Below are 56,494 nucleotides of genomic sequence, written 5' to 3' on the forward strand. Positions count from 1 at the left end.
GCGCGGGATGATGCTGCGGGTGCAGTTCCAGTCGATCGCCTCGACGGAGATCACGACGCTGCGCTCGCACCGCGACTCGACGGTGCCGCCGGGCACCTGCCGGAGTCGCTCGAGCAACGCCGGGTCCGCGCTTCCCTCGACCACCGTCGCGCGGCCGTAGATCTTCACGCGCTGGCGGCGCGGGTAGTCCACGACGATCAGCGCCACACGATCGTTCGCGTCGAGATTGCCGGCCGTCACAAACTGGTTGTTCCCGGCGAAGTCGGCGAACGCGAGTGTGTGGTCGTCGAGCACCTGCAGGAACCCGGCCGGCCCGCTGCGGTACTGGACGTAGGGCCATCCGGTCTCGGTGACCGTCGACAAATAGAACTGATCCGCCGCGCGGATGATCACCGTCTCGCGGCCGTCGAGTTCGTCGGGTCCGTCGTCGCCGCGTTCCGTCTGCGCACCGTAGGCCGTGTAACTGCCCTTCTCACGCTGCCGTGCGAGCGTCGAGGGTCCGAACACCAGGTGGTGATAGTGGTTGCTCATCACCCCTCACTCTTCACCACCTGTTGGCGGATCACCCAACGACCAGCGCGAACCGGTGACCCGACTTTGTGCGGTCTCGACTGGCGGGGTGGCCCGGCATGGCGGATTCTGATCGCACCGCACTCCGGTCACTCGCCGCCCTGCACCGTCGCAGGGCACCGCCACAGGCCCCTACGGCCCTCGCCTGGAACCAGGTCCCACTCATGACTGTTCGCTCCGCCGTCACACGGCGCCACCCCGTCGACGAGGTTCTCCCCGCCCACAAGCTGGCGGCCTACGGGTTCCAACACGTCGTCGCGTTCTACGCCGGGGCGGTGCTGGTCCCGATCATCATCGGTGGTGCCATCGGGCTCACCAACGAGCAGTTGATCCACCTGATCAACGCCGACCTGTTCACGTGTGGCATCGCGTCGATCATCCAGGCTGTCGGCTTCCGGAAGATCGGTGTGAAACTGCCGCTTCTGCAGGGCGTCACGTTCGCCGGCGTCAGCCCCGTCATCGCGATCGCGATGGCGAACGGCGGCGGAACCGAGGGCCTGCTGTACGTGTACGGCGCCGTCATCGTGGCGGGCCTGTTCACGTTCCTCATCGCTCCGTGGTTCAGCAGGCTGCTGAGGTTCTTCCCGCCGGTGGTGACCGGCACGGTCATCGCCATCATCGGTATCGCGCTGCTGCCGGTGGCCGTGAACGATGCCGTCACCAATCCTGCGACGCACGAACAGGATCCGACCAACGGTCGGTGGATGGCCTACGCGATCGGCACGCTGGTGATCATCGTGCTGATCCAGCGGTTCTTCCGCGGCTTCACCGCCACCATCGCCGTGCTGCTGGGACTCGTCATCGGCAGCGCCACTGCGTACGTGTTAGGCGACATGACGTTCGACGGTGTGTCCGAGGCGTCGTGGGTCGGGTTCACGCAGCCGTTCCTGTTCGGCGCGCCCAAGTTCAGCGTCATCGCCATCATCTCGATGATAGTGGTGCTCATGATCACGGCGGTCGAGTCGACGGGTAGCGTCTTCGCGACGGGTGAGATCGTCGGCAAGCGGATCACGAAGGACGACATCGCCGCCACCCTGCGCGCCGACGGCGTGGCCACGGTCATCGGTGGTTCCTTCAACTCGTTCCCGTACACAGCCTTCTCGGAGAACGTGGGCCTGGTGCGCCTGACGCGCGTGCGCAGTCGCTGGGTGGTCGCCGCCGCCGGTGCCATCATGATCGTCCTGGGCCTGCTGCCGAAGACGGCGGCGGTGGTCGCGTCCATTCCGTCGCCCGTCCTGGGCGGCGCCGCGCTCGCGCTCTTCGCCACCGTGGCGGTCGTGGGCATCCAGACCCTGTCGAAGGTGGACTTCACCGATCACCGCAACCTCATCATCGTCGCGACCAGTCTCGGTCTCGCCCTGCTGGTCACGATCCAGCCGACCGTCTCGGAGGGTGTCCCGAGCTGGCTCGAGCTGCTGTTCTCGAGCGGCATCGTGCTCGGTGCGTTCACCGCGATCGTGCTCAACATCCTGTTCTTCCACGTGGGTGGCTCGCGCGGTGCGACGGTGGCGGGTTCCCCCGGCGACTCGATCACTCTCGACGCCGTCAACGAGATGAGCCTCGACGCGTTCTCGGAGACCTTCGGCGACGTCGTGCAGGGATCCGACTGGGTGGTGCGTCGCGCATACGAGCAGCGGCCCTTTGCCGATGCCCATGCACTACGGGAAGCGTTCCAGGATTCCCTGCTCGCGGGAACCACGGAAGAGCAGGTCGAGCTGATCAGCGCCTTCCCCGATCTGGGTAGCGAGGACGACACGGGTGAGGCGTTCGCCAAGGACCACGTCTCGCTCGCGCACCTCGGCGACGAGGAGCATCGCTCGGTTGTCGACCTTGCTACCGCCTACCGCGATCACTTCGGCTTCCCCCTCGTCATCTGTGCCGCCGAGACCGAGCACTACGACAGGGTGCTCGCCAACGGGTGGTCACGGATGGAGAACTCGCCCGGCGCGGAGCGGTCGTTCGCGATGATCGAGGTCGCGAAGATCGCGAATCACCGGTTCGACGACCTGGTCGCCGATGCGAACCCGATCGCCGCGGCGCGCTTCGGCAGACTGAACGACCTGTCCTGATCCGCACCACAGAAGGGAACGCCCGTGTTCCTGCACGAAGCACTCGGACTCGACGGATTCAATCGGCTGTCCGATCGCGCCGCGATGCACGCCTTGTTCGAGTGCTGCTCGTCATCCATCTGGGCGCGCCGGGTGGCCGCCGGCCGCCCCTTCGACAGCGCCGAGGCCCTCCTGGAACGCGCCGACAGCGAGTTGGAGGAACTGTCCGAGACGGAGATCGACCGCGCACTCGACGGTCATCCGCGCATCGGTGCCTCGGTGACCGCCGGCTCGTCGTCGCAGCGAGAGCAAGCGGCTGTGAGCGAGGCGGACCAAGGCGTCAAGGACGCGCTCGCGGCAGGTAACCGGACCTACGAGGAGAAGTTCGGCCACGTGTACCTGGTGTGTGCGACCGGCCGACCGGCGACGGAGCTTCTCGCTATCCTCACCGAGAGGCTCGACAACGATCCGGAGGCGGAGAGGCGCGTGATGAGAACAGAACTGGCGAAGATCAATCGAATCAGGTTGACCCGCATGCTGACCGAGCGGACCGAACAATGAGTGTCAGCACCCACGTCCTCGACGCGGTGCACGGAACCCCGGCGACGGGGGTAGGTCTGGCGGTGGTCGACGAGCACGGCGACGTGGTCACCACGGGGATCACCGACGAGGAGGGGCGCGCGAAGGAACTGCTGCCCGACGACGCCCTTGCCGGTGTCTACACGCTGGTGTTCGACACCGCCGCGTACTTCGAACAGTCCGGGACGCAGACCTTCTACCCCGAGGTGTCCATCACCTTCACCGTCCGCGACGTCGATGCGCACCACCATGTTCCGCTGTTGCTGTCTCCGTTCGCGTACTCCACCTATCGAGGAAGCTGACGCCATGACCGACCTGACCGGAAACATCGTCCTGGGAGCAAACCAGTACGGCAAGGCCGAGAACCGGGTGGTGCGCATCTATCGCGACACCGCCCGCCACGAGATCCGGGACATCTCCGTGTCGTCGGCACTGCGGGGTGATTTCTCCGCCGCCCATCTGGTCGGTGATCAGGGCGCCGTCCTGCCGACGGACACGCAGAAGCAGACCGCCTACTCGTACGCGAAGGAGAAGGGCCTGCTGCATCTCGAGTCGTACGGCCTCGATCTGGCACGGCATTTCGTCGACGATGTCGAGCCGGTGACGGGGGCGCGGATCGAGTTGGAGGAGTACGCGTGGGAGCGCGTCACCGTCGACGGCCGTCCGCACGATCACACGTGGGTACGCAAGGGTCAGGAGACGCGGGTCGCCTCGGTCACCGTGGCGGGCAGCGGAGCGGAGCAGAAGACCTGGGTCACTGCGGGTTTCAAGGATCTCGTTATTCTGAAGTCGACGGGATCCGAGTTCGCAGGGTTCCTCGAGGACTCCTACACCGTGCTCGCGCCGACCCACGACCGCGTCATGGCCACCTCGCTCGAGGCCCGGTGGCGCTACACCACCACCGACGTGGCGTGGGACGAGGTGTACGCCGGCGTCAAGGCGGTGATGATCGAGCAGTTCGCGACACTGCAGTCGCTCGCGTTGCAGCAGACACTCTTCGCGATGGGACGCGCTGCACTGGAGGCATTCCCGTTCATCGCAGAGCTCCGGATGAGTGCACCGAACAAGCACCACTTCCTGTACGACCTCGACCGCTTCGGCGTCGAGAACAACGGCGAGGTGTTCCACGCCGACGACCGCCCTTACGGACTCATCCAGGCGACCGTCGAACGGGACGACGCCCCCGACGCTGGATCCGCCTGGCGGGGTTACAGCGTCGTCGGCTGAGGCCCCAGCACGGCCAACGCGACGAAGACGTCGGTGCGGTCCTCCGTCGTCCCCAGATCTCGGTCCGTCAGCGCCTCCACCCGACCGATGCGGTACCGCACCGTGTTGACGTGCACGTGCAGCGCGTCGGCCGTCCGACTCCATGAACCGTCGTGGTCGAGGTATGCCCGAAGCGTGTCCAGAAGGCCTGCGTCCGTGCGGGTGTCGTGCTCGATCACCGCGCCGAGCACCCGCCGGGCATAGGCGGCGCGCAGTCCGTCCGGGACCACCGAGAGCAGAACGGCGGCCGATCCGGTGTCCGCGCTGGTCCGCACCGCGATGCGGTCGGCCGACGCCGCGGCGACCTCGCGTGCGTGTTGCGCCGACTGCACGCACCCGACGAGGGCAGCGGCCTCGCACGCCGTACCCACGCCCACGGCGATGCGCCCGGTCACAACGTCTCCCAGTCGTCCCAACGCTCGGGTCAGATCGTCGGCCACGCGGGTGGTCGTGCCCCCCGGCGGCAATCCGATGACGCCGATCACGAGGTCCTCGTCGGTGACACCAACGCTCACCGCGCCGCCGACCGACGTCCGCACCGCATCGGTGAGCACCGCGGCCAGTACCTCGATCGGCAGATCCGACGTCGCGGCCAAGGCCACGACATCGCCTGTCAGGTCGACCCCGATCTGTCGAACACGGTCCAGCGCGTGCTCCCCCGCCCCGGTGACGAGAAGCTCCGCCGCCTGGTCGGCCATGGTGCGCAGAACCCGGGCGCCGTCGTCGTGCCGCACCCGATCGAGGGCCGCGATACTGGCCAGCTGAACGAGCGTGTCGAGAACCTGCGGGTCCATCCGCTCGTGGTCACCGTCCACGACGAGGTACCAGGAGGTCGCGCGGTGACCGAAACTCGACCCGACGGGCAGCACGGATCGCACCGTGTCCCCCGCTACCACTCTGCACGGAACACCCTGCGCCGCAGTGCGAACGAGAGCATCCACCGCCTCTGTGGTCAACGGCTCGGCGGACACCACGGACCGTCCCACCGCCGTGATGATCCGGCACGTCACCCCGGTGTCCCGCGCTGTCTCCTGTGTGAGGTCGGCGAGCGCGCGGCCGTCGGCGACCGCGGTGAGCAACCGGTGCTGGCGGGCCAGACTCGCGGACAGGCGCGCCACCCGGTCACCGGTCACGCGGCTGGTGACGGCCTCGATGACGTCCGCGAACGCGACCGACGACGGCACCGCCAGCAGCGGGAGCGAGTACTTCTCGCAGGCTCGGACCACATCGTCGGGGACGCAGCCGAACACCTCGTCACCCGCCGCGAGCGCCACCGCGCCGGCCGCGACGACGGACGCCACGAAAGCATCACTGTCCTCCGGCGCTCGGCGCCACACCATGCCGGTGACGACCAGCTCGCCACCCACGATGTAGCGGGACGGGTCCGGGAGGTCGGTCGCGAAGGCCCACCGCACGGCCCGAGCGAATTGATCGTCGGTACCGACGACGCGCCGCAGCGCGAGCTCTCGTACGTCGAGCACGTCCTGGATCAACACACCCGTTCACCTGTCCACATCGCCGTTGGAGGATCCGACAATAAGCGGCGATCGTTTCGGCCACGTTTCGTCGGCGCGCGTCCTGCGCAGGCGGCCGACACGGTGTTGACTCGGTGTCACAGCGAGGACAGGAGTACCGACGTGCCGGAGCGCATTCTCATCACGGGCGCCCACGTGATCACCGTGGACCCTGCTCGGTCCGAGTGGCCGACGGGATGGCTCCTGGTCGAGGACGGACTGATCGCCGCTCTGGGCCCCGGTGACCCACCTGCGCTCGACGGTATTTCGCGTGACGACGCCGTCGTGGTGGACGGCCGCGGCTGCGTCCTGACTCCCGGTCTGGTGAACACGCACCACCATCTCTATCAATGGATCACTCGCGGTCTGGCGGCCGACTCGACGCTCTTCGAGTGGTTGACGACGCTGTATCCGGTGTGGGCCGGCATCGACGCCGACTCGGTCCGGGTCGCCGCGACGGGTGGACTGGCCCGACTGGCCGCCACCGGATGCACCACCACCACCGACCACCTCTACGTCTTCCCCCACGACGGCGGCGACGTGTTGGGCGCCGAGATCGACGCCGCGCGGACGGTCGGTCTGCGGTTCCACCCGACGCGCGGATCGATGGATCTGGGACACAGTCAGGGTGGCCTGCCACCGGACAACGTCGTGGAGTCGCTCGATGCGATCCTGGCCGCGAGCACCGCCGCGGTCGAGCGCTGGCACGACCCGTCCTTCGGATCGATGCTGCAGATCGCCCTCGCGCCGTGCTCACCGTTCTCCGTCACGGCCGATCTCCTTCGCGAGTCGGCGACGCTGGCGCGCGAGCTCGGCGTCCGGTTGCACACACACCTCGCCGAGACGCTGGACGAGGAGGAGTTCTGCCGCAGCAACTTCGGTATGACGCCCGTGCAGTACATGGAATCCGTGGGGTGGGTCGGGCCCGACGTCTGGTACGCGCACGCCGTGCACCTCGATGACGCCGCGATCGCGACCATGGCGGCCACCGGAACCGGGGCGGCCCACTGCCCCACGTCCAACGCGCGGCTGGGCGCCGGCATCGCCCGAGCACGCGATCTGATCGACGCTCGGGTTCCCCTGGGGCTCGGCGTCGACGGTGCCGCCAGCAACGAGTCGTGCAGCATGCTCGAAGAGGCGCACCACGCTGCACTGTTCGCGCGGGCGCGGGGTGGCCCGCGGGCGATGACGGTGCGCGAAAGTCTGGACCTCGCCACCATCGGCGGTGCGCGAGTCCTCGGCCGTGAGAACGAGATCGGGTCGCTCGAGGTGGGCAAGGTGGCCGACCTCGCCCTGTGGCGGATCGACGGGATCGCTCATGCGGGCATCGCGGATCCGGCGGCCGCGCTGGTGCTCGGCGACCGTCCACCTCTCGAGCGACTGTTCGTCCACGGCCGCACGGTGGTCGAGAAGGGCGTCGTCGTCACGGTGGACGAAGACGCGGTGGCCGGCCAGGTCGCCGCCGCGCATACGGCGCTGGTGGCCAAGGCAGGGCGGTGAAGCCATGGATCTGAACACGGTCCGGGACGTCGTTCGAGCCAGGTCCCGCGACGACCTGACGGCGATCGACGACCGGACGTCGATCGTCGCGGGTGGGACCTGGGTGTTCTCCGAACCTCAGGTGGGTGTCCGACGTCTGGTCGATCTGTCCGACCTCGGCTGGCCGTCGATCGTCGTCCACGACGCTCACCTGGAGATCGGCGCGACCTGCACGGTCGACGAGCTCCGCCGCGCGACGTGGCCGGACCGATGGCCGCACCTGGGGGCCTTAGTCGGGCTCTGCGCCGATGCACTCCTCGCATCCTGGAAGGTTCAGCAGTTCGCCACGGTCGGCGGGAACATCGCGTTGGGTCTTCCGGCCGGCGCGATGACCTCGCTCGTCGCCGCTCTGGACGGTATCGCGGTCGTCTGGACTCCGGACGGGGGCGAGCGCCGAATCCCCGTGGCGAACTTGGTCGTCGGTGCCCAGCGCACGTCGCTGGCGACAGGCGAGGTCATCCGCAGCGTCGACATCGACGACAGTGTTCTGCGATCCCGGACCGCTTGCCGCAGAATCTCTCTCGCCCCGCGTGGGCGGTCCGGCGCCGTCGTGATCGGCCGCCTCGACGCGGACGGATCCGTCGTCCTGACCATCACCGCGGCCACCGACCGTCCGATCCAGCTACGGGCATCGACACTCCCCGTCGACGCCGCGGCCTGGGTCCGGGACACCGTGCCCGCCGATGCCTGGTACGACGACGTCCATGGCGCGCCCGACTGGCGTCGACACGTCAGTGGTGTTCTCGCACAGCAGATCTGTGAGGAGTTGTCATGAAGGTGACCGTCAACGGCGAGGCCGTCGAGATGTCTCCGCGGCCGGGTCAGTGCCTCCGGACCGCGCTGCGCGACATCGAGCGGTTCGACGTCAAGAAGGGGTGCGACGCGGGTGACTGCGGGGCTTGCTCGGTACTGCTCGACGGGCGTGCAGTCCATTCGTGCATCGTCCCCGCCTACCGTGCCGAGGGCCACGAGGTCACCACGGTGGCCGGGCTGGGCACACCGGACGACATGCATCCGATGCAGCAGCGCTTCGTCGACGCGGCCGGCTTCCAGTGCGGCTTCTGCACGGCCGGCATGGTCGTCACGGCGTCCGCTCTCGACGATTCACAGACCCGCGACCTCGACACGTCCCTGAAGGGCAACCTGTGTCGCTGCACCGGGTATCGGGCGATTGCCGACGCGGTGACGGGTGTGCGCACCATCGACAAGTCGACCGAGGGCCCGGCGTGCGGGCGGTCCGTCGCCGCCCCGGCGAGTGCCCGCATCGTCACCGGAACCGAGCCCTACACGCTCGACGTGGCGATGCCGGGAATCCTGCACCTGTCCGTTCTCGGGAGCCCCCACGCCAGTGCGCGCATCGTCTCCATCGACACGTCGGAGGCGCTCGCCGTGGACGGTGTGGTGGCCGTCCTCACCCACGAGGATGCTCCCGACGTCGCGTTCTCCACCGCCCGCCACGAGTCCCGGGAGGACGATCCCGACGACACCAGGGTTCTCGACTCGGTCGTGCGCTACGTCGGCCAGCGTGTGGCGGCGGTGATCGCGGAGTCCGTCGACGCGGCCGAGGAAGGACGACGCCGACTCCGCGTCGTCTACGACGTCCTACCCGCCGTCTTCCATCCGAGGGACGCCCTCGCGCCCGGTGCCCCGACGGTGCACGCGGGTGCGTCGCCCGACGCCCGGATCGCCGACCCCGACCGCAACATCGTGGCCGAGGTACACGGCACCACCGGCAACGTCGACGCCGCGATACGTGCCGCCGACGCCGTGGTCAGCGGAACTTGGCACACGGCACGCGTCCAGCACACGCACCTCGAGACACACGCGTCGATGGCGTGGTTCGCCGACGACGGACGGCTGACCGTGCGCACCAGCTCGCAGGTCCCGTTCCTGGTCCGGGACGAGTTGTGCCACGTCTTCGGCCTCGACCCCGCGTCGGTCCGGGTGTTCGCCACCCGCGTCGGCGGAGGTTTCGGCGCCAAACAGGAAATGCTGACCGAGGATCTGGTCGTACTGGCCGCACTCACCGTGCGGCGGCCGGTACAACTGGAATTCAGTAGGGCCGATCAGTTCACCGTCGCGCCGTGTCGGCATCCCATGGAGGTGTCGGTGACGGCCGCTGCCACTGCGGACGGCACGCTGACCGCCCTGACGCTCGACGTTCTCAGCGATGCGGGCGCCTACGGCAACCACAGTCCCGGCGTCATGCATCACTCGACCGACTCGGTCGCGCTGTACCGATGCGACGCCAAGCGCGTCGACGCGAAGGCGGTGTACACCAACAACATTCCCTCCGGTGCGTTCCGTGGCTACGGGGTGGGGCAGACCGGATTCGCCGTCGAATCAGCGCTCGACGCCCTCGCCCGGAAGCTGCATATCGACCCCCTGGAATTCCGGCGTCGTAACGTCGTGGTCCCCGGCGATCCGTTCGTCGCTGCACACCCCCTCGACGGCGACCTGCTGTTCGGCAGCTACGGACTCGACCAGTGCCTCGATCTGGTCGATCGGGCCTTCGCGGACGACCCCGGCCCCGAACCACCCCCCGGGTGGTCCGTGGGGGTCGGATTCGCGATCGGGATGAACGCCACTGTTCCACCGAGAGGTCATGTGTCCGACGCATCCGTCACGGCTCTGCCGGGTGCGCGCTACCTCGTGCGGGTCGGCACCGCGGAGTTCGGCAACGGCACCACGACGGTCCACGGCCAGATCGCGGCGTCGATCCTGAACACGACGGTGGATCGCATCGAGATCGCGCAGTCCGACACCGACGTCACCTCGCACGACACAGGCGCGTTCGGATCGGCCGGCACCGTTGTAGCGGGCAAAGCTGTCGCACTGGCGGCAGAAGCGTTGCGCACGATGGTGATCGACGCGGCGGCAGCCCGATCGGGTGCTCTGCCCGGAGAGGCCGTGCTCGGCCCGGAGGGCGTCACCGTGTCGGGAACCCTCGTCTCACTTGACGACATCGTCTCCGCTCACGACGGGCCGTTGATCGCCGAGGGGTATCACGGGGGGTCGCCACGCTCGGTGGTGTTCAACGTGCACGGCTTCCGCGTCGCGGTGGACCCCGAGTCGGGTCGAGTGGAGATCCTGACGTCGGTGCAGGCAGTGGACGCGGGCACGGTCATGAACCCTGTCCAATGCCGCGGGCAGGTGGAAGGTGGTGTCGCACAGGCACTCGGCGCCGCGCTGTACGAGGAGATGCGTATCGACGACGCGGGCCGGGTCACCACTGCATCGCTGCGGAACTATCACATCCCGCAGATCGCGGACGTTCCCGCGACCCGCGTCCTGTTCGCCGACACGTACGACGCACTCGGACCGCTGGGCGCGAAGTCGATGAGCGAATCTCCCTACAACCCCGTCGCCCCCGCCCTGGCCAACGCCATCGCCGACGCGACGGGCGTGCGGATGCACGAGCTCCCGATGTCGGCGGACCGGGTCTGGCGAGCGTTGCGCTCTCAAGAGTCGTAGAAGGTCTGCAGGATGATGGTGCTGCGCGTCTGCACATTGGCAGTCGTGCGGATCTGCTGCAGCAGGCGTTCGAGGTCCCGCGGTGACGCCACCCGCACCAGGAGGACGTAGCTGTCCTCACCGGCGACGGAGTGACACGCCTCCACCTCGGGCAGATGTCGCAGACGTGCAGGAGCGTCGTCGGGTGCCGTCGGATCGAGCGGTGTGATCGCCACGAACGCCGAGAGCAGCTGCCCGATCGCCTCGCGATCGACTCGCGCGGTGTAGCCCAGGATGACGTTCGACGTTTCCAGGCGCCGCACCCGGCTCTGGACGGCGGATACCGACAGCCCGGCCTTCTCGGCGAGTTGAGCGAGGGTGGCGCGGCCGTCGGCGATCAGTTCGTCCACCAGCACGCGGTCGACGGGGTCGAGGTCGTCCGGCGCGGCCGCCGCCTTCGCGGCCTTTCCCCGGACACCCGTCATGCGTGACAGCCTGCCATGCGCGGTCAGGCGAACAGGGGCGGCATCGCGAACACCATGACCGTCGACCACGCCACGTGCGTGAGGATCGGGGCGAGGATGCCACCGGATGCACGGCGTTCGAGTCCCAGCACGAATCCCAGGGTGATCGCGGCGAAGCCCAGCATCGGATTGCCGGTGGCCAGCGTGGCGATCGTGTAGACGATCGTCGAGATGACGACGGGCCGCTTGACGCCGATGGCCGAGAACAGCGCGCCGCGGAAGAAGATCTCTTCGGCGAGGCCGTTGAACAGTGTGATGAAGACGATCAGCGCCAGCGATCCGACGCGGGCGTGATCGAGGACGTTGGCCGTGAAGTCCCGCAGCGGGGGAATCTCTCGGACCACCAGGGCGCCCAGGATGAACACTCCGCCCGCCGCGAGTCCGATCGCGATGGGGGTGATGATCGGCCGTCGGAGCGTGCCGCGGAAGTTGATCCTGCCCAGGTGCAGCGGTCCCGAGAGGAAACCCCCGACGATCCACACGAACGCCAGCGCGATCGTGAGTGTGTAGAACATGGGGTCGCCGGGCTCGGTCGACAGCGACACCCCGAGAAGGGTGGCACCGATGACCAGGACCACCGCGACGATGATCCGACGACGCAGGAACGCTCGATCGGTTTCGTGGTGATCACGATCGACCTTGTCCACCAAGGCGTTGCGCACGATGGACTCGGCCCTCACCTGCCAGGACACCATGGACCATTCCTCCGGTTCGTTGCGTCGTCGGGCTTCAGAGCTTCAGGAAGGAACGTACCCGGGACGTCACGCCCGCAACCACGTCGAGATTGGTGCGGACGACGGGTGCGACCGGCCACGAGTACAGAACGGCGCCCGCTCCCAACGCCTCGGCCAGCTTCCACCCGTCCTCGGTGAGCAGTTCCGCGCCGCGGCGGCGGATGCTGCGGACGTCGCCGCCGGTCCACTCCGCGTCGGAGTCGACCAGGCGGAGCGAGTCGGGCGTCTTGCCCAGCCCGCGGGGGGTCGCCGCACCGAGAAGGCTGCGCCGCATCGCGTCGTCGACCCCGGTCAGCCCACCCTCCGGCTCCGGTACGAACTCCGAGATGCGGTTCTCCGACGCGGTCATCGAGTTGACCAGCGACTGGACCAGGTCGTCGGCCAGCAAGCCGGGGACGGGAATCAGTCGGCCGATGACCAGCGCGGCCAGCTTCGTCGGGATCCCCGGCGTGGGGATACCCAGTCGGTGCAGGTCCGCGGCGTGCACGTACGCGAACACCAGGTCCTTGTAGGGCAGGATTTCCGGTCCGGCGATGTCGTAGGCACCGGCGGGGACGTCCGACGACGCGGTTGCCACCAGGTAGTGCACGACGTCGTCGACGGCGATCGGCTGCACGGGCTTGCTCAACCAGCTCGGCAGGGGAAGTACCGGGAGCCGATCGGCCAGGTAGCGGATCATCTCGAACGACGTCGACCCGGCGCCGACGACGATGGCTGCCCGCAGCCAGACCACCTCGATACCGTCGATGGTCAGGGCCTCGCCCACCTCGGCGCGGCTCGCAAGGTGCTCGGACAGCTTCTCGCCCTCGGGAACGAAGCCGCCGAGATAGACGATCCGGCGTACACCCGCGGCCTTGGCGGCCTCGGCGAAATGGCGCGCGGAGGCCAGGTCGGTCGCCCGGTATCCGGACTCGCCGATCGCGTGGACCAGGTAGTACGCCACCTCGATGTCTCCGGACGACAGCGCCTCGGCGCAGGAGTCGGCATCCGTGACGTCCAGTCGCACGGCGCGGACGTCGTCGTACCAGTCGAAATTCGTCAGACGCGTCGGCGTGCGGGAGCCCACCACCACGTCGTCGCCGTCTTTCACCAGCGCAGCGACGAGGCGAGAACCGATGTAGCCACTGGCCCCGGTCACGAAAGCAGTCATGTTCTCGACATTACGGGTGCAGTGCGCTCGCATACCGCCGCGTGAGAGGCGTCACCGTGCAGACTGTGCTCATGGCCGACGTGGATCGACACCGAGCACCCGACAACGATCTGTCGGTGCGCACCGTCCGGCTGCCCGTACCGTCACTCGGCAACATGCTCGGACTCGCCCGCGGCACCGTGCTCTGGTCGCTCGACACCGTCGCGTTCGTCGCCCAGCTGCCTCGGCGCATCGACGACCTGTTCGTGCGTGTCGACGAGGTGATCGCCGCGATCGAGCGCATCACCGACCAGGCTCAGACCGTCATCGGCAAGGTCTCGGCCACCACCGAGGACGCGCAGGGCGTCATCGTCGGGGCGGAGTCGGCCTCGTCCAAGGCGCTGGCGATGATCTCGGAGCTCGAACCGATCACCAAGCGCGCGATTCCGCTGGGCCGCACCTTCGTGGACAACTTCTCCGAGGCCGAGGTTCAGGCGGCCGTGAAGCTCGTGGACCAGCTGCCGGAGCTGGTGCAGCGGATGGAGGGCATCATGCCGATCCTCGCCACGCTCGACACGGTGTCCCCCGAGATCCACGAACTGCTCGAGGTGACCAAGGACGTGCGCAAGGCCGTCATCGGTATCCCGGGGTTCAAGTTCTTCCGCAATCGCGGCGAGGAACGTCTGCACGACTGATCGTCGCGCCGCCACACCTCGCGAGTACGTCCAGAGTGCTGTGATCCCGGCCTTCTCAGCGACGTTATCGACGTACTCGCGGGGGTGGGGACCACACACGGCAACCGTGTCGGTGGGTCCGTGCACTATGGAGAGGTGAAGAACCCCACCGCTCCGTCGCCCGAGGACGTGCTCGCGCGATTCACGGCTCCGACGCGTGCGTGGTTCGACGGTGCCTTCCCCGCTCCCACCGCCGCGCAGATCGGCGCGTGGGACTCCATCTCCAGCGGCGCGCACACCTTGGTCGTCGCTCCCACCGGCTCCGGTAAAACACTGTCAGCATTCCTGTGGGCGCTGGACAAGCTGGTCAGCCGTGATCCCGAGGACACGGCACCGGGCACCCGGGTGCTGTACGTCTCCCCGTTGAAAGCCCTTGCTGTCGATGTCGAGCGCAACCTCCGCGCACCGTTGGTCGGCATCACCCAGACGGCCAAGTTGCAGGGGGTTGCGCCGCCGGAGATCTCGGTGGGCGTGCGGTCCGGCGACACCAGCCCCGCCGATCGTCGTCTGATGCTCAAGACGCCGCCGGACATCCTCATCACGACACCGGAATCGTTGTTCCTGATGCTGACGTCCGCGGCGCGCGAATCACTCGAACGCGTCGACACCGTCATCGTCGACGAGGTGCATGCCGTCGCCGGCACCAAGCGCGGCGCGCATCTGGCGCTGTCGCTGGAGCGTCTCGACGCGAGATTGGACAAACCCGCTCAGCGCATCGGTCTGTCCGCGACCGTCCGTCCGCACGAGGAGGTGGGACGCTTCCTCACCGGGACTGCACCCATCAGCATCGTGTGCCCGCCGTCGCCGAAGACGTTCGACCTCTCGGTGCGCGTTCCGGTCGAGGACATGACGGAACTCGGCACCACCGAGCCGCAGGAGGGGTCCGCGTCGGCCGCCCCACAGCAGGGGTCCATCTGGCCGCATGTCGAGGCGCAGATCGTCGACCTCGTCCTGGAGCACCGGTCGTCCATCGTCTTCGCCAATTCCCGACGGCTCTCGGAGCGACTCACCGCCCGGCTCAACGAGATCTACGCCGAACGCCTCGGTGACGGCGCCCCCGTCGACCACGCACCGCCCTCGCAGATCGGCGCGTCCGGCGACGTCGTCCATGGTGCCGAACCACTGCTGGCACGGGCACACCACGGCAGCGTGAGCAAGGATCAGCGCGCGCTCATCGAGGACGACCTGAAGTCCGGCCGACTGAAATGCGTCGTGGCCACCAGCAGCCTCGAACTCGGGATCGACATGGGCGCAGTCGATCTGGTGGTGCAGGTCGAGGCGCCGCCGTCCGTTGCCAGTGGTCTGCAGCGCGTCGGTCGCGCCGGCCACCAGGTCGGCGAGATCTCCCGCGGCGTGCTGTTCCCGAAGCACCGCACCGACCTGATCCACTGTGCTGTCACCGTGCAGCGGATGACAGACGGGCACATCGAGGCGCTGAAGGTGCCGGCCAATCCGCTCGACATCCTGGCCCAGCACACCGTGGCGGCGTGCGCGCTCGAACCCATCGACGCCGACGAGTGGTTCGACATGGTCAGGCGCACCGGCAATTTCGGGTCGCTCCCCCGGTCCGCCTACGAGTCCACGCTGGACCTGCTGTCGGGAAAGTACCCGTCCGACGAGTTCGCCGAGCTGCGGCCACGTTTGGTCTGGGACCGCGACGGTGGATCGCTGACCGGTCGCCCCGGCGCCCAGCGTCTGGCGGTCACCTCCGGCGGCGCCATCCCCGACCGCGGACTGTTCGGTGTGTTCATGGTCGGCGAGAAGGCCAGCCGCGTCGGCGAACTCGACGAGGAGATGGTCTACGAGTCGCGCGTCGGAGACGTCTTCGCCCTCGGCGCCACCAGCTGGCGCATCGAGGAGATCACCCACGACCGTGTCCTGGTCAGCCCGGCCTACGGTCAACCGGGCCGGCTTCCGTTCTGGCACGGTGACGGCCTCGGCCGCCCGGCCGAGCTCGGCGAGGCACTGGGCGCATTCCTGCGCGAGTCCTCCGACGACGACGCCCTGCGCGAACGACTGCAGCAGAGCGGGCTCGACGTCAACGCGGTGAACAACCTGTCCGCGCTGCTCACCGAGCAGCGCACCGCGACGGGCCACATGCCCACCGATCGCACGTTGGTCGTCGAACGGTTCCGCGACGAGCTGGGCGACTGGCGTCTGGTGCTGCACTCCCCCTACGGCCAGCAGGTGCACGCACCGTGGGCCCTCGCCATCGGTGCCCGCCTCATCGAGCGGTACGGCATCGACTCTCAACCGACGGCATCGGACGACGGCATCATCGTGCGGCTCCCGGACACCGACGACGAGCCGCCGGGCCCGGACCTGTTCGTCTTCGAGAAGGACGAGATCACCGACATCGTCACCGAGCAGGTCGGTGGCTCCGCGCTCTTCGCATCGCGGTTCCGTGAATGTGCCGCGCGCGCACTGCTTCTCCCCCGCCGCAACCCCGGAAAGCGAGCGCCACTCTGGCAGCAGCGTCAACGCGCCGCGCAGCTTCTCGACGTGGCCAAGAAGTACCCCACGTTCCCCATCCTGCTCGAGACGGTGCGCGAGTGCCTGCAGGACGTCTACGACCTGCCGGCGCTGGAAGACCTGTGCGTCCGCATCGCGCGCCGCCAGATCCGCATCGTCGACGTCGAGACCGACTCGCCGTCACCGTTCGCCACGTCGTTGCTCTTCAGCTACGTCGGCCAGTTCATGTACGAGGGCGACTCTCCGCTGGCCGAACGTCGAGCTGCCGCACTGTCTCTCGACGCCTCGCTGCTGGCGGAGCTGCTCGGACGCGTCGAACTGCGCGACCTGCTCGACGGCGACGTCGTCACCGACACCGAGCTCGAACTGCAGCGCCTCGTCGACGACCGCAAGGCCCGCGACGCGGAGGGCGTGGCAGACCTGCTGCGCCTGCTCGGCCCGCTCACGACGGCGGAGCTCGAGGCACGCATCGAGTCGCCCGGCTCCGCAGCGCAGTGGGCGGGCGAGCTCACCGCGGCGCGCCGCGCCCTCGAGGTCTCGTTCGCCGGGTCGCAGTGGTGGGTCGCCATCGAGGACGCCAGCAGACTCCGTGACGCGCTGGGTGTTCCGTTGCCCATCGGCACGCCTGCCGCCTTCATCGAGCCCGTCGAGGATCCCCTCGGCGACCTCGTGAGCCGCTACGCGCGCACGCACGGTCCGTTCTCGGTCGCGGACGTCGCCGGCCGTTTCGGCATCGGGTCGGCGGTCGCCCGCGACGCGCTACTGCGCCTCGTCGCCCAGAAGCGCGTGGTGGAAGGTGAATTCCGGCCCGGCGGTTCCGGCAGCGAGTGGTGTGACGCCGAGGTACTGCGCAGGCTCCGCCGGCGGTCGCTCGCCGCCGCACGCCAGGACGTCGAACCCGTGTCCACCGGCGTCCTCGGCCGCTTCCTGCCGCGCTGGCAGCACGTCGGCGGCACCCTGCGCGGACTCGACGGCGTGGCGACAGTCATCGACCAACTCGCCGGCGTCCCCGCGCCCGCCTCGGCCTGGGAGTCGCTCATCCTGCCGCAACGCGTCCGGGACTACTCCCCCGCAATGCTCGACGAGCTGACCGCTACCGGCGAAGTCGTGTGGTCCGGCCACGGCGCGATCTCCTCGAAGGACGGGTGGATCTGCCTCCATCCCGCCGACGCCGCACCGGTGACGCTGCCGCCCGCCAAGGACGACGAACTGACGGACTTGCAGCAGACCGTGCTGCAGGTGCTCTCGGGCGGCGGCGCGTACTTCTTCCGACAGCTGTCCGACACCGTCGGGCAGCTGCACCAAACCGAGTCCGGCGCACCGGCCGACGACCCGACTCTGGTTGCGGCGCTGTGGGATCTGGTGTGGACTGGGCACCTGACCAACGACACGTTCGCCCCGCTGCGAGCGCTGCTGCACGGCACCACCCGTTCCGCGCCGAGCCACCGCCCCGCTCGGCGCTCGCCTCGGGCGCGGTCCTACCAACGTTTCGCGCGACCCTCCCTCCCGACGCGCACGGGCCCGCCCTCCGCGGGTGGTCGGTGGGCGCTGCTCCCGGAGGCCGAGTCCGACCCCACCATTCGGGCACACGCCACCTCGGACATCCTGCTCGAGCGGTACGGCGTCGTGACCCGAGGGTCCGTCATGAACGAGGGCGTCCCCGGCGGTTTCGGCGGTGTCTACAAGGTGCTCACCGGCTTCGAGGACAGCGGCCGCGCGCGACGCGGGTACTTCGTCGACTCGCTCGGCGGCGCCCAGTTCTCCACCTCGGACGTCGTCGACCGACTGCGAAGCGAGTCCGAACGGCCCGTCGGGGCCGTGGCCCTCGCCGCCACCGACCCCGCCAATCCGTACGGCGCCGCGCTGCCCTGGCCGAAGAGTCCCGTGGATGCAGCGTCGGGCCACCGCCCCGGGCGCAAGGCCGGCGCTCTCGTCGTCATGGTGGACGGCGAACTCGTGCTCTACGTCGAGCGCGGCGGCAAGACGGTGCTCACCTTCACCGAGGAGCGCGACGTGCTCGTCACCGCGGCGTCGGCTCTTGTGTCGTTGGTGACCACCAGGTCCGTCGACAAGCTGGTGATCGAACGCACCGACGGGAGCGACATCCACGGCTCCGTCTTCGCGACGATCCTCACCGAAGCGGGCTTCTCGGCGACGCCGCGTGGCCTCCGGATCAGGGCCTGATCCATGCCCGAAGGCGACACCGTCTGGCGCACGGCCAACAGTCTGCGCGACGCACTCGACGGCAAGGTTCTCACGACGTGTGATGTCCGCGTGCCGCGCTACGCCACGGTCGACTTCACCGGCGAGACAGTGGAATCGGTTCTCTCGGCGGGAAAGCATCTCGTCATCGAGGTCGGCGGCAAGGTCATCCACTCCCATCTGAAGATGGAAGGTGCGTGGCACGTCTACCAGCCGGACACACCGTGGAGACGGCCCGCCTACCAAGCGCGCATCGTGCTGGGAACGAGTGACCGAGTCGCGGTCGGATTCGAACTCGGCGTCGTGGAGATACTGGATACCGTCGAGGAAGCGGTCGGGTATCTCGGTCCGGATCTGCTAGGGCCCCTGTGGGATCCGGCGGAGGCCCTCGCGAATCTCGAAGCGGAGCCCGACAGGCCGATCGGTCTGGCTCTGCTCGACCAACGCGTCATCGCCGGTCTGGGGAACGTCTACCGCAACGAGATCCTGTTCCTGCGCGGCGTCGATCCCCACACTCCCGTTGCCGAGGCGGGCAATCTGGCCAAGATGATCGATCTGTCCCACCGGACGATCACGGCCAACAAGAACCGCAACGCGCGCACCTTCACCGGTGATCTTCGTGCGGGCCGGCACTTCTGGGTCTACGGCCGGGAGAACAAGCCGTGCCGCCGATGCGGAACGCGCATCCGCGAGGGGCTGCTCGGCGACAACCCGCTCGAAGAGCGGCAGATCTACTGGTGCCCGAGGTGCCAACCTGCTCCGTGAACCGGCTGTCCGGTCACGACTTCTCGGGCACCTCCGGCGCACCCAGTCGCGCCGAGGCGTCGAGCATCGTCTCGGTCCGATCCCGGTGCGAGGTAGCCGGAGTCGTGGTGTCCGGCCAGTCCTCGATCTCCGCCAGCGCCCAGTCGCTCCACTCGACGATGTGCGAGAAGTGTCCGACCATGAAGCGATTTGCGAGAGCCATCAGGTGCTGACGCTCGGGAAACGTCGCGATGGTGGTGTCTCGCAGCGTGACGGCGTGCCGCCCGAAGAGTCGGCGGGTGGCGTCGGCCTGCTCCCGCATCGTCCGCAGGTTGCCGCGCAGGTCCTCGATGGAACCCTGCTCGGCGAACAGCACCCGCATCATGCCCTCGAACTCGAGGGCCGACGGGCGAGACTTCTCCGCCAACCATGCCGTCAGGGCTGCGCACCCCTCGTCAGTGATCGAGTAGACGGTACGGGGACGCGCGCCCACGGCATCTGCTCTCGCAGACACGAGCCCGCGCTCGAGCAACTTCTTCGGCGCGTTGTAGTGCTGCCGTCCCGCCCGAGGCCACAGTTCGCCGACACCACGACCGAACAGTTCCGAGATGTCGTACGCGGTCAGGTCCCGCGACACCAACATGCCGAGCACGACGTACGACGTCGTGGTGAGGTCGCCCTGAGCCACCGGTTCCACCTCTGGATTTCTCCCCCGGTAGCGAGCCTACTTGCCGGTGTCCTCCGCCACCTCGTCGATGTCGTCGGCTGTGTCCTCGGCGCCGGAAGACGGCCCGGACTGCTGCGCATACAGGGCTTTCGCCAGCGACCCGGCCAGCGCCGCCGCCGGCGCACTCCCGTCCGTTCCGGGCGCCATGTTCGCCCAGACCACCATCGTCAGGTCGTTGACCGGGTCGTACCCCATGAAGGAGTTGTACCCGGGCATCTCGCCGATGTGTCCGAACATCGGTCCCATCTGCGCGAGCCCGTAGCCGTACCCGGCAGAGGACGGGTTGTCGGGATCGGTCGGCTGCACACTGTCCATCCGCACCGTCTGGGTGTCCGCGTCGAGCAGGTCGCCCCTGACCAACGCCCGGACCCACGTGGCCAGATCGTTCGCCGTCGAGATGCCCTGGCCGGCCGAACTCGTCCACGACGGGTTGTCGTTCGTGGTGTCCCTCGGCTGGACCGAGCCGGCGTCGATCGCAGCGATCCGGTCCGGGGACAGCGCTTCCTTGCCCTCCCCGAGAGTTTCGACATTGCCGCTGTAGCTGTACCCGCGGGTGAACGGCGCCGGGATGCTCGTATCGGTGGTGGCGGGATACGACGTCCCCGCCAATGCCAGCGGACCGAAGAGCCTGTCCTGGAAGATCCGGTCGATGGGCTTGCCGTCGAGCTTCTCGGCGATCAGTCCGAGCAGCACGGTGTTGGTGTTGGAGTAGCTGTAGCCCTCTCCCGGTGGGAAGTTCGGCGGGTTGCTCAGCCCCAGTGCGACGAGTTCCTCGGCGCTCCACACCCGGCCGGGGTCGGTGTCGAGTGCCTCGTTGAGCTCCACGGTCTGGGTGTAGCTGAAGAGCCCACTGCGCATGTCGAGCAACTGCCCGATCGTGATGGCATCACCGTTCGGCACATCGGGCCGGAACTTGCTCACCGGATCGTCGACGGACAGCAACCCCTCCTGGACCATCTGCAGGATGACCGTGCCCGTCCACGTCTTCGTGTTCGACCCGATCCGCACCTTGGTGTCGAGAGTCGGGGCCTCCGACCGATCGGCCGCCACCGAACCCCAAGTCTTGACGTACTCACCGTCCGGCGTGGTGATCAGCACGACCATGCCGATCTCCCGCGACGTCGTGGCGACGTCCTCGACCATCGCATCGAGAGCTGCGGGATCGAGTGGCAGGAGAGCCGATTCGGTCGCTGACGACGTGACCGGCGCCGGCGCCTCGCCGCTGCTGGACGAGCAGCCCGCGATGAAGATCAGGGCAGAGGCCGTCGCTATACCGACGGAACGAGAGACAGTGCGAACAGTCATGAGCGTGTGAACCTTCCGAGTCCCTGCTTGTCGAGGTATTCGACCGTGAACGAGGCGGGAGCACCGTTCGCGATCTCGAACGTGATCCCGGTCGGGCCGACCGCGTTCTCGCCGGACGTCTCGAAGAAGTAGGTATCACCGTCGTAATGGGTGAGGGGGTACGTCAGCTGACCGTCCTTGCCGACGGTGAGCGTGAGCCGATCACCGTCCGCCGAGACCCGTGCCGGTCCGTGGAACGGGCTGTCGAACATTCCGACGTACTCGGTCGCGGGACGAGCAGGGGTCACCGAGGCCGGCGGTGTCGCGTAGTCGACCGGCGACGCCTCCTCCTCTGCGATCCCGTCGAAGATCCCGGCGATCAGCGGTGCCCAGTCGACGGTCTGCCGACCGTTCCGCACCTGGTCGATGAACTGCGCGGCAACAGTTTCCGAGCCCCCGACCGGTGCCGAGTTGGACAGGACGACGATGCCCAGCTGTTCACTCGGCAACATGAACACGGTGGTGCTCGCCCCGAGGGCGAACGCTCCGGAATGCGACAGCTCGACCCGCCCCTTGTCGTCCGTACCCACGTTGAATCCCAACCCGTAGAACGAGTCCCGTGCGCCCTCCGTCCTGGACGCGCCCGACAGGGAGTGCGAGGTGTGCGTGTACTGCAGTGCGTCCGCGTCCACGATGCGACGCCCCTCGAACTCTCCCCCGCCGAGTTCCATGCGGATCCACTTCGTCATGTCGTCGACGGACGAACTCGCTCCGCCGGCGGGTGACTGATTGTCGGGCTCGCGGACGTACTTCGCTTCCCACTCGGTGGTCGAACCGTCGGCGAGCACGTGGTTCACCGCATGGTTGGGCGAGTTCGCCCAATCCTCGAATCGTGACGAGGTGTCGGCCATGCCGAGGGGCTCGTAGATGCGACGCCGAGACAGCTCGGGCCAGTCGGTGCCCTGCGCCTTCGCTGCGGCGTTGCCGGCGGCGGTGAACCCGAAGTTCGTGTACGCGTAGCTGTCCCGGAACGACGCCAGCGGGAGCTGGTCGAGTCGGCCCATGATGTCGTCGTAGTCGTACCCGAAATCCTCGAGGACGTCTCCGGCATGATCCGGCAGACCCGATCGGTGCGAGAGCAGATCGACGAACGTCGCGTGCTCGCTCACATACGGATCCGCTACCGCGAATTCGGGCTCGTACCTCTCCACGGGATCGGCCCAGTCGACCGCTCCGTCTCCGACCGAGGCAGCGATGACGCTGGACGCGACCGGCTTCGACACCGACGCGAGCTGGAACCGGGTGTGCGTGTCGACAGGCTCGTCGGTACCGACCCTGCGGACACCGAATCCCCGCGAGTACAGCACCTCGTCCTGGTACACGACGGCAGCCGCGACTCCCGGCGTCCCGGTCCGCGCCATCATCGCCTCGACGTACCCGTCGAGATCGCCGACGGCCGCGTCGACGTCCGCGCGGTCGATCTGGGCGGCAGGGACGGCCGGCGGGCTGTCCGCGAGTGGCTCCGGCGACGCCTCCTCCGAGCTGCATCCCGCTGCCACCAAGGCCAGCGTCAGTACCGTCGCAGCAATTCTCGCGGCCATCTCGTCTTCCCCGTTCGACGTGCCGAGTCTCCGTCCCACGAACATGGGCCGGAGACCGATCGGTTCGAGACCCTACGCCGACTGTGTACTTTGCACCATGCAAGTTGCACCATCGACTACAAGACGGTCGTGTGTGCCGACAGCACTTCCCGGGTATGAGCCCCACAACCGGACAAGAGGGATCGGCAGACGGAAGGAACCGACACATGTCGAAGGACGAGTTCAGCAAGGGCGACAAGGTCGAGTGGAAGACGCACGGCACCAAGACCGAAGGCGAGGTGGTCGAGAAGATCACCTCCGAGACCGAAGCCGGTGGGCGCACGGTCAAGGCGTCGAAGGACGACCCGCAGTACCGAGTGGAGAGTGACAAGTCCGGCAAGGACGCGGTGCACAAGCCCTCCGCGCTCGATCCGAAGGACTGACCCACTCACGCCTGCTCGTCGACGCCGGCTCTCCTCCGCTTCACCTGGTAGAGGTCGGTGTCGGCGCGTGCGAGAACGTCCGACGCCGGCTCGCCGGGGAACGCGGACGACGCGCTACCGACGCTGACGTGGGGGAAGGCGGCGGCGGTGGCGGCGACGAAGGCGCGGCTCACGGTCGGCGAAGCACCGTGCACGACTGCCGCGAACTCGTCGCCGCCCAGTCTCGCGATCACCGTCCCCGGTGGTGCCAGATCGGACCACGAGCGGGCGAGTGAGATCAACAATCGGTCGCCCGCAAGATGACCGGACGTGTCGTTGATGGCTTTGAAGCCGTCGACGTCCAGCGCGACGACGGTGATCGACGACGTCGTCACCTCGCTGATGGCCATCTCCCACCCCGCCCGATTCCGCACACCGGTGAGCGGGTCCGTGTGGGACGCGTCGATGAGCGCCCTGGTCACCGATCCGAACGCCTCGGCCGCTCCGACGATCGCGACCACGAAGACCAGGTAGCTGATGGGATACAGCTGGGCGGGGGACGCGGCGGCAGCCCCGCAGACCGCCACCACGAGCACGATCACCAGGACCTGAGCGACCGTCCGGTCGTGGAAGGCGCGGATGTACATGGCCAGGAACATCACCGCGATCAGGCACATGAACTGCGATGCGGTGAGCACATGGAAGACCATGACAGCGGGCGTCGCGATCATGGCGGCGCCCACGGCGATACCGAGAGCGACGCGTCCGCGCGGCCGGACCGCCAGGACGAGCAGCGCCGCCACCCCGACGACGACGGCCACCACGCCGCCCGCCACCGGTGACGTCACCCGGTCGCCGTGCGGAAGCAGCGAGACGGTCACTCCCACTGCATACAGCGATGTCGTGACGGCCAGATACTGGCGCAGCAGGCGGGTGCGGAGTTGGGCGGTTCCGTGCCGAACACCAGGTGGCTGGACGCCGTCGACGGACCGCATGCCGACACGATGCCAGGTTCGGCGGGAGTCGGAAAACCGGAGAGGGCTACCGCGCGTCGTGCGCCGCGGCCAGGCGTCGCACGGCCTCCTGCAGCTCGGCCTCGGTCGACGTCGCGAAGCAGACGCGCAACGCGGTACCGAGTTCGTCGCCATCGTCCGGATCGAAGGCGCGACCGGGAACGTACGCGACGCCGCGGTCCAGCGCTGCCGGCAGCAGCGCCGACGTGTCCGTGCCGTCGGTGAACTGCACCCACAGGAACATCCCGCCGCGGGCCGCATCGACCTCGATCGCCGAACCGAGTTCGCTGCGTAGTGCTCCGACCAACACCTCCGCCCGTGCCGAGTAGACCGCACGCACGTCGTCCAGGTGCTGTCGCAACCACGGCTCGTCGGCGAGCAGGTCCGCCGCGACCAGTTGCGTCAACGACGACCCGCACAGATCGGCGCTCTGCTTGATCCGCTCCACGGCGTCGCACACCGGTCGGGCCGCGGTGAGCCACCCGACGCGCAACGACGGTGCGAGGATCTTGGACGCCGAGCCCAGACGGATCACCCGATCGGACGCGATGGGGCCCGGCGGGGGTGCGTCGAACCACACGTCGCCGTAGGGATCGTCGTCGACGACCCAGAAGCCGTACCGTTCCGCGAGGTCGACGAGGGCGTGGCGACGCCCGATCGACAGCACTCCCCCGCGAGGATTGTGGAAGTTGCTGACGGTGTGCACGGCGCGAGTGCTTCTATCTCCTTCGCAAGCTGAGCCGAGGCTCCGGTCTGCGCCGATGACTCGCAGCGACGGTGCTTGCTGTGCAGCCCGCGGACCCGAACCGTCACAACGGCGAAAGAGGGAAGCCCTCGACCGGATGGCCGAGGGCTTCCTTTTCAACATGCTCTAGCGGCAGACTAGGCCCGCCCTCCGCGGCTCAGGGATTGCGCCACCAGGCGCTTCGCCACGTCTAGTGGCAAGCCGGGGGTCGAGACGCGCAACGCCCGAATCGCGGCCACTTCGTTTTGCTCCGCCGAAACCACTCGATCGACTTCTTCGCCAGTTGGCGTCGGACCTACCCAGGCTTCGGCTGGTTGCCGAGGCGACTCTCTTCTATCCAGTAGGTAGATGACGCCGAACATTACTCCGACCGCCAGAGCTCCGACTGAGATCCACCAGGATCCCTCGACCAAAGCGCCGACGACCAGGACCGCGACTGCTATTTCTAGCGCGACAATGAAAAACAGTCTTGTTCTGGCGTATTCGATGAAATTCATTCCCGGACACCCCCGCTTCCATCTCGGATGTAGCTCATATTACCGATGATTCTCTTGTTTGAACGGTCAGGCAAGTGTCAGCATCTCTGCGAAACTAGTTCGAGGCTGAACAGCTCTGCTGCTAGCGCGGTTCCTAGTTTCAAGGTCGTTGCAGCATAGTTGCGCTGCTCCTCAGCATTGAGGGCACGGAACGTTGTGGCGACAGTACGCGCGCCTCCGTTGTTGTTGAACATTTGCTTGAGTTTCGTCACCTTCGTGACTGTGAAATATGCCCCGGCTACCGCGGTTACTAGCGCAGCAACGCACATCATGACGTCATACGCCCCGCCACCTCTGCATGCTCCACCTGGGCCGCCGTAGGTTCCGAATACACAGAAGGTTCCGAGGAACCCCCGGGCTTGCATTTCCGAAGGGCTCAGTGGCTCTGACCCCGCTTCGAGTTCTTCCGGACGAGGAGGGAGACGTCCTTCCGTGGGCGGCAATTCGGGTGCATTCTGGACGTCCAGTTCAGGATCCTGCGACTCTTCGTTCAGAGAAGCATTGGGGTCAGCTTCCTCAGCAGTGCGTGCAGTAATCTCGGGCCCGGGCTGTGCGTCTTCCGCGTTGATCGGAATTATTACGGGTGTAAAGGTGACCTTGCCGCCCTGATAATTCTGGTGGACAATTCCATTTTCTGTATACTCGTCACTTGTCGGGTAACCGAATGATCCGTTCTCCCAGCTATTCTCGCCCCAGTAACGTCCAACTTCGCCCCAGACAGTGCGAGCCCCGGTCGCACCGGACCAGTACACCGACCCGCCGTCGAACGAGTTGAATCGGCCGTTATCTTTGATCATCGCTTCGTTACTTGCAGGAAAGCCTAACGTTCCAACCTCGTAGTCGAGGGTTCCCCACTTCTGCAGAATCTGACCCTGAACATTATAAGCTGCAGTGGCATTCTGCTTGTAATATATGTTCCCGCCTTCGAATCGGTTCAACGACCCAGGGCGTCGAGTAGGGATTTCACGTGTAACAGGGAATCCGAGATTGCCGTTCTCGTGGTTCAGCTGAGACCAACGCGTTCGAATCAACCCGCCGACCTGGTGTGCGCCGGTGTCACGGTGCCAGTAGATCGAGTTGTTGTTCGAGAATCCCTGCCACTTTCCTTCCCGGGCGGCGTTATTTTCTGGCGTTATCGGTAGGCCGTTTTTGCCGACTGCGATCCATTCCGATTCGATTGCCCCTCGAACCCACTGGCCGTTCACGAACTGGTCCGCTCGCGCGATTCCTGATGAGAGCAACACGGATAGCACAGTGATCACTGCGAGAGGAATGAGGGACCACCGGCGCAACTTCCGTAGACGCCAGATGCGGGGTCGTGTGCGCTTTGCGCGCTTTGGGGGGTTCACACAGCTACCTCACAGGCAATGTCCACCTTTCGCAAGGCGAACGAAACAATCGAGTCGTTGAGATTTCGCTTAGATGAGCTGGCCACCTGGGTATGACTCATTTCAAAGGCGGACAGGGGCCCAAAATCGTTGATGTAACCGGGCACGCCGCCCGGTTATCCAATTCTCTACGATTTTTGACCTTCTATCCCACATTTGAATACCGAGCCGCTTAGTAGCTTTTTCCGTCAGCCGGCCCAGGTCGGCGCACCGACAGTTCTGTTGCAGAGCGATAGGTTGTACCGCTGCTGAGCATGGCGTAGAGGACGTTGGATCGCCGTCGGGCGAGACAGATCAGCGCTGAGCGGTGGTTCTTTCCCTCGGTGCGTTTGCGGTCGTAGTAGGCACGGGATGCGGGTTCGCGGAGTGATGCGAACGCTGAGAGGTACATGGCGCGTTTGAGTCTGGCGTTGCCGCTGTGTTGGCGGTGTTCGCCGCGGATGGATGTTCCGGATCTATGGGTGCGGGGTGCGACGCCGGCGTAGACGGCGAGGTGGCCGGCGTTCTGGAAGCGGTCGATGTCGGCGATTTCGACGAGCATCGTGACGGCGGTGCGGGCTGCGACACCGGGCATCGAGGTGAGGATGGGACCTGCTGGGTGTCGGTCCAGTTCGGCCACGAACTGGACCTCGAGGTCCGCGCGGGCTTCGCGGACCTGGTGAAGCTGCCGCGCCAGCGTCCGCAGCACGAAGTCTGCCTTCTCGGCACCCGGCACGGTGACGGTCTGCTCCCCCAGCGCGGCTTCGATGGAGTCGGCGACGGCGTCCCCGATGCGCGGTGCGGCCGCCTTGGTGACCTCCCTGAGGTGCGTACTGGTCGTCGCAGCGAGTCCGACAGGGCCACCGAACGCGGCTAGGACGGCGACGCCGACTGGCCGGTACAGGTGCTTGCCGATGGCGCGTTCGAGTGCGGGATGCACGGTGAGCAGAACGGATCGGATGCGGCCGTTGATGCGGTTCTCCTCGGCGGCGAGGTCGGCGTCGAACCCGGCGAGCATCCGCAGCCCTTCGACGATGTCGTCGTGTTGGGCGATCGGCAGCAGCGTGTCGGGAAGGGTGCGGGCGGCGTCGGCGATGATGAAGGCATCGCGGACGTCGGTCTTGGCGTTGCCCGGGTACAGGTCGGCGATACGCCGCATCCGTAGACCGGACAGGTAGGCGACGTCGGCGCCGGCGGCGCGGGCCACTGCGACGGGCATCGCGCCGATGTTGCGGGGCTGGTCGACCACCACCAGAACTGAACCAGCAGTAGCCAGTTCGCCGAGCAGGGCAGTGATTGCGTTCTCGTCCTGCGGTAGCGGACGGCTCAGGATTCGGGTGCCGTCGGCGGCGAGGGCAACGGCGTGGTGGGCGGTCTTGCCGACGTCGATGCCGCAGTAGACGTCGTACTTTCGGGTGATCATCGCACCTCCGACTCAAGCGAACTGTCGTTGTCGGTCGCGGCATCGTCTCCCGTCACCCACGTTATGCAGACCCGTCTCGCGCTCGGCCATGCCTCTATCAGCGGTGATCCGATGCCTTCTCCCGTCGGCGGCGACACTTGCGAAGACGTGACATCCGTCAGGGGCACCCAGAGCCATACCGACGGGAGACGACCAGGTCCCGCGGGGCGGTGACCTGGTCGAAGAAGATAACGGGCGCACTCCTGACTCGAGCAGCCGCGCGAGGGCATCGGTGTCGGTGCCGTCTGTATCGACCGGGACCGACTCGATGCGGGCACCGACGGCCTGGAACGCTTGCAGCGCACCGGGATACACCGGTCGATCGACCACGACCACGTCGCCGGGATCGACGAGCACGGACGCGAGCAGGCTGAGCGCCTGCTGGGAGCCGTGCGTCACCACCACCGAGGCGGGAGACACCTCGTCGTGGACCAGCGCCGACTCCCGTGCGGCGATCACGTCGCGGAGCCTCCGCACTCCTGCGGTCTCCGCGTACTGCAGGGCGGCGGTGGAGCCGCCCAGTATCCGATGCGCGACGTCGCGAATGGTGCTGTGCGGCATGACGTCCGGCGACGGAAGACCGCCGGCGAGGGACAGGATGCCCGGCCGCACGGTCAACGACAGCAGGTCGCGGATGGCCGATCCGGTGATCGCCGACGCGCGGACGGACAAGGGTGGAAGGACAGAGGACGACATGGCTTCTCCGAACACCGTGGACACCAGACGTCGCGGCGCGCTCACAGGATGTCTGCGTACAGAGTGGCTCGGACGGGAACGGCGCCCATGGTGAGGCGCTGGACCCATGCTAAACCGAGTGCCCACTCTGTGACACCCTCATCCCACCCCTCGAGGCAACTCCCGGTGCGTCAGTCCAGATCGTCGTGGCGCATGAGCTGGCGAGCAGCCTCGGTGATCGACCCGGTCAGCGACGGATAGACGGAGAACGTCGCGGCCAGGTCGTTGACCGTGAGGTTGTTCTGCACTGCGATGGCGATCGGCAGGATCAGCTCCGACGCGGTCGGCGCGACGACGACGCCGCCGATGACGACGCCGGTGGCCGGTCGGCAGAAGATCTTGACGAAGCCGCGACGGAGGCCGGACATCTTGGCCCTCGGGTTGGTGTTGAGAGGCAGCATCACCGTCCGCGCCGGCACGTCGCCGTTGTCGATGGAGGACTGCCCCACACCGACCGTGGCGATCTCGGGACGGGTGAACACCGCCGACGCGACCGTCTTGAGCTTGATGGGGCTGACGCCCTCACCGAGAGCGTGGTACATCGCGATACGGCCCTGCATCGCGGCGACGGACGCGAGCGGGAGCAGCCCCGTGCAGTCACCGGCGGCATAGATACCGGTGACGCGGGTGCGTGACACCCGGTCCACCCGCAGGTAGCCACCACGGTCGAGTTCGATGCCGACACTCTCGAGCCCGAGATTCGCGGTGTTGGGCACCGAGCCGACGGTCATCAGAGCGTGGGAACCTTCGACGGTCTCCCCGTCGGACATCGTGACGACGATGCCGTCGTCCGTGCGCGTGACGGAGTCGGCGCGCGCGTTCTTGATCAGCGTCACACCGCGTTCGGACAGGACGTCCTCGAGAACCAGCGCGGCATCGGCGTCCTCGCCGGGCAGCACGCGGTCGCGGCTGGACACCACGGTGACCTTGACGCCCATCTCCGTGTACGCCGAGACGAACTCGGCGCCGGTGACACCGGAACCCACGACGATCAGGTGAGTGGGGAGCGAATCGAGGTCGTACAGATGACGCCACGTGAGGATGCGCTCGCCGTCGGGCTCTGCTCCGGGAAGGATCCGGGGGCTGGCACCGGTCGCGATCAGCACCACCTCGGCGTCGAGCTGCTGCGTCGTACCGTCGGCGAGAGTCGCCTCGACCTGGTGGGCAGCGAGGCCCGGCTGGGTGTCCACCACTTTGGCGGAGCCGGCCAACACCGTCACACCCACGGTCTGCAGACGAGCCCGGATGTCGGAGGATTGGGCCTGCGCAAGGGATTTCACACGGTTGTGGATCTGCGGGAGATCGACGGTGGCGGATGCCGGATCCAGCTCGATGCCGAGATCGGATGCACGCCGCATGTCGGTTCGGATGCCGGTGGACGCGATGAAGGTCTTCGACGGGACGCAGTCCCACAGCACGCAGGCGCCGCCCACACCGTCGGAATCGATGAGAGTCACCGTCCCACCGTGCTGAGCAGCGACCAGTGCAGCCTCGTACCCGGCCGGTCCACCGCCGATGATCACGATGCGGGTCATTCATCCTCCGTAACGGGTTTGCGGGAGAGTCCTAGCGGGCGTGAGGGTTGCTCACACTCCTCAAACCTATTCCACCGAGGCTCGCGCTCGCACCTCAGCCCGACGCCGGAGCGCGGACGACCTCGATCCGCGTGACACGGACATGACGGTTTAGGCTGACCGCCGTGCCGATCTACGCCGCTTACGGTTCCAACATGCACCCCGAGCAGATGCTCGAGCGGTGCCCCCACTCGCCTGCGTCCGGGACGGGGTGGCTGCCGGGATGGCGTCTGACGTTCGGTGGCGGCGACATCGGGTGGGAAGGCGCGCTGGCGACGGTCGTCGAAGACCCCGATTCGAAAGTCTTCGTCGTCCTGTACGACGTCTCCCCCGAGGACGAGGAAAGCCTCGACCGGTGGGAGGGTTCCGAGCTCGGCATCCACCGCAAGATCCGTCTGCGCGTCGACACCGACGACGAGCCCGTCCTGGCGTGGCTGTACGTCCTCGACGCGTACGAGGGTGGACTTCCGTCCGCCCGCTACCTGGGTGTGATGGCCGAAGCGGCGGAGATCGCCGGAGCTCCCGCGGACTACGTCCGTGACCTCCGCACGAGGAACAGCCGCAACGTGGGTCCCGGCACCTCCCCGTCCTGAGAGCTGACGGTCAGAGCACCTGATCGTCGCCCAGGCCCAGGGCGAGCGCCGTCATCGCCCGGACGCCGACGGCGAGCGCACGCTCGTCCAGATCGAACGTGGGCTGATGGATGTCGAGTTGCGGCCCGACGCCGGACCACACACCCAGCCGAGCCATGGCACCCGGAACGTTCTCGAGGTACCACGAGAAGTCCTCACCGCCGCCGGACTGCGCGGTGTCGGCCAATGCGTCCGGGCCGAGTGAGCGGATGGCCGCCTCGAAACGGCGCGTCGCGTGCTCGTCGTTCACGACGGGGGGCACGCCTCGCCGGTAGTGCACCTCGAATTTGACCCCGGTGGGTGCGAGCACCCCGGCCACGATCTCCTGCACCAGTGGCTCGAGCAGCGCCCAGGTCTGGTGATCCCCTGTGCGGACGGTGCCGGTCAGCATGCCCTTCTGCGGGATCGCGTTGGGCGCCTGCCCCGCGACGACAGCGCCCCACACCATGACGGTGCTGGTCCGCGGATCGACCCGACGGCTGAGCAGCCCCGGCAGACCCGTGATGACCGACCCGAGAGCGTAGACCAGGTCCGATGTCAGGTGCGGACGTGAGGTGTGTCCGCCGGCCGAGTCGAGGCGCAGTTCGACCGTGTCGGCCGCGGACGTGATGGCACCGACGCGGATGCCGATCTTGCCCACCTCGAGGCGTGGGTCGCAGTGCAGCGCGTAGATCTGCGACACGCTCGTCAGCGCACCCGCCGCCACCATGTCCAGCGCCCCACCCGGCATGACTTCCTCGGCCGGCTGGAAGATCAGACGTACTCCGTGCGGAAGGTTCGGCAGCGAGGCCAGCGCCAGGCCGGTCGCGAGAAGGATCGTCGTGTGCGCGTCGTGACCGCAGGCATGTGAGACACCGGGTACCTCGGACGAGTACTCGGCGCCCGTGAACTCGGTCAGCGGCAATGCGTCCATGTCGGCGCGGAGGGCCACTCTCGGCCCACTCGGACCGATGTCGCAGATCACGCCGCTGCCGCTGGGCAGCACGACGGGCGACAGACCCGCCGCCGTCAGGATCTCGGCGACCATCTTCGTGGTCTCGAACTCCTGACGCGCGAGCTCGGGATGTCGGTGGATCCGACGACGCCACGTCACGAGATCCGCCCCGTGTGCAGCGATCCAATCGTCGGCCGGGTTCATCGTCGTGCGGTCCTCTCGTGGGCGCCCTCGACGAATCGAGCGCGGTGATGCGGATCGGTCGCGGCCGCGACGACGACCTGCGCGAGAGCGCGGGCACCGTCGGTCACGGCGAGATCGGCGGAGTCGGTGACACATGCCGCCGCGAATGCGGGCTGGTGGGTGACGGCTCCACCCGAGTCCAACCCTATGACGGGGTGGATACCGGGAACGACCGCCGTGACGTTGCCCATGTCGGTGCTGCCGAACGGTCGCGACGTCTCGAACTCTGGCGGGACCAGCGTCCGCCCCAGAGCCGGTGCGACACTGCGGTATCGGTCGACCAGCCACGCGTCGGGCGTGAGTTCGGTGTAGGTCGGCGACACCGTCACGATCTCGTGGGTACACCCTGTCGCCGTCGCACCGGCTTCGAAGCACCCGCGAGCCCGACGGTCGAGGTCGTCCAGGGCTTCGGCAGTGTCCGCTCGCAGGTAGTAGAACATCTCGGACGATCCGGGAACGATGTTCGGAGCGATACCCGCGTGCCCGACGATGCCGTGGATCTGCTGGCCGGGCCGCAGATGCTGACGCAGCAGTCCGACACCCACCTGTGCGACGGTCACCGCGTCACCGGCGTTGATCCCCCACTCCGGCGCAGCGGACGCGTGAGCTTCCCGCCCGGTGTAGCGGACGGCGATGTCGGACAGGGCGAGTGACCGCGCGGCTGCGATGTCGAACGGACCCGGATGCACCATGAGCGCGAGGGACACGTCGTCGAACACTCCGGCGTCGAGCATGAGCACCTTGCCGCCACCGGATTCCTCCGCCGGCGTGCCCAGGACCCGCACGGTCAGGCCCAGCTCGTCCGCGACGGACGCCAGTGCGAGACCGGCGCCCACCGCGGATGCCGCAATGATGTTGTGCCCGCAGGCATGTCCGATCTCCGGCAGTGCGTCGTACTCGGCGCAGACGGCGACCACCAGGTCGCCCGATCCGAACGACGCGTCGAACGAGGTCGGCAGGTCGGCGACTCCGCGCCGCACCTCGAATCCGGCGCTCACCAGCAGCTCGGAAGTGGCCGCGGAAGCGAAGTGCTCCTCGAACGCCACCTCGGGACGGGCATGAATGGCATGCGACAACCCGATCAGGTCGGTACGCGCCGTGTCGATGACGGCGTCGATGGTCGGGTGCACGGTCACCAGTCTGTCACTGACCCAAGGCGAAGCCGCTCTCAGCGGTGGGGACGGACAGCGCCGCCAACGTGGACACGTGGACGCTGTCCTTGATCGACGTCAGATTGGGTCCGCGCGTCGCGACGCGCTCGGCGGCCTGCCGTACGGCAGTCTCGATCACCTGGTCCTCTCCGGCGACCGTCTGGACGATTCCCGCTGCCACAGCGTCGGGACCTCCGTAGCGGCGTCCGGTCGTCATGGCCTCGAGCGCGGTCTGATTCGGGAGTCGCTCGAGAAGCAGCGTCGACATGCCGTGGGTGAACGGCATGCCCAGGTTCACCTCGGGCAGGCAGAAGAAGCCGCGGTCCTCGCGCATCACCGACGTGTCGTGGCACAGCGCGAGCATCGCGCCGGCCCCGAACGCATGGCCCTGCACCGCAGCGACGGTAGCCATCGGGTACCGCAGCAACCGGGTGTAGACGGTGTGCACCAGATCGAGGTACTCGGGGATCGCGTCCGCGTGGGAGAAGAGGTAGTCGACGTCCAGACCGTTCGAGTAGAACTTGCCGCCACCCACGGTGACCAGGGCTGCAGGGCCCTCCGTTGCATCCGCCTCGTCGAGAAGCTCGTGGACGTGCTCGATCCAATCGGGGTGGAAACGGTTCTCCGGATTCACTCCGTCCGCGTGGGCCAGGCTGAGAACGAAGACGTTTCCGTCGCGATCGAGTGAAGGCATGAGCGGATGGTACTAGCCGGTAACACGCCGGTGACGTCGGCGGCTGTCCACCTTGCGCCACCGCCCGGCCAGGGGCACTGTGCAGTCATGCAGTTCGCGGCAATTGTCCAACTCGTGGTCATCGTGCTGCTGGCTGCCCTGTCGGCGATGCTGCTGTTCGTCGGCGCCTTCGGATCCGGCGCCGTCCTGGCGTCGGGGGCAACGGTGTGGTTCTGGCGTCTCTACCGCGCCCACACCTGAACCCTCGTCAGTTCCGACGCGTCGCGTATCCGTCCGGGAGATCACCGGGCGCCACTGCGACGACCGTGTCGTCGTCGACTCCGACGTTCTCGAGAAACGTGATCTGCGCGAACTCGGGCACCACATGGATCGGGTACGTCGGGCCCTCGTCGCGGTAGGTCGTCATCAGTGGCAGATGGTCGTTCTGGAACAGCACCGTCTTCGAGCCGTCCTCCTCCACCCACGCCGGGAAGAAGATCGTGCCGTGGACCCGCCGGAGCCCGGGCATCACGTCCACCACGACGCAGGTGCCGGTGGGCTCGACCCACGAGATCTTGTAGACGTCGTCGGTGAGCCGCACGACGTCCACCTGCTGGTCCTTGACCCAGCGACCTCCCACCATCCCGCTGTGGATCCGGTAGTCGATGGTGGCGTCGTTCTTCACGTACATCTCGTACTGCCACCCGTTGGCGTAGGTGTAGATGAAGTGATGTCCCACCAGTCCGGTCAGATCCTGGTCCGGTGCGGGGCTCGCGGTCTCGGTCATCTCCCGATTCTGCCTGCCGCAGCGGGCACCCCCCGTCGGCGATAGGGTCGAGTTCGTGAGTACTCCCCCCACACAGGCCTCGTCTACGAACGTCCCCGTCGACCCGGAGACCGATCCGACCGGAGCCGCCGAAGCGGCCGCCGCGGCGCTCGCCGACATCACAGGCGTCGCCGAGCATCCCGTCGCGGTAGTGCTCGGTTCGGGATGGCAGAAGGCAGCCGAGCAATTCGGGACGCCCGAACACATCGTTCCGATGTCGTCGCTGCCGGGCTTTGCTGCCCCGAAAGCCCTGGGCCACTCCAGTGCGATGTGGTCGGTGGACGTCGAGGGCACCAGGGTCCTGATCCTGCTGGGACGCACCCACGCCTACGAAGGCCATCACCTCGGTCGCGTCGTCCATCCCGTGCGCACCGCGGCCGCCGCGGGCGCACGCACCATCGTGCTGACCAACGCGGCCGGGGGTATCCGTGAAGGAATGGCGGTCGGAGACCCCGTGCTGATCTCGGACCACCTCAACCTGACCGCACGGTCACCGTTGGTCGGCGCCCAGTTCGTCGACCTCGTCGACGCCTACTCGGCCGACCTCCGCGATGTGGCGCGTGAGATCGACCCGTCGCTGACCGACGGCGTCTACGCGGGACTGCCCGGTCCTCACTACGAGACCCCCGCCGAGATCCGCATGCTGCGCACCATGGGCGCAGACCTTGTCGGCATGTCCACCGTGCACGAGACGATCGCAGCCCGTGGCGCCGGAGCGCGCGTACTGGGCATCTCCCTGGTGACCAACCTCGCGGCGGGAATGACGGGCGATCATCTCGACGGTGCCGAGGTCATCGCCGCGGGCGCAGCGTCCGCCGAACGGATGGGAACCCTTCTCCGGCAACTCGTGACGCGCCTGTGAGCGACGTCCAGGCAGCAGTCGAAGCGTGGATCGCCGACGACCCGGACCCGGCGACCCGCGCAGAACTCGCGGCGCTCGACGCCACCGAGTCGGCCGCCCGGTTCGCCGGCACGCTCACGTTCGGAACAGCCGGGCTCCGCGGCCCTGTGCAGGCCGGCCCCAGTGGGATGAACGTGGCCGTGGTGACACGCGCGACGGCCGGCCTGGCCGCCTATCTCGCACGGCATCACGCGCGCGGATCCGAGGTGGTGGTCGGCCGCGACGCGCGGCACGGGTCCGCCGCCTTCGCCCGCGCAGCAGCAGAAGTGTTGGCCGCAGCGGGCTTTCGCATCACCCTGCTTCCCGACCCCGCACCCACTCCCGTTCTGGCGTTCGCGACACGGTCCCGGCGTGCAATCGCAGGAGTACAGATCACGGCCTCGCACAATCCCGCGGCCGACAACGGCTACAAGGTCTACCTCGACGGCGGCGCCCAACTCGTCTCCCCCGCGGATCGCGAGATCGAGGACCTCATCGGGGCCGCACCCGGCGCGGCCCACGTTCCGCGCACCGCGGTCGAGCCCACCTCCGACCCGATCGTGGCCGCATACCTGGACCGGGTCACCGATCGTGTTCCCGCTCGACCGTCCCACGGCGGGGTGCGCATCGCATTGACTCCCATGCACGGCGTCGGTGGAACCGTCGCCGTCGACGCGCTGCGCCGCAGCGGGTTCACCGACGTGCATACCGTGCAGTCGCAGTTCGATCCCGACCCGGACTTTCCGACAGTTGCGTTTCCCAATCCCGAGGAACCCGGAGCCACGGACGAGTTGCTCGCGCTCGCGGACCGAGTGGGAGCTTCCCTCGCGATCGCGCTCGACCCCGATGCGGACAGATGCGCGGTCGGGGTGCCCGGCGCTGACGGATGGCGCATGCTCACTGGTGACGAGACGGGAGCCGTTCTCGCCGAACACATCCTGCGCACCGCGACTCCGAACTCCCTCGTGGCCAACACGCTCGTGTCGTCCACGTTGCTGTCCGCACTCGCGCCCGCTCGCGGCGCGCGGTATCGACGCACGCTGACCGGTTTCAAATGGCTCGTCCGCGCCGGCGAGGGTCTGGTCTACGCGTACGAGGAAGCCATCGGCCACTGCGTCGATCCGGATGCGGTGCGCGACAAGGACGGGATCTCCGCCGCCGTTCTCCTGGCCCACGTGGTGGCCGAGCTCGCGGAGCAGGGTCGCACCGTGCTCGACGTGCTCGACGACCTCGACCGTGAGTTCGGCGCGCGCGTCGGAACCCAGGTGTCGCGGCGGGTGACCGACCTGTCCGAGATCGCCGACATGATGGCGAGGCTGCGTGCATCACCGCCCGAGACGTTGGCCGGATCCGAGGTGACGGTGCGTGATCTCGACTCTCCCGAGGCCGAACTCCGCACGGACGCAGTCGAACTGACCACCGACAGCTGCAGAGTCGTCGTCCGGCCGTCGGGCACCGAACCGAAGCTCAAGGCGTACCTGGAAGTGGTCGAACCCGTTCATAAAGACGACGGACTCGAGGCGGCGCGTGCGCGTGCGCGCGCGCGCCTCGAAGCCCTGGTCGCCTTCGCCGACAGCCTCTAGCGAGGTCCGAACTGACGGTCGCCGGCATCGCCGAGGCCGGGAACGATGTACGCGTTCGCATCGAGTCCGTCGTCGATGCTCGCCGCCACCAGTCGCACGGGCAGCCCGGACGACGCGAGGGCCTGCACGCCCTCGGGAGCCGCGACGACGCAGATACACGTGACGTCGTCGGCACCGCGCTGAACGAGAAGTTCGATGGTGTGCACCATCGATCCGCCGGTGGCCAGCATCGGATCCAGTACGTACACCGGGTATCCGGCCAGGTCGTCGGGCAGCGATTCCATGTACGGCACCGGCTGATGGGTCTTCTCGTCACGGGCGATCCCGACGAATCCCATCCGTGACTGCGGGATCAGCGAACTCGCCTTCTCCACCATGCCGAGTCCTGCCCGCAGCACGGGGACCAGTAGCGGGGGCTTCGCCAGACGCGTTCCCGTGGTGACCGCGACAGGCGTCGTCACCTCGAACTCGACGACGGGAGCGTCCCGCAGCGCTTCGTACACGAGCATCTGGGTGAGCTGGCGCAAGGCGGAGCGGAAGGCCGGGTTGTCCGTTGCCTGGTCGCGCATCTGAGTCAGCAGCGCGGACGCGAGGGGATGGTCGAGTACGCGCATGTCCATGTCGGGCGTGGTGTTCACCGGCAACACACTAGTCGCCACCGCACCGGCTGGTCGTGCTGACGAGCCGGGGAACCGTCGGCACCGCCAGGGCGTCCAACCCCGCGAGAACAAGGATGTTCGCGCACAGGATGGGTGGAGGAGAACATGGTGAGAGTTCCCGGTGTCGGCCCGGACGTGCACGGTGGTGTGGAGGTCGATATCGATGCGATGACCGCGCCCGCAGGTGGACTCGACGACGCGTCGACGGCCCTGCGTGAGGTCTCGACAGCCGTGAGCGTCGGCGAGACGGCGGCCTTCGGAGTTGTCGGATCCGACTTCGCGGCCGTCCTCGGCGCGGCATCGCAGCGCTACTCGGACGCTCTGTCGACGCTCTCGGACCGGTTCGCCGCGACTGCCGACGACGTTCTGCGTGCGTCGAGGAGCTACCGAATGGGCGACGAGTCGCTGTCCGACTCTCTGTCCGGAGGCGTGACCCGGTGATCGACGTGTTGGCCGCGCCGATCGAGGACCTGCTGCGGTGCGTCGGCTCGGAGGACGCAGTCGACAGGGCAGTGCGTACCGGCGACCGGCACGTCGCCGGGGCGGTACGCGCTGCCACGGACGCGTCGAGCGCACTGTCCGGGGTCTGGACCGGCACGGCCGCGGATGCGGTGCTGTGCTCCGTGCGGAGTTCGATCGAGGCGGGAACGGCGTTGATCACTCACGCCGGAGAACTCGAGGCAGCGGCAGCCGAGGCCACCGAGTCGATCGCCCGAGGTCGCGCCGAGCTGTCCGCGGTGTTGTCATCGTTCCTCTCGGCCGCGGGCGTCCTGCTGCCCGCAGCCCTCACCCCGGCAGGGCAGACAGCCCTGGTGGCTCTCGCCGCCGAGCATCTCGAGCGGGCCACCGTCGTCTACGCCCGCGTCCGCGCCGAACTCGACGCGCTGGCGGCGCGAGTCGCGGCGCTGGTCCTCCCGGAGATCCTCGGCCCCGCGTCCGCGATGAATGCGATCGTGCGGTCGTTCGTCTCACCGACACAGGCGGCGACGGTCGGCGACTTCCAGCCTTTAGTCGACCCGCAGACATCCGGCGCGACAGCTCCCGGCCATCGTGCCTACGACCCTGCCGATGGCGGCACCGGCACGTCGGTGACACTCCCCGACGGCAGTACATCTCTGGCTCCCAACAGCCGGGCAGCCAGCGCCGTGCGCTTCGCACTCGATCAGCAGGGCACGCCCTACGTCTGGGGTGGCACAACCCCGGGACAGGGACTCGACTGCAGCGGGCTCACGCAGAGCGCCTACCAGCACGCCGGTGTCGACATCCCTCGGCTCGCCTCGGACCAGTCCGTCGGAACCCCTGTCGGTGTGGAGAACGTGATGCCGGGTGACCTGGCCGTCTGGGACGGTCACGTGGCCATGGTCGTCGGCAACGGCCAGATGGTCGAGGCCGGCGATCCGGTCAGTGTCTCTCCCATCCGGACATCGAACTCCGGCATGGGCTTTCACGGGTTCTACCGGCCGACAGAATGACAAGGTCTCACATCGAGGTCGCGCCGTCGGGTGAGATCGTCTCGCTCGAGATCGATCCAGGCGAATTCGCATACGGAGGCGAGGCTGTCGCACGTGCCGTTCTCGATCTGCACCGAACCGCCCACCGGCCGCCGGCTGTTCCCTCTCCTTCGCCCTGCGTGTCGTCGAGAGATTCGTCCGGTCCGTTGTACCGAGCACGACTCGCGTCCACCGCGCTTCGCGACGGCCTCTCGGCGCTGGGCGCGGTGCGCGAATCGTGCACCGTCGAGGGCCGGGGCGGGTTCTCGGTGTCCGCGCACGCCGATGCGCACGGGTCCCTCGTCGTACTCCACATCGACGACCGCGTGCGCGACCGCAGCGCTCACCATGTCGAGAGCGTTGTCGTCGAAGCTGTGAACGGCGCGGTGAGAGACGCGGCTGCAACCAGGGAGGCCATCACGGCGCGGCTCCTCTCGGTGCTCGACGCAGCATCCGCCGACGGCCGCCGCTGAGATAGGCTCGCGGCCATGCCTGGAGACATCGTCCCGATCGAACTCGGAGTGACTGCGGGAAACCTCGTGACACTGTGGGCGCCCGAGTGGCGCGAGGACGGTGAGGAATGGGAAGCGTTCCTCGGCCGCGAGGACGACCTGTACGCGTTCCCGTCGGTCGCCGAGATGGCAGCGTTCATCCGCAACGACACCGACAACGACCTGGTGGAGCACCCGCGGTGGCGCACCGTGGTGGCGTTGTCGGCGGCGCACATCGAGCCCGACGACGAGCACGTCTTCGACCTCGTCGGCGTCCCGGAACTGGCAGCGGGTGAACCGGACGAGGAGTCTCTCGTCGAGCTCGCACGGTCGCTCGAAATGGCGCGCACTCTCGGCGAGGTCTGCGAACTGGATGCCGTCACCCGGTTCTTCTCCGCGAATCCCCTTCTCGGGGTTCTTTCTCGTGGCGCCGACGCCTTCGTCGGCCGTGAGGGCAGTCAGCTCTGGAATCGCATCGGCTCCGTCGTCGCCAAGGGATGGGACGCGGTTCTCGATGCGATCGACGCCGTCCTCGTCACCCCCGACGTCGATGCAGACGCCACCGCCATCGCCGACGCCGAAATCACGGCTGCGGCCGAGAACATCGTCGACGTGGACGACCTGGACGACGAGGACATCGACTCCGACGAAGACGCGGACTCGACCGTGATCGTTCCACTGGCCACCGACGAGGACGACGACGAGGACGACGAGGACGACGAGGACGACGAGGACGACGAGGACGAGACGTTCTGGGCCGCAGTAGGAATCGACCCGGTTCGCATCATCACCTCGGACGACACGTACTACACACTGCGGTGCTACCTGGACGACGAGCCCGTGTTTCTCGGTCGCTCCGGCGCCATTCTCGTATTCGGCAGTGAGCGAGCCCTGGCCCGCTACCTCGCCGACGATCACGATCATGACCTGACGTCGGTGAGTACGTACGACGACGTCCGCACCGCGGCAGTCGACGGTTCGCTGGACATCGAGGTCACCGACGAAAACGTCTACGTCCTTCCGGGTCTCGCCGACGACCTGGCTCGCGGCCCGCAGTTCGTCGATGTCGACCAGCTGGACCTGGCGGTCGAGTTGTTCACCGATGCAGCCGATTACGCCAAGGATCCTTCGGTGGAGGAAGCGTTGGCGACCTCCACGCCCCTCGGGTGGCTGGTGTCGTACATCGTCGAGCCGACCGAGGGCCGTATGGCGCCCAGTGCGCCGTTCGATGCCGAAGCCGAGTCCTGGCGGGCCCTGGAGCGCGAGTTCGAGACCCGGTTGCGCCCGACCACCTGACGGTTGCGCGTGATCGACTCAGGCGTCCGTCGACGGATCGAGAAGGGCACGCGCGTACGCCGCGACGGACTGCCGGTACCGCGGTAGATACGGTGTCAGCGCGTCGATCGTGAGCTTCGGCCGAACGTCCCGAATCATGCAGCGCCAGGGCAAGAAACACCGTTCGAGCATCTCCCGTCGACGGATCGGGAACCGCAGCACGCAGAACGTCGACGGCCTCGTCCAGCCGACCGAGGTTGCGCAGAGTGGACGCGTGCTGAATATCCAGCTGTGACCTGCGAGATCCGGCAAGTCCCGACGCTCGGGCGGCCTCGTACTCGACGACCGCCGCCTGTTCGTCGCCGACCGAGTCGTACACGCTCCCCATCTCGAAGTGCGCGATCGATTCGTCGAGGTCGAGTGTCGTGACGAGCTCCTGCAGACGCGTGACAGCGCCGGCGTGATCGTCCAGGTCGACGGTGTCCCAGTAGTCCGCGAGAGCTTCTTCCGGTGTCTGCGTCAGCTCGGGCGATGCGTTCCGGTCTTCTGTCATGCCACCATTGTCCGGCAGCCGTCGATTCTCGTCACCGCGCGCTTCACGCCCGCGTCGACATGCGTTACGGTGCGATCAGTGACTTCCTTCATGACTTGGTGACTCGGCCCTCCGGCCACTCCCGTGCACCGTTCCGGCGCTCGGTGGCATCTGCGTGCGACGTTGTCGGCGGCACCCCCGGTCCTTCGGTGACCGGCCAGGGTCCCGCCGCATCTGGCCCAGCATTCCTGCCACCCGGAAGCACATCGTGCCCACCTCACCTCGCCCCCTGCCGTCCCTCCGCGCCGATTGCCGTAGCTGCGTCGGATTATGTTGCGTGGCTTTCGCCTTCACCCGATCGTCCGATTTTCCCGTCGACAAGAACGCGGGCGACCCCTGCCCCAACCTGAGCACGTCCTTTTCCTGCACCGTGCACGACAGTCTGGATAGCCGCGGCTTTCGCGGATGCAGTGCCTTCGACTGCTTCGGAGCAGGACAGCACGTGAGCAGCAGACTGTCCGGCGGCCGCACGTGGCGCGACGACCCGTCGACCGCGGCGTCGATGTTCGCCGCGTTCAGAACCGTCACTGCGCTGCACGAACTGCTGTGGCACCTCACCCACGCGCGGCACCGCACCTACGACGACGACCTGAAGGCCGCCGTCGACGTCCTGGTCAGCGAGATCACGGCGAGTGTCGACAGCGCCGACCCGGCGGCCGACCTCGAGATGTACAGGGAGAGAGTCCGCCCGATCCTGGACGCGGTGAGCGAGGACGTGCGCGCATCGTTCCGCGCGCAGGGTGACCTCGTCGATCCGATTCTGGTGCGCTATGCAGACCTGGCCGGCCGCGACCTCCGACGTCTGCGCACGGTCGGTGCCGACCTGCGAGGTGCGTCGCTCCTGAGCTCCGACCTGCGCGGAGTCGACATGGCAGGCTGCGACCTGCTCGGCGCCGACCTTCGGGGAGCCGACGTCCGCGGTGCCGATCTCACCGACTGTCTCTTCCTGACACGCACCCAACTGGGAAGCGCACGCGCCGACCAGCGCACGCGGCTGCCGAAGTGGTCGGCATGAGCGAGCGTGGCCGTGCCTGAGTGTCCGTAAATCGCTCGGATCGACGGGATCCCGTCGATCCGAGCGAGTTGTGGACGCTGAGGCACGGCGCGTCCAGCGGGTGGCTTAGGCGCCTACCCCATCAACACCCGGTACCCGGGCTTCACGACGTCGTCGATGAGCGCCAACCTCTGATCGAACGGCAGGAACGACGACTTGAGCGCGTTGATGGTGAACCGCTCGAGGTCCGACCAGCCGTACCCGAAAACGGATGCGAGCGTGAACATCTCCTTGCTCATCGAGGTGTCGCTCATCAAGCGGTTGTCGGTATTGACGGTGACACGGAATCGCAGCCGCGCCAGCACGTCGAAGGGGTGCGCCTCGATGCTGGCGACGGCACCGGTCTGGACGTTCGAGCTGGGGCACAGCTCCAAGGGGATTCGTTTGTCCCGCACGTAGTTCGCGAGCAGTCCCAGTTCGTGGTTGCCGTCGACGTCCGTCGTGATGTCGTCGACGATGCGCACGCCGTGGCCCAGCCGGTCGGTTCCGCAGAACGCGATGGCCTCGTGGATGGACGGCAGGCCGAACGCTTCGCCGGCGTGAATGGTGAAGTGCGCGTTGTTCGCCCGCATGTACTCGAAGGCGTCGAGATGGCGGCTGGGCGGGAATCCCGCCTCCTTGCCGGCGATGTCGAATCCCGCGACGCCCTGGTCGCGGTAGCGGACGGCGAGCTCGGCGATTTCCCGTGACCTCGCGGCGTGCCGCATTGCCGTCAGCAGGCACCCGATGCGGATGGGACGACCGGCTGCATGCGCTGCGCTCTCACCCTGCCGGAAGCCTTCGAGGGTGTGTTCCACGACCTCGTCGAGTGTGAGCCCCTTCTCGAGGTGCTGCTCGGGGGCGTACCTGACCTCGGCGTAGACGACACCGTCTGCCGCCAGGTCCTCGGCGCATTCCCTCGCAACGCGCTGCAGGCCCTCGGCGGTCTGCATCACCGCGACGGTGTGGGCGAACGTTTCGAGGTACAGCTCGAGGGAACCGCTGTCGGCCGCATCGCGGAACCACCGTCCGAGGCTCTCCGCGTCGGATGCGGGCAGGCCGTCGTAGCCGCATTCGCTCGCCAGTTCCAGCACGGTACTCGGGCGCAGCCCACCGTCCAGGTGGTCGTGCAGCAACGCTTTCGGCGCGCGTGCGATGTTCTGCATGTCCAGTGGAGCAGGACCAACCGCCACATCGTCTTCCATGACTCCGACTTTAGTGTCCGTGACGGTGTTGCGCGCCCTACTCCTACAGCGGGTCCAGGATCCTTTTCAGGAACTGCCGGGTGCGGTCCTGCGAGGGGTTGCTCAGGACCTCCGCGGGGGTGCCCCTCTCGACCACGACTCCCCCGTCGACGAACAGAACCTGGTCGGCGACCTGCTGCGCAAATCGAATTTCATGGGTGACGACGATCATCGTCCACCCCTCGCTCGCCAGGTTCTTGATGACGGCGAGAACCTCACCGACGAGTTCCGGGTCGAGGGCGGAGGTGGGCTCGTCGAAGAGCATCAGCTGGGGGGCGAGCGCGAGCGCCCGCGCTATCCCGACGCGTTGTTGCTGGCCACCGGAGAGCTGGAACGGGTACTGATCTTCCTTGCCGGTCAGCCCCACCTGCGCCAGCAGTTCGCGCCCTGCGGCCTCCGCCTCCTCCCGTGGATGCTTCTGCACCACGATCGGCCCCTCGGTGACGTTCTGCAGAACCGTCTTGTGCGGGAACAGATTGTGCGACTGGAAGACCATGCCGCTCTGCGCGCGCAACGCGGACGTGGCGCCGCGGACGCGTCCCTTCGATTCCGATGACAGCGCCTCGAAATCGACCGAGACGTCACCGACCCGGATCGTTCCCGCGTCGGCGGGATCGAGGGCGTTGAGACTGCGCAGCAATGTGGTCTTGCCGGAACCGGAGGGGCCGACGACGACGGTCACGGTGCCCCGGTCCGCGGTGAAGTCGACACCGTTCAGGATCGTATTGCCGCCGAACGACTTCCGTAGCCCGGCTACCTCGATGAGGGGATTCTCGGTCATCTCGCCACGTACCTGTCCAGTCGGGTTTCCAGTCGACCCTGCACAGCCGAGAGGGCGATGCAGATGACCCAGTAGTACAGCGCCGCGACCGAGTACAGGGCGAAGAAGTCGAACGTCGGGGCGGCGGCGAGCTGGGCGACTCGCAACAGCTCGGTCACCAGGATGGTCGACGCGAGCGAGGTGTCCTTGACCAACGAGATCAACGTGTTGGACAGAGGAGGAACTGCGGTGCGCAAGGCCTGCGGGAGGACGATGCGCTGCAATGTCGTCCGGTAGCCCATACCGATGGTCTGCGCGGCCTCCCACTGACCCTTGGGAACTCCCAGGATGGAGGCTCGGACGATCTCGGCGGCATAGCCACCGACGTTGATGCTGAACGCCACCACCGCGGCCGGGAACGGAGAGATCACCACACCGAATTGCGGCAGCGCGTAGAAGACGATGAACAACTGGAGCAGCAGAGGCGTTCCGCGCACGATGGACACGTAGAAGCGAGCGAGCAGCGACAGCGGTCGGATCGACGAGATGCGCGCCAGCGCCACGGCCAGAGCGATGATCAGCCCGATGACGAAGCTGATCGCCGTCAGCGGCAGCGTCGTCGTCACCGTCGCCTTCAACATCGGCACCAGGTTGCGGGAGATCAGATCCCACGTCGACTGCGAGGCCGCGGCGGACTCGGTGGGAGCGGTAGCCGCCGCCGTCTCCGCATCGGGCACCGCGACGTCGGAACCGAAGTACTTCTCCGACGCGGCCGCGAGGGTTCCGTCGTTCTGCAGTTCCTCCAATGCCGTGTTCACCGAGTCCATCAGACCGCTGTCCTTGCGGGCTGCGAAGGCTTGCAGGCTGACGTCGCCGGTCTGCGCGGCGACGGACACCCCGGTGTCACCCGTCTGCGCGAAGTACTCCGCGACCGCCAACGAGTCGTTGACGGTGGCGTCCACGCGGCCGTCCTTGACCAGCGTGACGGCCTGGACGAACCCCTCGACCGCCTGCACCTGAGCGCCGGCGTCGGTGGCTACCTCGGCCCAGTTGCTGGTCGAGGACTGCGCCGTCGTCTTGCCGGCGAGATCGGCGAGCGAACTGATGGACGAGTCGCCGGTGCGAGTCAGGATTTCGCCGTCGGAGACCGTGTACGGCCGCGAGAGGTCGTACTTCGCGCGACGCTCGTCGTTGATGGTCACCTGGTTGGCGATGAGGTCGAACCGTTCCGACTCGAGTCCGGCGAAGATGGAGTCGAACGGAGTCTGGACGAACTCGACGCGTACACCGAGCTTCTCCCCGACGGCACGCACGACGTCGACGTCGTATCCGGTCAACTGACCGTCGTCACCCTGGAAGCTGAACGGGCTGTACGTGCCCTCGGTCCCGACCACCAGCACGCCGTCCTCGGTGACCGAGTCGATCAGCGGTCCGTCCGACGACGACCCGCACGCTCCCAGGAGTATCGAGAGCATCACGGCCACCGCCGCGGCGAGGCTCCACCGGCGACGCGTCATCTCACGACCCGATCCTGTCGAGGATCAGGGGTCGGGCGGTCTCCGCGACATCCCCGATGTCCCAGCCACCGCCGAGTGCCTCGAGCGCGCCGTCGAACTTCTCCGGGGTGTCGGTGTAGAGGGTGAACAACGGTTGCCCCTTCGTCACGCGGTCGCCTTCCTTCGCATGCAGACGCACGCCCGCTCCCGCCTGGACTGCTTGACCCTGCCGGGCACGACCGGCCCCGAGGCGCCAGGCCGCGATTCCCACGGCCATGGCGTCGACACGCGTGAGGACACCGTCCCGGTCCGCCGTCACGTCGTGCGTCTCACGGGCGGTGGGCAATGCCGCCGCCGGATCTCCGCCCTGGGCGGCGATCATCGCGCGCCACCGGTCCATCGCCGTACCGTCCCGCAGGGTGGCCGCGGGGTCGATGTCACCCAGTCCGGCTGCGGCAACCATCTCCCGTGCCAGTGCCAGAGTGAGCTCGACGATGTCGGACGGTCCGCCGCCGGCCAGGACGTCGAGCGATTCCTGCACTTCGAGTGCGTTACCCGCGGTCCGTCCCAGGGGCGTGTTCATATCCGTCACCAGGGCGATGGTGCGGACACCGGCATCGGTTCCCAGCTCGACCATCGTCGATGCCAATTCCCGCGCCTGATCGAGCGACTTCATGAAGGCGCCGGACCCGCACTTGACGTCGAGGACCAATGCGCCGGTCCCCTCGGCGATCTTCTTGCTCATGATGGACGCCGCGATCATGGGAATGGACTCGACCGTTCCGGTCACATCCCTCAGGGCGTAGAGCTTCTTGTCCGCCGGCGCGAGATCTGCGCCCGCCGCGCAGATGACGGCGCCGACAGCGGGGTCGTCGAGGATGCGCGTCATCTCCTCCGCCGTCAGGTCCGCGCGCCAGCCGGGGATCGATTCGAGTTTGTCGAGAGTGCCACCGGTGTAGCCGAGTCCGCGCCCCGAGAGCTGGGGAACGGCAGCTCCGCACGCGGCGACGATCGGCGCGAGCGGCAACGTGATCTTGTCGCCGATTCCGCCGGTGGAATGTTTGTCGACGGTCGGTCTGGAGATGGACGAGAAATCCATTCTGGAGCCGGACGCGATCATCGCTTCCGTCCACTGGCGTATCTCGCCGCGGTCCATTCCGCGGAGCAGAATCGCCATCGTCAGCGCCGACATCTGCTCGTCGGCGACCTCGCCGCGCGTGTAGGCGTCGACCATCCAGGAGATCTGGTCCGAAGACAAAGTGTGGCCATCGCGTTTGGTGGCTATCACCGATACGGCATCAGGCATCCGTCGCCTCCTTCGGGGCGTCGGAGGTGCGGCCGGCGGCAAGGTCGTCGGGTCCGAACGCTTCGGGGAGGAGGCTGCTCAATGAGCGAGGTCCACTCGTCGTGTCGATCATCAGATCACCGCCGCCGAACTCCAGCAGGAGCTGTCGGCAACGGCCGCACGGGAGAAGCACGAGACCCCGACTGTCGCAGCACGAGAACGCGATCAGTAGTCCGCCGCCCGAGGAGTTCAACGCCGACACCAGTCCGCACTCGGCGCAGAGCCCTAGGCCGTATGAGACATTCTCCACATTGCATCCCACGACGACCCGTCCATCGTCCACCAGTGCGGCAGCGCCCACCGGGTAGTTCGAGTAGGGCGCGTATGCGTGGGTCATAGCCTCACGGGCTCTGTCTCGCAAGGATTTCCAGTCCACTTCCTGCATGGGAGCGATCCTGTCACGACATCCGCCCGGATGTCGGAATCTACGACGGAACCGCATCCCCGATTGGACAGGCAAACCTAACTTCCCTGCGATGCGGAAACGCCAGGCCCAACGCGAATTAGTGCGTGTCCGGGCATGGGATTAGAGTTCGAAGAAGTCGTTTCACATACACGATCGAGCTGAGTTTCTCCGGTCTCACCCGGATCTCTCCACTCGTCGCGTCCATCAATGATGTTGGAGGCACTGCACTCGATGGCTACCTCGACCGAAGCCGCCCCGTCCCGGGAGCGCACGCGGTCTCTGTACCGCGGAGACCCTGGCATGTGGTCCTGGGTCCTGCACCGGATCACCGGTGTGGTCACGTTCTTCTTCCTGTTCGTCCACGTGCTCGACACGGCGCTCGTCCGTGTCAACCCCGAGGCGTACAACGACGTGATCGACACCTACAAGACGCCGATCGTCGGCCTGATGGAACTCGGCCTCGTCGCTGCGGTGCTCTACCACGCACTCAACGGCATCCGCGTCATGCTGGTCGACTTCTGGTCGAAGGGCACGCAGTACCAGCGCCTCATGCTCTGGGTCATTCTCGGCATCTGGTTCGTCGTGATGATCCCCGGCGCAGCGCGCATCCTCTACAACACCTTCACCGGGGGGCACTGACATGGCGACCACGGATGCCGGAAGCAAGCCGGCACGCACGCTGGGCACGTCGCACGACCGCCCCGCCAGCCTCGACAACCCGCGCTCACCGCGTCGGAAGAACCGGGGCAACTTCGAGCTCTACGCATGGCTGTTCATGCGTTTCTCCGGGCTCGCGCTCGTCGTCCTCGTCCTCGGGCACATGTCGATCATGCTGCTTCTCGACGACGGCGTTCACCGCATCAACTTCGCCTTCGTGGCCGGACGTTGGTCCAGCCCGTTCTGGCAGGTGTGGGATCTGACGATGCTGTGGTTGGCCCAGCTGCACGGCGGCAACGGCCTGCGCACGGTCATCGCAGACTACTCACGCAAGGACTCCACGCGGTTCTGGCTCACGACGCTTCTGGTCCTGTCGATGATCCTGATCATGGGTCTCGGCACGTACGTGATCTTCACGTTCGACCCCAACATCACCGCCAGCTAGGGGAGATTTCGATATGCAGGAACATCGTTACGACGTACTCATCGTCGGCGCAGGTGGCGCAGGAATGCGCGCCGCGATCGAAGCAGGCCCTCGCGCTCGCACGGCGGTTCTGACCAAGCTCTACCCCACGCGTAGTCACACCGGCGCGGCTCAGGGTGGCATGTGTGCCGCCTTGGCCAACGTCGAGGAGGACAACTGGGAGTGGCACACCTTCGACACCGTCAAGGGTGGCGACTACCTCGTCGACCAGGACGCGGCCGAGATCATGGCGAAAGAAGCCATCGATGCGGTTCTCGACCTGGAGAAGATGGGCCTGCCCTTCAACCGCACCCCCGAGGGCAAGATCGACCAGCGTCGATTCGGTGGCCACACACGCGACCACGGCAAGGCACCTGTCCGCCGTGCGTGTTACGCCGCCGACCGCACCGGGCACATGATCCTTCAGACGCTCTACCAGCAGTGCGTCAAGCATGACGTGGAGTTCTACAACGAGTTCTACGCACTCGACATCGCGCTGACCGAGACCGACAACGGTCCCGTCGCCACGGGCGTCATCGCCTACGAGCTCGCCACCGGTGAACTGCACGTCTTCCACGCGAAGTCGATCGTGTTCGCCACGGGTGGATCGGGTCGTATCTACAAGACGACGTCCAACGCCCACACCCTCACCGGTGACGGCATGAGCATCATCTTCCGCAAGGGACTGCCGCTCGAGGACATGGAGTTCCACCAGTTCCACCCGACAGGTCTGGCGGGTCTGGGCATCCTCATCTCCGAGGCGGTCCGAGGCGAGGGCGGCATCCTCCGCAACGCCGACGGCGAGCGCTTCATGGAGCGGTACGCCCCCACCATCAAGGACCTCGCACCCCGCGACATCGTCGCCCGGTCGATGGTTCTCGAGGTCCTCGAAGGTCGCGGCGCCGGTCCCAACAAGGACTACGTCTACATCGACGTGACCCATCTGGGCGCCGAGGTGCTCGAGGAGAAGCTCCCCGACATCACGGAGTTCTCGCGCACGTACCTGGGCGTCGACCCGGTGACCGAACTGGTCCCCGTGTACCCGACGTGCCACTACGTCATGGGCGGCATCCCCACCAAGATCCGTGGTGAGGTCCTGCGCAACAACGACGACATCGTCCCCGGACTGTTCGCCGCCGGTGAGTGCGCCTGCGTGTCGGTCCACGGCTCGAACCGCCTGGGAACCAACTCGCTCCTCGACATCAACGTGTTCGGCCGTCGCGCCGGCATCGCTGCCGCCGAGCATGCGAACAGCGTCGACTTCACGCCGCTGCCCGAGGCTCCGCAGAAGATGGTCGAGGACTGGCTCGAGCTGATCCTCTCGGATCACGGCTCCGAGAAGGTCGCCACGATCCGCTCCGAGCTGCAGCAGTCGATGGACAACAACGCGTCCGTCTTCCGCACCGAGGACACGCTGAAGCAGGCGCTGAGCGACATCCAGTCACTCAAGGAGCGCTACGGCCGGATCACCGTGCAGGACAAGGGCAAGCGCTACAACAGCGACCTGCTCGAGGCCGTCGAGCTCGGCTTCCTGCTGGAGATGGCCGAGGTCACCGTCGCCGGTGCCCTCAATCGCAAGGAGACTCGCGGCGGACACGCACGCGAGGACTACCCGGAGCGCGACGACGTCAACTTCATGCGCCACACCATGGCGTACAAGGTGGGCGACGGATTGCTCTCCGATATCCGCCTCGACTACAAGCCCGTGGTGCAGACGCGCTACGAGCCGATGGAGCGTAAGTACTGATGAGTGCAGCTGTAATCGACAACTCCGAAGACAAGAGCGACCTCCCCGCCGTCCCCGACGAAGCGGTCATGGTCACTCTGAAGATCGCTCGCTTCAACCCCGAGGACGACAAGGGCGCACACTGGGACAGCTTCCAGGTGCCCACCCTGGCTACCGACCGTCTGCTGAACCTGATGCTCTACGTCAAGAGCTACCTCGACGGCACTCTGTCGTTCCGACGCTCGTGCGCGCACGGCGTCTGCGGCAGCGACGCGATGCGCGTCAACGGTGTCAACCGTCTCGCCTGCAAGGTGCTGATGCGCGACATGCTCCCCAAGGACTCGTCGAAGTCCTTGACCATCACGATCGAGCCGATCCGCGGGCTTCCCGTGGAGAAGGACCTGATCGTGGACATGGAGCCGTTCTTCGACGCGTTCCGTGCCGTCAAGCCGTACCTGATGACCAGCGGCAACGAGCCCACGCGTGAACGCATCCAGTCGGCTGCCGACCGCGCCCGGTTCGACGACACCACCAAGTGCATCCTGTGCGCATGTTGCACCACGTCGTGCCCCGTGTACTGGAACGACGGCAGCTACTTCGGTCCCGCTGCCATCGTCAACGCGCACCGCTTCATCTTCGACAGCCGTGACGAGGGCGCTCCCGAGCGTCTCGACATCCTCAACGACGTCGAGGGTGTGTGGCGCTGCCGCACCACCTTCAACTGCACCGACGCTTGCCCTCGCGGCATCCAGGTGACGAAGGCCATCCAGGAAGTCAAGCGCGCGCTGCTCTTCGCACGCTGACCTCCTCGCACGTCCCGAAAAGCCCGCTCCTGCACTGCAGGAGCGGGCTTTCGTGTGCTCGCGCTACACGAAGGCGGAGAAGCCGGTCACTCCCCTGCCGACGATGAGATTGTTCATCTGGGAGGTGCCTTCGTACGAGTAGAGGGCTTCCGCGTCGGTGAAGAATCGGATGACGTCGTAGTCGAGAACGATGCCGTTGCCGCCGAGGATCTCTCTCGCCCAGCCGACAACCTCGCGGAGCCGCGTGGTGCAGTAGCTCTTGCTCAACGCGGCGTGCTCGTCGTGATGGACCCCGGAATCCTGGAGCTGAGACACCCGCAGCGCCATGCCGATGCACGCCGTGATGTTTCCGGCCATGCGGGCGATCAGGTCTGAGATCAACTGGAACGACGCGATGGGCGCACCGAACTGTTCGCGTTCCTGCGCGTAGGCAACGGCCTTCTCGAAGGCCCCGATCATGACGCCGACAGCTCCCCAGGCGACTCCCCCGCGCGTCAGCGACAGCACCTTCGCGGTGTCGGCGAAGGAGTTGGCGTGCTCGAGCTTGTTCGCGACGGGCACTCGGCAGTTCTCGAAGTACAGGTCGGCGTTCTCGACGGCGCGGAGCGAGTACTTGCGTTCGATCTTCTCGGCGCGGAACCCCTCGAACTCCTTCTCGACGACGAAGCCCTTGACCTCTCCGTCCGCCTCGTCCTTGGCGTAGACGATGACGAGGTCCGCGAATGTCGCGTTGCCGATCCACCTCTTGCTGCCGTTGAGGACCCAGTGATCCCCGTCGAGGCGTGCCGTCGTCTCCAGACCGCCGGCGACGTCGGATCCACCGTGCGGCTCCGAGAGCCCGAAGGCGCCGATCTTCTCCATCCGCCTCATGGCGGGCAGCCACCGATCCTTCTGCTCGTCGGATCCCAGGATGGCGATGCTGCTCATCGCGAGGCCGCTGTGGACGGTGAACATGGTTCCTGTCGACGGATCCACGCGGGAGAACTCCATCCCGAGCCACCCGGTGAACACCTTCCGGGCGGGCTCCCGACCGTCGAATTCGTATTCGAGCCCGACGATTCCGAGCTCCGCCAACCTCGGCAGCAGGTGTACCGGCGACTGCGCCTTCTCCCAGAACTCGTTGGCACGCGGGGCGACCTCGTCCTCCAGGAACTGACGAACCGTGAGCACGATCGCCGATTCCTCGTCGGTGAGCACTCCTTGGTAGCCGAACATGTCGGCGGCCAGGAAATCCGGTGACAGGGGTCCCAGCGGTTCGTGCTTGCTCATGTACAACTCCTGAGGTCGTGACAGCGATCGATGCGGTTACCCGTCACCGTGGTACACGGTTACCCCGGATGTCGGCGAATCAGACGGATTCGTCCCGGCATCGATCACGTACTCGAGGTGTTCTCGAGGGGTCCACGGCTCTTGTACGGTCGGCGTCGAGGGTGCAGGCTCGACAGAGAGAATCACCTGTCGATGCAAAGGAAACGACATGACACTGTCCGCACAGCACTCGTCCCGCACTGCTCTGGTCACCGAATCGGATTGCGACCTCGCCGAGTTCCACCGGGTCGTCTCCGCGACCACCGATCCGGCGGACTATCCGTATTCGTCCTCCGTGGAGAGCAACGTCCTCTTCTACGACGCCGCCACGCTCGACACCGCGGGCGATCGCGTCGGCCTCCAGGACGAGATCGCACGGGCACTGCTCGACGGCCCGGGGATCGTGGTGTTCCGCGGCGCCGTCACGAGCGATCACGCGTTTCGAGAGGTCACCGAGTACTTCGAGTCCGTCGTCGAGCGCCAGCGCCGCGACGGCACGGGCAGCGGCGACCACTTCGCGAAGCCGGGCGCGAACGACCGCGTCTGGAACGCACTGCAGAAATTGGCGCTGGAGGCGCCCGAGCTCTTCACCCGGTACTACTCGAACGATGTCCTGGCCCTCGTCGCCGAAGCGTGGCTCGGACCGATGTACCAGGTGACGTCGGCGGTGAACGTCGTCAATCCTGGTGGTGCCGCACAGAATCCCCACCGTGACTATCACCTCGGGTTCATGGACCCCGCGACCGCATCACGCTTCCGGGCCCACGTCCACCGGTTGTCGCCGGCATTGACGCTGCAGGGCGCGGTGGCCCACTGCGACATGCCCATCGAGAGCGGGCCGACGATGTATCTGCCGTTCTCCCAGCACTACGAACCCGGGTACGTCGCATTCGGTCTACCCGCCTTCCAGGAGTACTTCGCGCAGAACTACGTGCAACTGCCCTTGAGTAAAGGCGACGCGGTGTTCTTCAATCCGGCTCTCTTCCACGCCGCCGGTCACAACACGTCGACCTCGATCAAGCGCATGGCCAACCTTCTGCAGATCTCGTCGGCGTTCGGGCGAGCGATGGACAGCGTGGACCGCGAGGCCATCGTGACCTCCCTCTATCCCTCGCTCCAGGAGTTCGCGGCGACCCACGGCGAACGGTCGGTCGCGAATGTGGTGGCCGCCTCGGCCGAGGCGTATGCATTTCCGACGAACCTGGACCTGGACCCGCCGCTGACCGGCCTGGCCGCCGAGACGCAGGCCGAGCTGGTGCACAGGGCACTCGACGAGAACCTCTCCCCCGACGAGTTCGCCGACGAGGCGGCCGCCATGAGTACCCGTCACCGGCCCTGACGTCTCTCGGTTGTGCACCGGCTCTCTCGCCGGGCGATAGTGGTGGCGTGAAGGACGACACGGACGCCTCGACGAGCACGGACACGAGCGACGACACCCACCCCGAGCCCACGATCGGGCGAGGCCTGGTGCTGCTGCTCGCCGTCACGTGCGGCGTCCTGGTCGCCAACCTGTACTACGCGCAACCCCTGCTCCACAGCATCGCGCGCTCGTTCGACGTCGACAACGCCACCGCGGGCATCCTGGTCACGACCGCACAGATCGGGTATGCGGTGGGCCTGGCGTTCCTGGTGCCGCTCGGCGACATGATCGAGCGGCGGCGCCTCATCGTGACCGCGGCGGTGGTGTGCGCGATCGCCGACGCTGCCGCCGTCGCCGCCCCCGCGTTCTCCGTCCTCGCGGCAGCATTGATCCTGGCCGGTATCGGGGCGTCCGCAGCCATGGTGATCGTTCCGTTGAGCTCGGCGCTCGCCGCGGAGGAGGATCGCGGGCGCACCGTCGGCACCGTGATGAGCGGACTGCTGACGGGCATCCTGCTGGCACGGACGGTGAGCGGGTTCTTGTCCGAAGTCGGCGGGTGGCGCTTGGTGTTCGCAGTCGCGGCCGTCGTCATCGCGATACTCGCCGCGGTCCTGTGGCGCTTCGTTCCCGTCTCGACTCCGGTGGTGACCGAGTCCTACCGCGGCATCCTGGTGTCCATCCTGACGTTGGTCCGCACCGGCCGCGAGCTTCGCCTCAGGATGGCTCTGGGTGCGTTGCTGATGGCGTCGTTCTCCGTCATGTGGACCGGCCTCGCCTTCCTACTTGCCGCTCCCCCGTTCTCGTACGGTGACGCCGTCATCGGACTCTTCGGCATCGCCGGGGTCGCCGGCGCAGCGATCGCTCCTGTCGCCGGCCGGATGGCGGATCGAGGACGCGGACGCCTCGCCACGACGCTGTGCCTGACCGTGCTGCTCGCGAGTTGGGTTCCGCTGTATCTCGGATCCGGGAGCGGTGCCGTGTGGGCCGTTGTCGTCCTGCTGGTGGGCATCGTGGCCCTGGACCTCGGAACGCAGGGTGCCCACATCGCCAATCAGAACGTCGTCTTCGTTCTCGACCCACCGGCGCGCAACCGCCTGAACACGGCGTACATGGTCAGCTACTTCGCCGGGGGCGTGGTGGGTTCGAGCGCGGCGTCGCTGAGTTGGTCGATGGGCGGATGGACCGCGCTGTGCATCGCCGGCGCCGGTATGTCGGCTGCCGCGCTGGTGGCGTGGGGGCTGTGGCGGACGGCGTCATCGGGGAGTGTTGTAGGGAGTGACTACGTGCACGGGTGACGGTGAGTCCTGGACGCCGTGCACGGCGCCCGCCGCCTGCATCAGGAGCCGGCACGCCAGCCGGGCGTCTGCGCGCAGATCGTGATGGAGGACGGCACTGATCGACCGGTCCGCCAGCAGCCGACGGTTGTCCGCGTCGAGATCGTGCGCGATGAACACCCGGCACCGTCGGCCGACACGCGCGAACGCCCGCACCGTCGCGAGGTTTCCGCCACC

At 67.2% G+C, this 56,494-nt stretch carries 54 protein-coding genes and 1 pseudogene (2 of these 55 only partly in view); 26 read left to right on the forward strand and 29 right to left on the reverse strand.

Annotated features, from left to right (window positions below):
* Nucleotides 1–534, reverse strand: partial view of a pyridoxamine 5'-phosphate oxidase family protein gene (locus ASG64_RS01055; RefSeq protein ID WP_056069244.1) — the 5' portion only. The gene continues 111 nt to the left of window position 1, outside the view; only the first 534 of its 645 coding nucleotides appear in the window; it begins with the start codon at nt 532–534; its stop codon lies off the left edge, out of view.
* 200 nt (nt 535–734) lie between these two features.
* On the opposite strand from ASG64_RS01055, the gene ASG64_RS01060 reads away from it, so the two are divergent.
* From ASG64_RS01060 to pucL, 4 genes are read left to right on the forward strand one after another with little or no spacing between them, the layout of a single operon-like run.
* Nucleotides 735–2,639 carry a solute carrier family 23 protein gene (locus tag ASG64_RS01060; protein WP_056069247.1) on the forward strand — a complete coding sequence of 635 codons (1,905 nt, stop codon included), beginning with the start codon at nt 735–737 and terminating at the stop codon, nt 2,637–2,639.
* Between the two features lie 30 nt (nt 2,640–2,669).
* On the forward strand, nt 2,670–3,179 hold the full coding sequence (gene uraD, locus ASG64_RS01065; protein ID WP_082518275.1) for a 2-oxo-4-hydroxy-4-carboxy-5-ureidoimidazoline decarboxylase: 510 nt from the start codon (nt 2,670–2,672) through the stop codon (nt 3,177–3,179).
* Nucleotides 3,176–3,499, forward strand: a complete 324-nt coding sequence (gene uraH / locus ASG64_RS01070) for a hydroxyisourate hydrolase (protein ID WP_042573184.1) — start codon at nt 3,176–3,178, stop codon at nt 3,497–3,499. Before uraD ends, uraH begins: the two co-directional genes overlap by 4 nt.
* Nucleotides 3,500–3,503: 4 nt before the next feature.
* Entirely contained in the window at nt 3,504–4,424 is a 921-nt protein-coding gene (pucL, locus tag ASG64_RS01075) for a factor-independent urate hydroxylase (protein ID WP_056069250.1), read from the forward strand.
* On the opposite strand, the gene ASG64_RS01080 is transcribed toward pucL, so the two are convergent.
* Complete coding sequence (locus ASG64_RS01080) at nt 4,406–5,959, reverse strand: PucR family transcriptional regulator (protein ID WP_056069255.1); 1,554 nt, start codon at nt 5,957–5,959, stop codon at nt 4,406–4,408. The genes pucL and ASG64_RS01080 overlap by 19 nt on opposite strands.
* 141 nt (nt 5,960–6,100) lie before the next feature.
* Here ASG64_RS01080 and ASG64_RS01085 point away from each other — a divergent pair, with 141 nt between their 5' ends.
* From ASG64_RS01085 to ASG64_RS01095, 3 genes are read left to right on the forward strand one after another with little or no spacing between them, the layout of a single operon-like run.
* Nucleotides 6,101–7,477, forward strand: a complete 1,377-nt coding sequence (locus ASG64_RS01085; protein WP_056072410.1) for an 8-oxoguanine deaminase — start codon at nt 6,101–6,103, stop codon at nt 7,475–7,477.
* A 4-nt stretch (nt 7,478–7,481) separates the two neighbouring features.
* Nucleotides 7,482–8,291, forward strand: a complete 810-nt coding sequence (locus ASG64_RS01090; protein WP_056069258.1) for an FAD binding domain-containing protein — start codon at nt 7,482–7,484, stop codon at nt 8,289–8,291.
* The gene (locus ASG64_RS01095; protein ID WP_056069261.1) at nt 8,288–10,990 is read left to right on the forward strand and encodes a molybdopterin-dependent oxidoreductase; all 2,703 of its coding nucleotides are present in this window, start codon (nt 8,288–8,290) and stop codon (nt 10,988–10,990) included. Before ASG64_RS01090 ends, ASG64_RS01095 begins: the two co-directional genes overlap by 4 nt.
* On the opposite strand, the gene ASG64_RS01100 is transcribed toward ASG64_RS01095, so the two are convergent.
* From ASG64_RS01100 to ASG64_RS01110, 3 genes are read right to left on the reverse strand one after another with little or no spacing between them, the layout of a single operon-like run.
* Entirely contained in the window at nt 10,978–11,454 is a 477-nt protein-coding gene (locus tag ASG64_RS01100) for an Lrp/AsnC family transcriptional regulator (protein WP_056069264.1), read from the reverse strand. The two genes, ASG64_RS01095 and ASG64_RS01100, sit on opposite strands and share 13 nt — an antisense overlap.
* A gap of 23 nt (nt 11,455–11,477) precedes the next feature.
* Nucleotides 11,478–12,188 (reverse strand): CPBP family intramembrane glutamic endopeptidase, encoded by a 711-nt coding sequence (locus ASG64_RS01105; RefSeq protein WP_056069267.1) that lies wholly within the window; start codon nt 12,186–12,188, stop codon nt 11,478–11,480.
* Between the two features lie 34 nt (nt 12,189–12,222).
* Nucleotides 12,223–13,377 carry an NAD(P)H-binding protein gene (locus ASG64_RS01110; protein WP_056069269.1) on the reverse strand — a complete coding sequence of 385 codons (1,155 nt, stop codon included), beginning with the start codon at nt 13,375–13,377 and terminating at the stop codon, nt 12,223–12,225.
* Between the two features lie 71 nt (nt 13,378–13,448).
* Here ASG64_RS01110 and ASG64_RS01115 point away from each other — a divergent pair, with 71 nt between their 5' ends.
* The 3 genes from ASG64_RS01115 (at nt 13,449) to ASG64_RS01125 (ending at nt 19,529) form a co-directional block, all read left to right on the forward strand.
* Nucleotides 13,449–14,051 carry a hypothetical protein gene (locus ASG64_RS01115; RefSeq protein WP_082518277.1) on the forward strand — a complete coding sequence of 201 codons (603 nt, stop codon included), beginning with the start codon at nt 13,449–13,451 and terminating at the stop codon, nt 14,049–14,051.
* Between the two features lie 135 nt (nt 14,052–14,186).
* Nucleotides 14,187–18,746: an ATP-dependent helicase gene (locus ASG64_RS01120; RefSeq protein ID WP_056072415.1), complete on the forward strand. Its 4,560-nt coding sequence runs from the start codon at nt 14,187–14,189 to the stop codon at nt 18,744–18,746.
* 3 nt (nt 18,747–18,749) lie between these two features.
* Complete coding sequence (locus ASG64_RS01125) at nt 18,750–19,529, forward strand: DNA-formamidopyrimidine glycosylase family protein (RefSeq protein WP_056069272.1); 780 nt, start codon at nt 18,750–18,752, stop codon at nt 19,527–19,529.
* A gap of 13 nt (nt 19,530–19,542) precedes the next feature.
* Here the strand turns inward: ASG64_RS01125 and ASG64_RS01130 are convergent, their stop codons facing one another.
* The 3 genes from ASG64_RS01130 to ASG64_RS01140 are packed head-to-tail and all read right to left on the reverse strand — an operon-like array spanning nt 19,543 to nt 23,120.
* The gene (locus tag ASG64_RS01130) at nt 19,543–20,196 is read right to left on the reverse strand and encodes a PadR family transcriptional regulator (protein ID WP_056072418.1); all 654 of its coding nucleotides are present in this window, start codon (nt 20,194–20,196) and stop codon (nt 19,543–19,545) included.
* Nucleotides 20,197–20,232: 36 nt separating this feature from the next.
* Nucleotides 20,233–21,540, reverse strand: a complete 1,308-nt coding sequence (locus ASG64_RS01135) for a serine hydrolase domain-containing protein (RefSeq protein WP_056069275.1) — start codon at nt 21,538–21,540, stop codon at nt 20,233–20,235.
* The gene (locus tag ASG64_RS01140) at nt 21,537–23,120 is read right to left on the reverse strand and encodes a serine hydrolase (protein WP_056072421.1); all 1,584 of its coding nucleotides are present in this window, start codon (nt 23,118–23,120) and stop codon (nt 21,537–21,539) included. Before ASG64_RS01140 ends, ASG64_RS01135 begins: the two co-directional genes overlap by 4 nt.
* Before the next feature lie 206 nt (nt 23,121–23,326).
* Between ASG64_RS01140 and ASG64_RS01145 the strand changes: the two genes are divergently transcribed.
* Entirely contained in the window at nt 23,327–23,542 is a 216-nt protein-coding gene (locus tag ASG64_RS01145) for a DUF2945 domain-containing protein (protein ID WP_056069278.1), read from the forward strand.
* Between the two features lie 5 nt (nt 23,543–23,547).
* Here ASG64_RS01145 and ASG64_RS01150 read toward each other — a convergent pair whose 3' ends face one another.
* The 7 genes from ASG64_RS01150 to ASG64_RS01170 all read right to left on the reverse strand — a co-directional run bounded on the left by ASG64_RS01150 (nt 23,548) and on the right by ASG64_RS01170 (nt 30,914).
* On the reverse strand, nt 23,548–24,516 hold the full coding sequence (locus ASG64_RS01150) for a GGDEF domain-containing protein (protein WP_082517952.1): 969 nt from the start codon (nt 24,514–24,516) through the stop codon (nt 23,548–23,550).
* A 46-nt stretch (nt 24,517–24,562) separates the two neighbouring features.
* Nucleotides 24,563–25,402, reverse strand: coding sequence for an aminotransferase-like domain-containing protein (locus tag ASG64_RS01155; RefSeq protein ID WP_082517954.1), 840 nt, complete (start codon nt 25,400–25,402; stop codon nt 24,563–24,565).
* Between the two features lie 14 nt (nt 25,403–25,416).
* Complete coding sequence (locus ASG64_RS21955; protein WP_156388225.1) at nt 25,417–25,776, reverse strand: hypothetical protein; 360 nt, start codon at nt 25,774–25,776, stop codon at nt 25,417–25,419.
* A 77-nt stretch (nt 25,777–25,853) separates the two neighbouring features.
* Nucleotides 25,854–27,059 (reverse strand): LGFP repeat-containing protein, encoded by a 1,206-nt coding sequence (locus tag ASG64_RS21065; RefSeq protein WP_162245353.1) that lies wholly within the window; start codon nt 27,057–27,059, stop codon nt 25,854–25,856.
* A gap of 316 nt (nt 27,060–27,375) precedes the next feature.
* Nucleotides 27,376–28,605 (reverse strand): IS110 family transposase, encoded by a 1,230-nt coding sequence (locus ASG64_RS01160; protein ID WP_056069285.1) that lies wholly within the window; start codon nt 28,603–28,605, stop codon nt 27,376–27,378.
* 12 nt (nt 28,606–28,617) lie between these two features.
* Nucleotides 28,618–29,385: an aminotransferase class I/II-fold pyridoxal phosphate-dependent enzyme gene (locus tag ASG64_RS01165; RefSeq protein WP_056069288.1), complete on the reverse strand. Its 768-nt coding sequence runs from the start codon at nt 29,383–29,385 to the stop codon at nt 28,618–28,620.
* A 125-nt stretch (nt 29,386–29,510) separates the two neighbouring features.
* Nucleotides 29,511–30,914, reverse strand: coding sequence for an NAD(P)H-quinone dehydrogenase (locus tag ASG64_RS01170; RefSeq protein ID WP_056069291.1), 1,404 nt, complete (start codon nt 30,912–30,914; stop codon nt 29,511–29,513).
* A 164-nt stretch (nt 30,915–31,078) separates the two neighbouring features.
* Between ASG64_RS01170 and ASG64_RS01175 the strand changes: the two genes are divergently transcribed.
* Nucleotides 31,079–31,546 carry a gamma-glutamylcyclotransferase gene (locus ASG64_RS01175; RefSeq protein ID WP_042573169.1) on the forward strand — a complete coding sequence of 156 codons (468 nt, stop codon included), beginning with the start codon at nt 31,079–31,081 and terminating at the stop codon, nt 31,544–31,546.
* A gap of 10 nt (nt 31,547–31,556) precedes the next feature.
* On the opposite strand, the gene ASG64_RS01180 is transcribed toward ASG64_RS01175, so the two are convergent.
* From ASG64_RS01180 to ASG64_RS01190, 3 genes are read right to left on the reverse strand one after another with little or no spacing between them, the layout of a single operon-like run.
* Nucleotides 31,557–32,723 (reverse strand): M20 family metallopeptidase, encoded by a 1,167-nt coding sequence (locus ASG64_RS01180; protein WP_056069294.1) that lies wholly within the window; start codon nt 32,721–32,723, stop codon nt 31,557–31,559.
* Entirely contained in the window at nt 32,720–33,892 is a 1,173-nt protein-coding gene (locus tag ASG64_RS01185) for a M20 family metallopeptidase (RefSeq protein WP_056072424.1), read from the reverse strand. Before ASG64_RS01185 ends, ASG64_RS01180 begins: the two co-directional genes overlap by 4 nt.
* Nucleotides 33,893–33,905: 13 nt before the next feature.
* A complete protein-coding gene (locus ASG64_RS01190) occupies nt 33,906–34,607 on the reverse strand; it encodes an enoyl-CoA hydratase/isomerase family protein (RefSeq protein WP_056069297.1) in 702 nt (233 codons plus the stop codon).
* Nucleotides 34,608–34,694: 87 nt separating this feature from the next.
* On the opposite strand from ASG64_RS01190, the gene ASG64_RS21820 reads away from it, so the two are divergent.
* Nucleotides 34,695–34,847, forward strand: a complete 153-nt coding sequence (locus ASG64_RS21820) for a hypothetical protein (protein WP_042573166.1) — start codon at nt 34,695–34,697, stop codon at nt 34,845–34,847.
* A 7-nt stretch (nt 34,848–34,854) separates the two neighbouring features.
* On the opposite strand, the gene ASG64_RS01195 is transcribed toward ASG64_RS21820, so the two are convergent.
* Nucleotides 34,855–35,373, reverse strand: coding sequence for a phenolic acid decarboxylase (locus tag ASG64_RS01195; protein WP_042573165.1), 519 nt, complete (start codon nt 35,371–35,373; stop codon nt 34,855–34,857).
* A 55-nt stretch (nt 35,374–35,428) separates the two neighbouring features.
* On the opposite strand from ASG64_RS01195, the gene ASG64_RS01200 reads away from it, so the two are divergent.
* Nucleotides 35,429–36,274: a purine-nucleoside phosphorylase gene (locus tag ASG64_RS01200; RefSeq protein ID WP_042573164.1), complete on the forward strand. Its 846-nt coding sequence runs from the start codon at nt 35,429–35,431 to the stop codon at nt 36,272–36,274.
* Nucleotides 36,271–37,875 carry a phospho-sugar mutase gene (locus ASG64_RS01205; protein ID WP_056069300.1) on the forward strand — a complete coding sequence of 535 codons (1,605 nt, stop codon included), beginning with the start codon at nt 36,271–36,273 and terminating at the stop codon, nt 37,873–37,875. Before ASG64_RS01200 ends, ASG64_RS01205 begins: the two co-directional genes overlap by 4 nt.
* Here the strand turns inward: ASG64_RS01205 and upp are convergent.
* Complete coding sequence (gene upp / locus ASG64_RS01210) at nt 37,872–38,495, reverse strand: uracil phosphoribosyltransferase (RefSeq protein WP_042573366.1); 624 nt, start codon at nt 38,493–38,495, stop codon at nt 37,872–37,874. The genes ASG64_RS01205 and upp overlap by 4 nt on opposite strands.
* Before the next feature lie 144 nt (nt 38,496–38,639).
* On the opposite strand from upp, the gene ASG64_RS01215 reads away from it, so the two are divergent.
* From ASG64_RS01215 to ASG64_RS01230, 4 genes are read left to right on the forward strand one after another with little or no spacing between them, the layout of a single operon-like run.
* A complete protein-coding gene (locus ASG64_RS01215) occupies nt 38,640–38,975 on the forward strand; it encodes a hypothetical protein (protein ID WP_156388226.1) in 336 nt (111 codons plus the stop codon).
* Nucleotides 38,972–40,006: a C40 family peptidase gene (locus tag ASG64_RS01220; protein WP_056069305.1), complete on the forward strand. Its 1,035-nt coding sequence runs from the start codon at nt 38,972–38,974 to the stop codon at nt 40,004–40,006. The genes ASG64_RS01215 and ASG64_RS01220 overlap by 4 nt, the downstream gene beginning before the upstream one ends.
* Complete coding sequence (locus tag ASG64_RS01225; RefSeq protein ID WP_056069308.1) at nt 40,003–40,497, forward strand: YbaB/EbfC family nucleoid-associated protein; 495 nt, start codon at nt 40,003–40,005, stop codon at nt 40,495–40,497. Before ASG64_RS01220 ends, ASG64_RS01225 begins: the two co-directional genes overlap by 4 nt.
* Nucleotides 40,498–40,512: 15 nt before the next feature.
* Nucleotides 40,513–41,811, forward strand: coding sequence for a hypothetical protein (locus ASG64_RS01230; protein ID WP_056069311.1), 1,299 nt, complete (start codon nt 40,513–40,515; stop codon nt 41,809–41,811).
* An 18-nt stretch (nt 41,812–41,829) separates the two neighbouring features.
* Here ASG64_RS01230 and ASG64_RS21825 read toward each other — a convergent pair whose 3' ends face one another.
* Nucleotides 41,830–41,949: a tetratricopeptide repeat protein gene (locus tag ASG64_RS21825; RefSeq protein ID WP_200933451.1), complete on the reverse strand. Its 120-nt coding sequence runs from the start codon at nt 41,947–41,949 to the stop codon at nt 41,830–41,832.
* Nucleotides 41,918–42,343, reverse strand: a pseudogene (locus ASG64_RS22280) (tetratricopeptide repeat protein); the annotation flags it as partial. The gene ASG64_RS21825 and the pseudogene ASG64_RS22280, both read right to left, overlap by 32 nt.
* A 481-nt stretch (nt 42,344–42,824) precedes the next feature.
* Here ASG64_RS22280 and ASG64_RS01240 point away from each other — a divergent pair.
* Nucleotides 42,825–43,397, forward strand: a complete 573-nt coding sequence (locus tag ASG64_RS01240; protein WP_235579450.1) for a pentapeptide repeat-containing protein — start codon at nt 42,825–42,827, stop codon at nt 43,395–43,397.
* Between the two features lie 113 nt (nt 43,398–43,510).
* On the opposite strand, the gene ASG64_RS01245 is transcribed toward ASG64_RS01240, so the two are convergent.
* Genes ASG64_RS01245 through ASG64_RS01270 form a run of 5 tightly spaced genes read right to left on the reverse strand, consistent with a single transcriptional unit; the run spans nt 43,511 to nt 48,645 of the window.
* Nucleotides 43,511–44,620: an adenosine deaminase gene (locus ASG64_RS01245; protein WP_056069320.1), complete on the reverse strand. Its 1,110-nt coding sequence runs from the start codon at nt 44,618–44,620 to the stop codon at nt 43,511–43,513.
* A 43-nt stretch (nt 44,621–44,663) separates the two neighbouring features.
* A complete protein-coding gene (locus tag ASG64_RS01250) occupies nt 44,664–45,440 on the reverse strand; it encodes an amino acid ABC transporter ATP-binding protein (RefSeq protein ID WP_056069322.1) in 777 nt (258 codons plus the stop codon).
* Entirely contained in the window at nt 45,437–46,936 is a 1,500-nt protein-coding gene (locus ASG64_RS21075) for an ABC transporter permease subunit (protein WP_082517960.1), read from the reverse strand. The genes ASG64_RS01250 and ASG64_RS21075 overlap by 4 nt, the downstream gene beginning before the upstream one ends.
* A 1-nt stretch (nt 46,937) precedes the next feature.
* Nucleotides 46,938–48,221 carry a thymidine phosphorylase gene (locus tag ASG64_RS01265; protein WP_056069324.1) on the reverse strand — a complete coding sequence of 428 codons (1,284 nt, stop codon included), beginning with the start codon at nt 48,219–48,221 and terminating at the stop codon, nt 46,938–46,940.
* Nucleotides 48,214–48,645: a cytidine deaminase gene (locus ASG64_RS01270; protein WP_056069325.1), complete on the reverse strand. Its 432-nt coding sequence runs from the start codon at nt 48,643–48,645 to the stop codon at nt 48,214–48,216. The genes ASG64_RS01265 and ASG64_RS01270 overlap by 8 nt, the downstream gene beginning before the upstream one ends.
* A 252-nt stretch (nt 48,646–48,897) precedes the next feature.
* On the opposite strand from ASG64_RS01270, the gene sdhC reads away from it, so the two are divergent.
* From sdhC to ASG64_RS01290, 4 genes are read left to right on the forward strand one after another with little or no spacing between them, the layout of a single operon-like run.
* A complete protein-coding gene (gene sdhC / locus ASG64_RS01275; RefSeq protein ID WP_082042887.1) occupies nt 48,898–49,305 on the forward strand; it encodes a succinate dehydrogenase, cytochrome b556 subunit in 408 nt (135 codons plus the stop codon).
* A 1-nt stretch (nt 49,306) separates the two neighbouring features.
* Entirely contained in the window at nt 49,307–49,768 is a 462-nt protein-coding gene (locus ASG64_RS01280) for a succinate dehydrogenase hydrophobic membrane anchor subunit (RefSeq protein ID WP_042573153.1), read from the forward strand.
* 13 nt (nt 49,769–49,781) lie between these two features.
* Entirely contained in the window at nt 49,782–51,533 is a 1,752-nt protein-coding gene (sdhA, locus tag ASG64_RS01285; protein ID WP_042573152.1) for a succinate dehydrogenase flavoprotein subunit, read from the forward strand.
* On the forward strand, nt 51,533–52,315 hold the full coding sequence (locus ASG64_RS01290) for a succinate dehydrogenase iron-sulfur subunit (protein WP_042573151.1): 783 nt from the start codon (nt 51,533–51,535) through the stop codon (nt 52,313–52,315). The genes sdhA and ASG64_RS01290 overlap by 1 nt, the downstream gene beginning before the upstream one ends.
* Nucleotides 52,316–52,378: 63 nt before the next feature.
* Here the strand turns inward: ASG64_RS01290 and ASG64_RS01295 are convergent, their stop codons facing one another.
* On the reverse strand, nt 52,379–53,584 hold the full coding sequence (locus ASG64_RS01295) for an acyl-CoA dehydrogenase family protein (protein WP_042573150.1): 1,206 nt from the start codon (nt 53,582–53,584) through the stop codon (nt 52,379–52,381).
* 208 nt (nt 53,585–53,792) lie between these two features.
* Here ASG64_RS01295 and ASG64_RS01300 point away from each other — a divergent pair, with 208 nt between their 5' ends.
* Complete coding sequence (locus ASG64_RS01300; RefSeq protein ID WP_056069328.1) at nt 53,793–54,962, forward strand: phytanoyl-CoA dioxygenase family protein; 1,170 nt, start codon at nt 53,793–53,795, stop codon at nt 54,960–54,962.
* Nucleotides 54,963–55,009: 47 nt separating this feature from the next.
* Nucleotides 55,010–56,278 carry an MFS transporter gene (locus tag ASG64_RS01305; protein WP_156388227.1) on the forward strand — a complete coding sequence of 423 codons (1,269 nt, stop codon included), beginning with the start codon at nt 55,010–55,012 and terminating at the stop codon, nt 56,276–56,278.
* Here ASG64_RS01305 and ASG64_RS01310 read toward each other — a convergent pair.
* Nucleotides 56,237–56,494 carry the end of a LacI family DNA-binding transcriptional regulator gene (locus tag ASG64_RS01310; RefSeq protein ID WP_056069331.1) on the reverse strand. It continues 765 nt past the right edge of the window, so 258 of the gene's 1,023 nt are visible here — the last part of the coding sequence; its start codon lies beyond the right edge, outside the window; its stop codon occupies nt 56,237–56,239. The two genes, ASG64_RS01305 and ASG64_RS01310, sit on opposite strands and share 42 nt — an antisense overlap.

This window comes from Rhodococcus sp. Leaf247 (genome assembly GCF_001426185.1).
Classification (GTDB): Bacteria; Actinomycetota; Actinomycetes; order Mycobacteriales; family Mycobacteriaceae; genus Rhodococcoides.

Excerpts from the sequence above, each read along its gene's own strand:
- ASG64_RS01060 (WP_056069247.1), top strand. The coding sequence starts at position 735 with ATGACTGTTCGCTCCGCCGTCACACGGCGCCACCCCGTCGACGAGGTT.
- uraH (WP_042573184.1), top strand. The coding sequence starts at position 3,176 with ATGAGTGTCAGCACCCACGTCCTCGACGCGGTGCACGGAACCCCGGCG.
- pucL (WP_056069250.1), top strand. The coding sequence starts at position 3,504 with ATGACCGACCTGACCGGAAACATCGTCCTGGGAGCAAACCAGTACGGC.
- ASG64_RS01090 (WP_056069258.1), top strand. The coding sequence starts at position 7,482 with ATGGATCTGAACACGGTCCGGGACGTCGTTCGAGCCAGGTCCCGCGAC.
- ASG64_RS01095 (WP_056069261.1), top strand. The coding sequence starts at position 8,288 with ATGAAGGTGACCGTCAACGGCGAGGCCGTCGAGATGTCTCCGCGGCCG.
- ASG64_RS01100 (WP_056069264.1), bottom strand. The coding sequence starts at position 11,454 with ATGACGGGTGTCCGGGGAAAGGCCGCGAAGGCGGCGGCCGCGCCGGAC.
- ASG64_RS01105 (WP_056069267.1), bottom strand. The coding sequence starts at position 12,188 with ATGGTGTCCTGGCAGGTGAGGGCCGAGTCCATCGTGCGCAACGCCTTG.
- ASG64_RS01110 (WP_056069269.1), bottom strand. The coding sequence starts at position 13,377 with ATGACTGCTTTCGTGACCGGGGCCAGTGGCTACATCGGTTCTCGCCTC.
- ASG64_RS01115 (WP_082518277.1), top strand. The coding sequence starts at position 13,449 with ATGGCCGACGTGGATCGACACCGAGCACCCGACAACGATCTGTCGGTG.
- ASG64_RS01125 (WP_056069272.1), top strand. The coding sequence starts at position 18,750 with ATGCCCGAAGGCGACACCGTCTGGCGCACGGCCAACAGTCTGCGCGAC.
- ASG64_RS01135 (WP_056069275.1), bottom strand. The coding sequence starts at position 21,540 with ATGACTGTTCGCACTGTCTCTCGTTCCGTCGGTATAGCGACGGCCTCT.
- ASG64_RS01140 (WP_056072421.1), bottom strand. The coding sequence starts at position 23,120 with ATGGCCGCGAGAATTGCTGCGACGGTACTGACGCTGGCCTTGGTGGCA.
- ASG64_RS01145 (WP_056069278.1), top strand. The coding sequence starts at position 23,327 with ATGTCGAAGGACGAGTTCAGCAAGGGCGACAAGGTCGAGTGGAAGACG.
- ASG64_RS01150 (WP_082517952.1), bottom strand. The coding sequence starts at position 24,516 with ATGCGGTCCGTCGACGGCGTCCAGCCACCTGGTGTTCGGCACGGAACC.
- ASG64_RS01155 (WP_082517954.1), bottom strand. The coding sequence starts at position 25,402 with ATGTTGAAAAGGAAGCCCTCGGCCATCCGGTCGAGGGCTTCCCTCTTT.
- ASG64_RS21955 (WP_156388225.1), bottom strand. The coding sequence starts at position 25,776 with ATGAATTTCATCGAATACGCCAGAACAAGACTGTTTTTCATTGTCGCG.
- ASG64_RS01160 (WP_056069285.1), bottom strand. The coding sequence starts at position 28,605 with ATGATCACCCGAAAGTACGACGTCTACTGCGGCATCGACGTCGGCAAG.
- ASG64_RS01170 (WP_056069291.1), bottom strand. The coding sequence starts at position 30,914 with ATGACCCGCATCGTGATCATCGGCGGTGGACCGGCCGGGTACGAGGCT.
- ASG64_RS01180 (WP_056069294.1), bottom strand. The coding sequence starts at position 32,723 with ATGAACCCGGCCGACGATTGGATCGCTGCACACGGGGCGGATCTCGTG.
- ASG64_RS01190 (WP_056069297.1), bottom strand. The coding sequence starts at position 34,607 with ATGCCTTCACTCGATCGCGACGGAAACGTCTTCGTTCTCAGCCTGGCC.
- ASG64_RS21820 (WP_042573166.1), top strand. The coding sequence starts at position 34,695 with ATGCAGTTCGCGGCAATTGTCCAACTCGTGGTCATCGTGCTGCTGGCT.
- ASG64_RS01195 (WP_042573165.1), bottom strand. The coding sequence starts at position 35,373 with ATGACCGAGACCGCGAGCCCCGCACCGGACCAGGATCTGACCGGACTG.
- upp (WP_042573366.1), bottom strand. The coding sequence starts at position 38,495 with ATGGACATGCGCGTACTCGACCATCCCCTCGCGTCCGCGCTGCTGACT.
- ASG64_RS01215 (WP_156388226.1), top strand. The coding sequence starts at position 38,640 with ATGGTGAGAGTTCCCGGTGTCGGCCCGGACGTGCACGGTGGTGTGGAG.
- ASG64_RS01225 (WP_056069308.1), top strand. The coding sequence starts at position 40,003 with ATGACAAGGTCTCACATCGAGGTCGCGCCGTCGGGTGAGATCGTCTCG.
- ASG64_RS01230 (WP_056069311.1), top strand. The coding sequence starts at position 40,513 with ATGCCTGGAGACATCGTCCCGATCGAACTCGGAGTGACTGCGGGAAAC.
- ASG64_RS21825 (WP_200933451.1), bottom strand. The coding sequence starts at position 41,949 with ATGATTCGGGACGTTCGGCCGAAGCTCACGATCGACGCGCTGACACCG.
- ASG64_RS01245 (WP_056069320.1), bottom strand. The coding sequence starts at position 44,620 with ATGGAAGACGATGTGGCGGTTGGTCCTGCTCCACTGGACATGCAGAAC.
- ASG64_RS01250 (WP_056069322.1), bottom strand. The coding sequence starts at position 45,440 with ATGACCGAGAATCCCCTCATCGAGGTAGCCGGGCTACGGAAGTCGTTC.
- ASG64_RS21075 (WP_082517960.1), bottom strand. The coding sequence starts at position 46,936 with ATGACGCGTCGCCGGTGGAGCCTCGCCGCGGCGGTGGCCGTGATGCTC.
- ASG64_RS01265 (WP_056069324.1), bottom strand. The coding sequence starts at position 48,221 with ATGCCTGATGCCGTATCGGTGATAGCCACCAAACGCGATGGCCACACT.
- ASG64_RS01270 (WP_056069325.1), bottom strand. The coding sequence starts at position 48,645 with ATGCAGGAAGTGGACTGGAAATCCTTGCGAGACAGAGCCCGTGAGGCT.
- sdhC (WP_082042887.1), top strand. The coding sequence starts at position 48,898 with ATGGCTACCTCGACCGAAGCCGCCCCGTCCCGGGAGCGCACGCGGTCT.
- ASG64_RS01280 (WP_042573153.1), top strand. The coding sequence starts at position 49,307 with ATGGCGACCACGGATGCCGGAAGCAAGCCGGCACGCACGCTGGGCACG.
- sdhA (WP_042573152.1), top strand. The coding sequence starts at position 49,782 with ATGCAGGAACATCGTTACGACGTACTCATCGTCGGCGCAGGTGGCGCA.
- ASG64_RS01290 (WP_042573151.1), top strand. The coding sequence starts at position 51,533 with ATGAGTGCAGCTGTAATCGACAACTCCGAAGACAAGAGCGACCTCCCC.
- ASG64_RS01295 (WP_042573150.1), bottom strand. The coding sequence starts at position 53,584 with ATGAGCAAGCACGAACCGCTGGGACCCCTGTCACCGGATTTCCTGGCC.
- ASG64_RS01300 (WP_056069328.1), top strand. The coding sequence starts at position 53,793 with ATGACACTGTCCGCACAGCACTCGTCCCGCACTGCTCTGGTCACCGAA.